At 64.3% G+C, this 55,111-nt stretch carries 55 protein-coding genes, 1 tRNA gene and 4 pseudogenes (1 of these 60 only partly in view); 28 read left to right on the forward strand and 32 right to left on the reverse strand.

Going from position 1 to position 55,111, the window contains the following annotated elements:
• Nucleotides 1–859 precede the first annotated feature (859 nt).
• A tRNA-Gly gene (locus tag AC56QQ_RS03250) sits at nt 860–934 on the reverse strand.
• Between the two features lie 220 nt (nt 935–1,154).
• Here AC56QQ_RS03250 and AC56QQ_RS03255 point away from each other — a divergent pair.
• The 4 genes from AC56QQ_RS03255 (at nt 1,155) to AC56QQ_RS03270 (ending at nt 3,828) form a co-directional block, all read left to right on the forward strand.
• A complete protein-coding gene (locus AC56QQ_RS03255; protein WP_497125540.1) occupies nt 1,155–1,652 on the forward strand; it encodes a prolyl-tRNA synthetase associated domain-containing protein in 498 nt (165 codons plus the stop codon).
• Between the two features lie 84 nt (nt 1,653–1,736).
• Nucleotides 1,737–2,741 (forward strand): thioredoxin, encoded by a 1,005-nt coding sequence (gene trxA / locus AC56QQ_RS03260; RefSeq protein ID WP_497125541.1) that lies wholly within the window; start codon nt 1,737–1,739, stop codon nt 2,739–2,741.
• Nucleotides 2,742–2,836: 95 nt separating this feature from the next.
• Nucleotides 2,837–3,508, forward strand: a complete 672-nt coding sequence (locus AC56QQ_RS03265) for an LON peptidase substrate-binding domain-containing protein (protein WP_091575938.1) — start codon at nt 2,837–2,839, stop codon at nt 3,506–3,508.
• A gap of 77 nt (nt 3,509–3,585) precedes the next feature.
• Nucleotides 3,586–3,828 (forward strand): Trm112 family protein, encoded by a 243-nt coding sequence (locus AC56QQ_RS03270; protein ID WP_489858555.1) that lies wholly within the window; start codon nt 3,586–3,588, stop codon nt 3,826–3,828.
• Between the two features lie 319 nt (nt 3,829–4,147).
• Here AC56QQ_RS03270 and AC56QQ_RS03275 read toward each other — a convergent pair whose 3' ends face one another.
• The 3 genes from AC56QQ_RS03275 to AC56QQ_RS03285 are packed head-to-tail and all read right to left on the reverse strand — an operon-like array spanning nt 4,148 to nt 9,973.
• The gene (locus tag AC56QQ_RS03275; RefSeq protein WP_497125542.1) at nt 4,148–7,498 is read right to left on the reverse strand and encodes an error-prone DNA polymerase; all 3,351 of its coding nucleotides are present in this window, start codon (nt 7,496–7,498) and stop codon (nt 4,148–4,150) included.
• Nucleotides 7,495–8,970, reverse strand: a complete 1,476-nt coding sequence (locus AC56QQ_RS03280) for a DUF6504 family protein (protein ID WP_497125543.1) — start codon at nt 8,968–8,970, stop codon at nt 7,495–7,497. The genes AC56QQ_RS03275 and AC56QQ_RS03280 overlap by 4 nt, the downstream gene beginning before the upstream one ends.
• Complete coding sequence (locus tag AC56QQ_RS03285; protein WP_497125544.1) at nt 8,912–9,973, reverse strand: ImuA family protein; 1,062 nt, start codon at nt 9,971–9,973, stop codon at nt 8,912–8,914. Before AC56QQ_RS03285 ends, AC56QQ_RS03280 begins: the two co-directional genes overlap by 59 nt.
• A gap of 182 nt (nt 9,974–10,155) precedes the next feature.
• Between AC56QQ_RS03285 and AC56QQ_RS03290 the strand changes: the two genes are divergently transcribed.
• Nucleotides 10,156–10,578 (forward strand): metallopeptidase family protein, encoded by a 423-nt coding sequence (locus AC56QQ_RS03290; protein WP_091575942.1) that lies wholly within the window; start codon nt 10,156–10,158, stop codon nt 10,576–10,578.
• 206 nt (nt 10,579–10,784) lie between these two features.
• Here AC56QQ_RS03290 and AC56QQ_RS03295 read toward each other — a convergent pair whose 3' ends face one another.
• Together AC56QQ_RS03295 and AC56QQ_RS03300 are read right to left on the reverse strand one after the other, a co-directional pair.
• A complete protein-coding gene (locus AC56QQ_RS03295) occupies nt 10,785–10,991 on the reverse strand; it encodes a DUF1737 domain-containing protein (protein WP_091575943.1) in 207 nt (68 codons plus the stop codon).
• 37 nt (nt 10,992–11,028) lie between these two features.
• Entirely contained in the window at nt 11,029–11,919 is an 891-nt protein-coding gene (locus AC56QQ_RS03300) for an HpcH/HpaI aldolase/citrate lyase family protein (protein ID WP_497125545.1), read from the reverse strand.
• 472 nt (nt 11,920–12,391) lie between these two features.
• On the opposite strand from AC56QQ_RS03300, the gene AC56QQ_RS03305 reads away from it, so the two are divergent.
• The 4 genes from AC56QQ_RS03305 to AC56QQ_RS03320 all read left to right on the forward strand — a co-directional run bounded on the left by AC56QQ_RS03305 (nt 12,392) and on the right by AC56QQ_RS03320 (nt 17,473).
• On the forward strand, nt 12,392–13,936 hold the full coding sequence (locus tag AC56QQ_RS03305) for a DUF4153 domain-containing protein (RefSeq protein WP_497125546.1): 1,545 nt from the start codon (nt 12,392–12,394) through the stop codon (nt 13,934–13,936).
• A gap of 3 nt (nt 13,937–13,939) precedes the next feature.
• On the forward strand, nt 13,940–14,632 hold the full coding sequence (locus AC56QQ_RS03310) for a response regulator transcription factor (RefSeq protein ID WP_497125547.1): 693 nt from the start codon (nt 13,940–13,942) through the stop codon (nt 14,630–14,632).
• The gene (locus AC56QQ_RS03315; protein ID WP_497125548.1) at nt 14,623–16,236 is read left to right on the forward strand and encodes an ATP-binding protein; all 1,614 of its coding nucleotides are present in this window, start codon (nt 14,623–14,625) and stop codon (nt 16,234–16,236) included. Before AC56QQ_RS03310 ends, AC56QQ_RS03315 begins: the two co-directional genes overlap by 10 nt.
• Before the next feature lie 70 nt (nt 16,237–16,306).
• Entirely contained in the window at nt 16,307–17,473 is a 1,167-nt protein-coding gene (locus AC56QQ_RS03320; protein WP_497125549.1) for an NAD(P)/FAD-dependent oxidoreductase, read from the forward strand.
• A 48-nt stretch (nt 17,474–17,521) separates the two neighbouring features.
• Here the strand turns inward: AC56QQ_RS03320 and AC56QQ_RS03325 are convergent, their stop codons facing one another.
• The 6 genes from AC56QQ_RS03325 to AC56QQ_RS03350 all read right to left on the reverse strand — a co-directional run bounded on the left by AC56QQ_RS03325 (nt 17,522) and on the right by AC56QQ_RS03350 (nt 20,634).
• On the reverse strand, nt 17,522–18,253 hold the full coding sequence (locus tag AC56QQ_RS03325) for a DUF72 domain-containing protein (RefSeq protein WP_497125550.1): 732 nt from the start codon (nt 18,251–18,253) through the stop codon (nt 17,522–17,524).
• Nucleotides 18,254–18,337: 84 nt separating this feature from the next.
• Nucleotides 18,338–18,772 carry an SRPBCC family protein gene (locus AC56QQ_RS03330; protein ID WP_497125551.1) on the reverse strand — a complete coding sequence of 145 codons (435 nt, stop codon included), beginning with the start codon at nt 18,770–18,772 and terminating at the stop codon, nt 18,338–18,340.
• 39 nt (nt 18,773–18,811) lie between these two features.
• Nucleotides 18,812–19,303: an SRPBCC family protein gene (locus AC56QQ_RS03335; RefSeq protein ID WP_497125552.1), complete on the reverse strand. Its 492-nt coding sequence runs from the start codon at nt 19,301–19,303 to the stop codon at nt 18,812–18,814.
• A 44-nt stretch (nt 19,304–19,347) separates the two neighbouring features.
• On the reverse strand, nt 19,348–19,794 hold the full coding sequence (locus AC56QQ_RS03340) for an SRPBCC family protein (protein ID WP_091575951.1): 447 nt from the start codon (nt 19,792–19,794) through the stop codon (nt 19,348–19,350).
• Nucleotides 19,794–20,105: an ArsR/SmtB family transcription factor gene (locus AC56QQ_RS03345; protein WP_497125553.1), complete on the reverse strand. Its 312-nt coding sequence runs from the start codon at nt 20,103–20,105 to the stop codon at nt 19,794–19,796. Before AC56QQ_RS03345 ends, AC56QQ_RS03340 begins: the two co-directional genes overlap by 1 nt.
• Nucleotides 20,106–20,208: 103 nt before the next feature.
• Nucleotides 20,209–20,634 (reverse strand): GNAT family N-acetyltransferase, encoded by a 426-nt coding sequence (locus AC56QQ_RS03350; protein WP_497125554.1) that lies wholly within the window; start codon nt 20,632–20,634, stop codon nt 20,209–20,211.
• A 179-nt stretch (nt 20,635–20,813) separates the two neighbouring features.
• Between AC56QQ_RS03350 and leuD the strand changes: the two genes are divergently transcribed.
• The 6 genes from leuD (at nt 20,814) to AC56QQ_RS03380 (ending at nt 25,183) form a co-directional block, all read left to right on the forward strand.
• On the forward strand, nt 20,814–21,419 hold the full coding sequence (gene leuD / locus AC56QQ_RS03355; protein ID WP_256753227.1) for a 3-isopropylmalate dehydratase small subunit: 606 nt from the start codon (nt 20,814–20,816) through the stop codon (nt 21,417–21,419).
• A gap of 71 nt (nt 21,420–21,490) precedes the next feature.
• Entirely contained in the window at nt 21,491–22,414 is a 924-nt protein-coding gene (locus AC56QQ_RS03360) for an Ivy family c-type lysozyme inhibitor (protein WP_497125555.1), read from the forward strand.
• Nucleotides 22,415–22,753: 339 nt separating this feature from the next.
• Complete coding sequence (locus AC56QQ_RS03365; protein ID WP_489858541.1) at nt 22,754–23,137, forward strand: RidA family protein; 384 nt, start codon at nt 22,754–22,756, stop codon at nt 23,135–23,137.
• A 4-nt stretch (nt 23,138–23,141) separates the two neighbouring features.
• A complete protein-coding gene (locus AC56QQ_RS03370; RefSeq protein WP_497125556.1) occupies nt 23,142–23,492 on the forward strand; it encodes a VOC family protein in 351 nt (116 codons plus the stop codon).
• Between the two features lie 97 nt (nt 23,493–23,589).
• The gene (gene leuB, locus AC56QQ_RS03375) at nt 23,590–24,693 is read left to right on the forward strand and encodes a 3-isopropylmalate dehydrogenase (protein ID WP_497125557.1); all 1,104 of its coding nucleotides are present in this window, start codon (nt 23,590–23,592) and stop codon (nt 24,691–24,693) included.
• A gap of 4 nt (nt 24,694–24,697) precedes the next feature.
• Nucleotides 24,698–25,183 carry a GNAT family N-acetyltransferase gene (locus AC56QQ_RS03380; protein ID WP_497125558.1) on the forward strand — a complete coding sequence of 162 codons (486 nt, stop codon included), beginning with the start codon at nt 24,698–24,700 and terminating at the stop codon, nt 25,181–25,183.
• A 99-nt stretch (nt 25,184–25,282) separates the two neighbouring features.
• Here AC56QQ_RS03380 and AC56QQ_RS03385 read toward each other — a convergent pair whose 3' ends face one another.
• Entirely contained in the window at nt 25,283–25,987 is a 705-nt protein-coding gene (locus AC56QQ_RS03385) for a DUF805 domain-containing protein (RefSeq protein ID WP_497125559.1), read from the reverse strand.
• 445 nt (nt 25,988–26,432) lie between these two features.
• On the opposite strand from AC56QQ_RS03385, the gene AC56QQ_RS03390 reads away from it, so the two are divergent.
• Nucleotides 26,433–27,575, forward strand: a complete 1,143-nt coding sequence (locus AC56QQ_RS03390) for a glycosyltransferase (protein ID WP_497125560.1) — start codon at nt 26,433–26,435, stop codon at nt 27,573–27,575.
• On the opposite strand, the gene AC56QQ_RS03395 is transcribed toward AC56QQ_RS03390, so the two are convergent.
• Entirely contained in the window at nt 27,572–29,443 is a 1,872-nt protein-coding gene (locus AC56QQ_RS03395) for a DEAD/DEAH box helicase (RefSeq protein WP_497125561.1), read from the reverse strand. The two genes, AC56QQ_RS03390 and AC56QQ_RS03395, sit on opposite strands and share 4 nt — an antisense overlap.
• A gap of 189 nt (nt 29,444–29,632) precedes the next feature.
• Between AC56QQ_RS03395 and AC56QQ_RS03400 the strand changes: the two genes are divergently transcribed.
• Both AC56QQ_RS03400 and AC56QQ_RS03405 read left to right on the forward strand, forming a co-directional pair.
• Entirely contained in the window at nt 29,633–29,761 is a 129-nt protein-coding gene (locus tag AC56QQ_RS03400) for a hypothetical protein (protein WP_497125562.1), read from the forward strand.
• 106 nt (nt 29,762–29,867) lie between these two features.
• Nucleotides 29,868–30,902, forward strand: coding sequence for an aspartate-semialdehyde dehydrogenase (locus AC56QQ_RS03405; protein ID WP_497125563.1), 1,035 nt, complete (start codon nt 29,868–29,870; stop codon nt 30,900–30,902).
• 207 nt (nt 30,903–31,109) lie between these two features.
• Here AC56QQ_RS03405 and AC56QQ_RS03410 read toward each other — a convergent pair.
• Nucleotides 31,110–31,508: pseudogene (locus tag AC56QQ_RS03410) on the reverse strand (ACT domain-containing protein); the annotation flags it as partial.
• Between the two features lie 193 nt (nt 31,509–31,701).
• Here AC56QQ_RS03410 and AC56QQ_RS03415 point away from each other — a divergent pair.
• The 4 genes and pseudogenes from AC56QQ_RS03415 (at nt 31,702) to AC56QQ_RS03430 (ending at nt 34,202) form a co-directional block, all read left to right on the forward strand.
• Nucleotides 31,702–32,607 (forward strand): bestrophin family protein, encoded by a 906-nt coding sequence (locus AC56QQ_RS03415; protein WP_497125564.1) that lies wholly within the window; start codon nt 31,702–31,704, stop codon nt 32,605–32,607.
• 163 nt (nt 32,608–32,770) lie between these two features.
• Nucleotides 32,771–33,186, forward strand: a pseudogene (locus AC56QQ_RS03420) (DoxX family protein).
• A gap of 98 nt (nt 33,187–33,284) precedes the next feature.
• Entirely contained in the window at nt 33,285–33,812 is a 528-nt protein-coding gene (locus AC56QQ_RS03425; protein WP_497125565.1) for an SRPBCC family protein, read from the forward strand.
• A 126-nt stretch (nt 33,813–33,938) separates the two neighbouring features.
• Nucleotides 33,939–34,202, forward strand: coding sequence for a YMGG-like glycine zipper-containing protein (locus AC56QQ_RS03430; RefSeq protein ID WP_497125566.1), 264 nt, complete (start codon nt 33,939–33,941; stop codon nt 34,200–34,202).
• Nucleotides 34,203–34,285: 83 nt separating this feature from the next.
• Here the strand turns inward: AC56QQ_RS03430 and rpsP are convergent, their stop codons facing one another.
• The 7 genes and pseudogenes from rpsP to AC56QQ_RS03465 form a co-directional block, all read right to left on the reverse strand.
• Nucleotides 34,286–34,687 carry a 30S ribosomal protein S16 gene (gene rpsP, locus AC56QQ_RS03435; protein ID WP_172222069.1) on the reverse strand — a complete coding sequence of 134 codons (402 nt, stop codon included), beginning with the start codon at nt 34,685–34,687 and terminating at the stop codon, nt 34,286–34,288.
• Between the two features lie 113 nt (nt 34,688–34,800).
• Nucleotides 34,801–35,127: a chorismate mutase gene (locus AC56QQ_RS03440; protein ID WP_269904622.1), complete on the reverse strand. Its 327-nt coding sequence runs from the start codon at nt 35,125–35,127 to the stop codon at nt 34,801–34,803.
• Between the two features lie 7 nt (nt 35,128–35,134).
• Nucleotides 35,135–36,741: pseudogene (gene ffh, locus AC56QQ_RS03445) on the reverse strand (signal recognition particle protein).
• 390 nt (nt 36,742–37,131) lie between these two features.
• Nucleotides 37,132–37,326 carry a hypothetical protein gene (locus tag AC56QQ_RS03450; protein WP_497125567.1) on the reverse strand — a complete coding sequence of 65 codons (195 nt, stop codon included), beginning with the start codon at nt 37,324–37,326 and terminating at the stop codon, nt 37,132–37,134.
• Nucleotides 37,327–37,449: 123 nt separating this feature from the next.
• Complete coding sequence (locus AC56QQ_RS03455; protein WP_497125568.1) at nt 37,450–38,406, reverse strand: CPBP family intramembrane glutamic endopeptidase; 957 nt, start codon at nt 38,404–38,406, stop codon at nt 37,450–37,452.
• 175 nt (nt 38,407–38,581) lie between these two features.
• Nucleotides 38,582–39,187 carry a DUF1236 domain-containing protein gene (locus AC56QQ_RS03460; protein WP_489858526.1) on the reverse strand — a complete coding sequence of 202 codons (606 nt, stop codon included), beginning with the start codon at nt 39,185–39,187 and terminating at the stop codon, nt 38,582–38,584.
• 63 nt (nt 39,188–39,250) lie between these two features.
• Nucleotides 39,251–40,348, reverse strand: coding sequence for a zinc-binding metallopeptidase family protein (locus tag AC56QQ_RS03465; RefSeq protein WP_497125569.1), 1,098 nt, complete (start codon nt 40,346–40,348; stop codon nt 39,251–39,253).
• A gap of 269 nt (nt 40,349–40,617) precedes the next feature.
• On the opposite strand from AC56QQ_RS03465, the gene AC56QQ_RS03470 reads away from it, so the two are divergent.
• Nucleotides 40,618–41,415, forward strand: coding sequence for a lytic murein transglycosylase (locus tag AC56QQ_RS03470; RefSeq protein WP_497100405.1), 798 nt, complete (start codon nt 40,618–40,620; stop codon nt 41,413–41,415).
• A gap of 111 nt (nt 41,416–41,526) precedes the next feature.
• On the opposite strand, the gene AC56QQ_RS03475 is transcribed toward AC56QQ_RS03470, so the two are convergent.
• Nucleotides 41,527–41,961 (reverse strand): hypothetical protein, encoded by a 435-nt coding sequence (locus tag AC56QQ_RS03475; protein ID WP_497125570.1) that lies wholly within the window; start codon nt 41,959–41,961, stop codon nt 41,527–41,529.
• A gap of 198 nt (nt 41,962–42,159) precedes the next feature.
• Nucleotides 42,160–43,382 (reverse strand): annotated as a pseudogene (locus AC56QQ_RS03480) (argininosuccinate synthase).
• Between the two features lie 296 nt (nt 43,383–43,678).
• Between AC56QQ_RS03480 and AC56QQ_RS03485 the strand changes: the two are divergent.
• A complete protein-coding gene (locus AC56QQ_RS03485) occupies nt 43,679–45,733 on the forward strand; it encodes a putative bifunctional diguanylate cyclase/phosphodiesterase (protein WP_497125571.1) in 2,055 nt (684 codons plus the stop codon).
• 67 nt (nt 45,734–45,800) lie between these two features.
• The gene (locus AC56QQ_RS03490; RefSeq protein WP_497125572.1) at nt 45,801–46,442 is read left to right on the forward strand and encodes a LysE family translocator; all 642 of its coding nucleotides are present in this window, start codon (nt 45,801–45,803) and stop codon (nt 46,440–46,442) included.
• 3 nt (nt 46,443–46,445) lie between these two features.
• On the opposite strand, the gene AC56QQ_RS03495 is transcribed toward AC56QQ_RS03490, so the two are convergent.
• The 6 genes from AC56QQ_RS03495 to AC56QQ_RS03520 form a co-directional block, all read right to left on the reverse strand.
• Nucleotides 46,446–46,958 (reverse strand): hypothetical protein, encoded by a 513-nt coding sequence (locus AC56QQ_RS03495; protein ID WP_497125573.1) that lies wholly within the window; start codon nt 46,956–46,958, stop codon nt 46,446–46,448.
• The gene (locus AC56QQ_RS03500) at nt 46,955–47,341 is read right to left on the reverse strand and encodes a hypothetical protein (protein ID WP_497100404.1); all 387 of its coding nucleotides are present in this window, start codon (nt 47,339–47,341) and stop codon (nt 46,955–46,957) included. Before AC56QQ_RS03500 ends, AC56QQ_RS03495 begins: the two co-directional genes overlap by 4 nt.
• Nucleotides 47,342–47,400: 59 nt before the next feature.
• Nucleotides 47,401–48,636, reverse strand: coding sequence for a dual-specificity RNA methyltransferase RlmN (gene rlmN, locus AC56QQ_RS03505; RefSeq protein WP_497125574.1), 1,236 nt, complete (start codon nt 48,634–48,636; stop codon nt 47,401–47,403).
• A 196-nt stretch (nt 48,637–48,832) separates the two neighbouring features.
• Nucleotides 48,833–49,336 carry an invasion associated locus B family protein gene (locus AC56QQ_RS03510; protein ID WP_091575980.1) on the reverse strand — a complete coding sequence of 168 codons (504 nt, stop codon included), beginning with the start codon at nt 49,334–49,336 and terminating at the stop codon, nt 48,833–48,835.
• A gap of 277 nt (nt 49,337–49,613) precedes the next feature.
• On the reverse strand, nt 49,614–49,976 hold the full coding sequence (locus AC56QQ_RS03515) for a YkvA family protein (RefSeq protein ID WP_489858518.1): 363 nt from the start codon (nt 49,974–49,976) through the stop codon (nt 49,614–49,616).
• A 133-nt stretch (nt 49,977–50,109) separates the two neighbouring features.
• Nucleotides 50,110–50,406 (reverse strand): 4a-hydroxytetrahydrobiopterin dehydratase, encoded by a 297-nt coding sequence (locus AC56QQ_RS03520; protein WP_091575981.1) that lies wholly within the window; start codon nt 50,404–50,406, stop codon nt 50,110–50,112.
• 57 nt (nt 50,407–50,463) lie between these two features.
• Between AC56QQ_RS03520 and AC56QQ_RS03525 the strand changes: the two genes are divergently transcribed.
• Nucleotides 50,464–50,982: a low molecular weight protein-tyrosine-phosphatase gene (locus AC56QQ_RS03525; RefSeq protein WP_497125575.1), complete on the forward strand. Its 519-nt coding sequence runs from the start codon at nt 50,464–50,466 to the stop codon at nt 50,980–50,982.
• On the opposite strand, the gene thpR is transcribed toward AC56QQ_RS03525, so the two are convergent.
• A complete protein-coding gene (gene thpR, locus AC56QQ_RS03530) occupies nt 50,886–51,482 on the reverse strand; it encodes an RNA 2',3'-cyclic phosphodiesterase (protein ID WP_497125576.1) in 597 nt (198 codons plus the stop codon). The genes AC56QQ_RS03525 and thpR overlap by 97 nt on opposite strands.
• A 128-nt stretch (nt 51,483–51,610) precedes the next feature.
• Nucleotides 51,611–52,255 (reverse strand): arylesterase, encoded by a 645-nt coding sequence (locus AC56QQ_RS03535; RefSeq protein WP_489858516.1) that lies wholly within the window; start codon nt 52,253–52,255, stop codon nt 51,611–51,613.
• A gap of 88 nt (nt 52,256–52,343) precedes the next feature.
• Here AC56QQ_RS03535 and AC56QQ_RS03540 point away from each other — a divergent pair, with 88 nt between their 5' ends.
• Nucleotides 52,344–53,039: an ABC transporter ATP-binding protein gene (locus AC56QQ_RS03540; protein ID WP_497125577.1), complete on the forward strand. Its 696-nt coding sequence runs from the start codon at nt 52,344–52,346 to the stop codon at nt 53,037–53,039.
• A protein-coding gene (locus AC56QQ_RS03545; RefSeq protein WP_497125578.1) for an ABC transporter permease crosses the window boundary here: on the forward strand, nt 53,039–55,111 show its 5' portion. It continues 477 nt past the right edge of the window; 2,073 of the gene's 2,550 nt are visible here — the first part of the coding sequence; the start codon lies at nt 53,039–53,041; its stop codon lies off the right edge, out of view. Before AC56QQ_RS03540 ends, AC56QQ_RS03545 begins: the two co-directional genes overlap by 1 nt.

Below are 55,111 nucleotides of genomic sequence, written 5' to 3' on the forward strand. Positions count from 1 at the left end.
CGGCGCCACCCAGGCCCCATGGGCTTGCCCATCCCTCCCTGTGAGGATCTGGAGGGTGAGCAGTCGAAAATGCGCCCGGCCCGCACGGAGCGGACGCCTTTGCGGCAATCAGCTTTGCGGCCAAGCCCGGAAGCTATGACCGCCGAAGTTCGACCCAATGGCCGAACGATCACTATCCAAATGGAGAGGGCGGCACAAACTGGATCCCATCTAAATTGGACCTCGCCAGCAATGGAGGCCCATATGAGGTTCATTGCGTTGCAAGATCCGGCCGACAATTGGCTGGTCTATGATCTGCTTTCCGAGATGCCGGCAAGTTTGTCCGGCAGAGTGCTCATTGGCCTTCCGCGAGAAGACGCAGAGCATCTAACCAACCAGGCGAATATGAAGTCCGCATCCGGGGGGTGGGACCTCGGCCACTTGGCCCTCCGCTCGAATGTTCACCCACTTCGCAGCGCGCGCCAGATGTCGGCCCAATAGGCGGCAATGACCGATGCGTCCGCCGCAGCCAAGCAGTCAGAAGCCGATGTGGGGTTGGTCAGCCCGTCTCGGGTAGTTTTGCCCCCACACCGAGACGGGCTGTGGAAGCTGTAGAGGCAACTTCCGAGCCTTGGCCACGGGGAGTTAAACCAAGGCAAATTCAGAACTTCGCGACGAAAAGAATGTTCCCCTCGGCATTCGCATCGGGCACGCCCTGGCCAGCTAAGCCCGCTTCTGGACTTCAAACCGAAACAATCGCGTGCGTCTGTCGGGTCCGCCTGCGGCGGCGGGATAAAGGCGCAGGTGCTGCCTGAAAAGCGAAAAGGCCGGATCGATGTCCGGCCTTTCTTCGTAAATGCTTGATTCCCTGGAAGGAAACTGGAGCGGGTGAAGCGATTCGAACGCTCGACCCCAACCTTGGCAAGGTTGTGCTCTACCCCTGAGCTACACCCGCTCGCACGGCGTCTTGGCCGCAAGCCGGGCCTATATGGCTGAAGAGCGCGGCGATTGCAACAGGGAAATATCAGGCATTTTTCCAACGCGGCGGGCGACGCCGGCAGGCCGCCGGCACTATGTGGCGGGCGCGTCGGCCATCATGTCGCATGACGGTCTTGTGTCGGCCGCAGCATTGGCCGTAAACGGCATGGCAGGAAACGGGACGAAGAAGAAAATCGATGCCGAAGACCGAAGCCGAATTGATGCGCTTTCTCGCCGATCTCGGGATTGCCGCCTCGACGCGCCGCCATCCACCGCTGTTCACGGTTGCCGATTCGCAGGCGCTGCGCGGTGAAATCGCCGGTGGGCACACCAAAAACCTGTTCCTGAAGGACAAGAAGGACAATTTTTTCCTGGTCACCGTTGGCGAGGACGCGGCCGTCGACCTCAAGCAGATCCATCACGAGATCGGCGCCGCCGGCCGTGTCTCCTTCGGCAGGCCGGAGATGCTGATGGAGCTGCTCGGCGTCGTGCCGGGCGCCGTCACGGTCTTTGGCCTGATCAACGACACGGCGGGCAGGGTCAAGGTCGTTCTCGACAGGGCGCTGATGGAGCATGCGGTGATCAACGCGCATCCGCTGACCAATGAGGCGACGACATCGATCGCGGCGGCGGACCTGATCAAATTCGTCGAGGCAACCGGGCACGATGCTGCTATCTTGAAAGTCTCCGCGTGATCGCCACATGGATGGCTTGAAATCGATGCTTCAAGGGATGTGGCGCAGGGCCGTCGGCTGGCCGTGCCATGGAAGGGTAAAGAGATGAGCGACAACAAACCGTTTGGCGGCCCCTTTGGCGGCAATGGCGGCCAGTACGCCACCACCGTGCAGTATGGTGGAACCGCGCCCGCGCCGGCGAAAGTCGCGCTTGGCGGCGCCCCCGCCGCCCCCGCCGGCGATGTCATCAAGGACACGACGACCGCCGCCTTTGCCGCCGATGTCATCCAGGAATCGCGCCGCCAGCCGGTGCTGGTCGATTTCTGGGCGCCGTGGTGCGGGCCTTGCAAGCAGCTGACCCCGCAGTTGGAGAAGGCCGTCAGGGGCGCCGGCGGCAAGGTCAAGCTGGTCAAGATGAACATAGACGACCACCCCTCGATCGCCGGCCAGCTCGGCATCCAGTCGATCCCGGCGGTCATCGCCTTCAAGGACGGCCAGCCGGTCGACGGCTTCATGGGCGCCATTCCCGAGAGCCAGATCGCCGAATTCATCACCAAGGTGGGCGGCAAGGGCAATGGCGCGCCGCCGGTGGCCGAAGCCCCGGCAGCCGCAACCGAGGCGCGCGACGCCGGCGACATGCAGACGGCCGCCGATATCTACGACGCCATCCTGGCTCAGGCGCCGGAGACGATCGAGGCGATCGCCGGGTTGGGCGACCTGTTGTTCGAGGCCGGCGACACCGAAGGCGCCGAGACGCTTTTGGCAACAGCGCCGGAGGCCAAGAAGGACGCGCCGCCGCTGGCAGCCCTGCGCGCCAGGATCGCGCTGGCGGTGCAGGCGGCAGCGCTTGGCAATCCGGCCGAGTTCGAGCGCCGCCTGGCCGAAGACCCTGGGGATCACCAGGCGCGCTTCGATCTCGCCATGATCCAGAACGCCAGGGGTGAACGCACGGCGGCGGCCGACAATCTGCTGGCCATCATCAAGGCCGACCGGACGTGGAACGACGATGGCGCCAAGACGCAGTTGCTGCAGCTGTTCGAGGCATGGGGCATGACCGACGAGGCGACGCTGGCGGCGCGGCGCAAACTGTCGTCGCTGCTGTTCTCCTGAGCGGCGGTTGTTTGCCGCATGGGCTTGCGGTCGGCGATGACCGCGCCAGATAAGACGGGAATTGGCGCTTCTCGATGAAGCGATCGGAGGAATAGGTGCAAGCGGGAAACGCGCACTACCGGCTGGATACGGATTTGCCGTCGACGATTCCGATCTTTCCGCTTGCCGGAGCGCTGCTCTTGCCGGGCGGCCGCATGCCGCTCAACATCTTCGAGCCGCGCTATCTGCAGATGGTGGACGAGGCAATTGCCGGGTCGCGCCTCATCGGCATCATCCAGCCCAGCCTCGATGGCGCGTTGCGCGCCGATGGCGAGCCGGAACTCTGCAATGTCGGCTGCGCCGGCCGCATCATCGCCTTTTCCGAGACCGGTGACGGCCGCTACCTGATTTCGCTGCAGGGCGTGTGCCGGTTCCGCATCGCCCATGAATTGACGGTCAAGACACCGTTTCGCCAGTGCAAGCCGGCTCCCTTTCTCGCCGATCTCCATGAAGACCAGGCGGCCAGCGAGATCGACCGGCCTTCGTTGCTCCGGGCATTTCGCGCCTATCTGCAGGCCAATGACCTGGAAGCCGACTGGGAAAGTGTCAGCCGGGCCGAAAACGCCATGTTGGTCAACGCGCTGTCAATGATGGCGCCCTATGGGCCGGCCGAGAAACAGGCGTTGCTCGAAGCGGCGGATCTGAAGACGCGGGCCGAGACGCTGATCGCCATCACCGAAATGGCGCTGGCGCGCGAGAATGAGGATTTCGGCTCGAGCCTGCAGTAAGATGCGCCGATATTCAGCCGGCCTGCAAACGGGAATTTTCTACATCCTAGGCCTGAATTGACTGAGAAGAAGACACGATGGCGGCGGACGGACGGGACGGGAAGAGGGTCAATGTCGACCCCAAGCTGCTGGAGCTGCTGGCGTGCCCCCTGACCAAGGGTCCGTTGACCTGGGATCCGGAGCGCGGCGAGCTGATATCGAGGATCGCCAAGCTCGCCTATCCGGTGCGCGACGGCATCCCGATCATGCTGCCCTCGGAGGCGCGGACGTTGTCAGTGGAGGACGTGCTGTCCCCGCCGCGTTTGAGTGGGCCTTCGTAATTGGCAGAGCCATCCTTCACTTCGTCATCCCAGGGCGGAGCAGCCGCGCAGCGGCGTCGCGGAGACCCTGGGATCCATGCCGTGACGCATGTGACACACGAAGGCGGGCCAAAATGGAGGGCTTCTTCCCTTCGGTGTGTAGCGCGACACGTGGCACGGTGAGAGGTGGCTGCCACAGGCGTGGGATGAAGTTACCATTCAGGACCGTGGTATTCTTTGATCGATGTCGCGGCATGGATCCTCGGGTCTTCGCGACGTCGCTTCGCTCCTGCTCCGCCCGTGGATGACGAAGGTTGGGTGCCGAAAGCGTGGACCACGCCTACTGAAAATTGCGCCCCTTGGGCATGACCCTCTCCGCTTCTTCCGACAGCGTTGCGAGATCCTTTCCGATCGGTGCGTTCCGCGGCGCGGGTCGGCCATCGCGATCCGGTCCCTCCTTGGGGGCCGGAGGACCAGCGGCCAACGGTCTGGCCTCGCTGACCTTCTCCAGAAGCACGGTCAGCCAGGGCGTCAGGTCCTCGATCTTCTCGGCGACGATATGGATCACACCTGATTCCGACTGTAATTTCCCGGTGACCCGGACGAACCGCGCGCCCATGACGATGGGCCGATAGCGGGTGAAGGTTCTCTCCCAGAAGATGACATTGGCGACGGCCTTGTCGTCCTCCAGCGTCAGGAAGATCGCGTTGCCCTTGCCGGGCCGCTGCCGCACCAGGACAAGCCCGGCGACGGAGACCCGCCTGCCGTCGCGCACTGAAGGCAGGTTGGCATTGGGTGTGACGCCGGCCCGGTCGAGCCGCTCGCGCAGGAAGGCAACCGGATGCGCCTTCAGCGACAGGCCGAGCGAACGGTAGTCGTGGATGACATGCTCGCCGAGCGGCATTTTCGGCAGCTTCGTCTCCGGCTCCAGCTCGCGCAGGCGGACCGCCGGCTGGTCGAAGAGCGGCAGCCTTTCGGCGGCGCTCTTGCCGTCAAGCGCGCGCACCGCCCATAGCGCCTCACGACGGTCAAGGCCAAGCGAGCGGAAGGCGTCGGCCTGCGCCAGCCTTTCGATCTCGTCGACATCGAGGCCGGAACGCAGCCAGATATCCCTGACGGATTCGTAGCCGTCGCCACGCCTGGCGACGTAAATCTTCATGCGCTCCTCCGACAGGCCCTTGATCTGACGGAAGCCGAGCCGCAGCGCGTAATCTGTTTTGATGACGCCACGCATTTCGGCATGGCGCGCGAGGATGCGGGCCGGGTCGAAAGGCGCTTTTTCCAAAGTGCAGTCCCAGACGGAGAAATTGACGTCGACGTCGCGGATATCGACGCCATGGTCGCGCGCGTCGCGGACGAGCTGGGCCGGCTGATAGAATCCCATCGGCTGCGAGTTCAGGATCGCGGCGCAGAACACGTCGGGATAGAAGGTCTTGAACCAGCAGGAGGCATAGACGAGCAGGGCGAAGGAGGCGGCGTGGCTTTCGGGAAAGCCATATTCGCCAAAGCCCTCGATCTGTTTGAAACAGCGCTCGGCGAAGTCCTTCGTGTAGCCCTTGCCGACCATGCCGTCGATCATGCGCTGGCGGTAATTGCCGATCGTGCCGGTGCGCTTGAAGGTGGCCATGGCGCGGCGCAGCTCGTCGGCTTCGCCCGGCTTGAAGCCGCCGGCGACGATGGCGATCTTCATCGCCTGTTCCTGGAACAGCGGCACGCCGAGCGTTTTGCCGAGGATCTCTTTCAATTCCGCCTTCTGATATTCGGCTTTCTCCTTGCCTTGCCGCCGGCGCAGATAGGGATGGACCATATCGCCCTGGATCGGACCCGGCCGAACGATCGCCACCTCGATGACAAGGTCATAAAAATCTCGCGGCCGGAGTCGCGGCAACATCGACATCTGCGCGCGCGATTCAATCTGGAAGACGCCGAGCGTATCGGCGCGGCAGATCATGTCATAGACACGTTGGTCCTCTGCCGGCAGGGTGGCGAGCACATAGGGTTGCCCATAGGGGTCCCGCGCCTTCGGATAGTGGTCGGTAAGCAAGATGAAGGCGCGCTGGAGGCAGGTCAACATGCCGAGCGCCAGCACATCCACCTTGAGGATCTTCACCGCGTCGAGATCGTCCTTGTCCCACTCGACCATCTTGCGCTCGTCCATCGCCGTCTTGACGATGGGGACGATCTCGTCGAGCCGGTCCCCGGTGATGACGAAGCCGCCGACATGCTGGGAGAGGTGGCGGGGGAAGCCCATGATCTCGTTGGCCCGCTCCATCACATGCCGCGATGTGGGGTCGGTCCGGTCGAGGCCGCCGGCGCGGGCTTCCTTCTCGCCGAGTTCCGAGGTCGACCAGCCCCAGATCGAGCCGGACAGCGACGCCCGGACATCCTCCGAAAGGCCCATCGCCTTCGACACTTCGCGTAGCGCCGAGCGGCCACGATAGCTGATGACGGCGGCGGCAAGCGCGGTGCGTTTGGAACTGTATTTCGTATAGATGTACTGCATGACCTCTTCGCGTCGCTCGTGCTCGAAGTCGACGTCGATGTCGGGCGGCTCGTTCCTCTCCTCGGAAATGAAGCGCTCGAACAGCGTATCGATCTTGTCCGGCCCCACCTCGGTGATGCCGATGCAGAAGCAGATAATCGAATTGGCAGCCGAGCCTCGGCCCCGGCAGAGGATGTTCTGGCTGCGGGCGAATTTGATGATGTCGTAGACGGTCAGGAAGTAACGCGCGTAGTTGAGACGCTCGATCAGAGCGAGCTCTTCCTCGATGCGTTTTATGACGCTGGCCGGGACACCACCCGGGAAGCGCCTGGTCGCTCCCTCCCGCGCCAACCTTTCGAGCTCGGCTTGCGGGCCGAGGCCCGATTCCGTTGGCTCATCCGGATAATTGTACTGGAGGTCGCTGAGCGAGAAGGTCAGCTCCTGTGCGAAGCGCAAGGTTTCGGCCAGCGCCTGCGGATGCCGGCGAAACAGGCGGGCCATTTCCAGGGGTGGTTTCAAATGGCGCTCGGCATTGGCGGCCAGCTGCAGCCCGACCTCGGCGACGGGCGTGTTGAGGCGGATCGCGGTCAGCACGTCCTGCAACGGGCGTCGTTCCGCCGTGTGGTAGAGGACGTCGTTGGTTGCCATCAGCGGGATGCCGGCGATCTCCGCCAGTGCCGCCGCCTGCTCGATGCGGAAGCGGTCATTGCCGGCATAGCAAGGCGAGACGCCAAGCCGCAGGTTCCTGCCGAAGCGGTCCTTGAGCTGGCGAAGCAGAGCGAGACTGTCCTGCGCGCCCACCAACAGATCGGGCAGGACCGCCAGCGACATGAGGTCACCCCATTCGAGCAGATCGCCGCGCTGGAGAAGGGTGGCGCCCTTTTCGGTTTCGTCGCGCAGATTGGCCTGGGTGAGCATGCGGCAGAGATGCCCCCAGCCCTTGCGGTCCCGCGGATAGGCGAGAATGTCGGGCGTGCCGTCGCCAAAAACCAGCCGGCAGCCGGGGTGATAGGAAAGCGCCTCGACCTTGGCCTGCTGCCAAGCGCGCACCACGCCTGCCACCGTGTTGCGGTCGGCAAGCCCGATCGCCGAGAAGCCCATGAGCTTGGCCGCGACCACCAGCTCCTCCGGCTTGGAGGCGCCGCGCAGGAAGGAGAAATTCGACTGGATGCCGAACTCGGCATAGGGAATGACGGTCAGCGCATTCATGCGAAGACGCCATGCATGAACCAGCGCGGCGGCACCTGGGAGCCGCCATAGAGGCCTTGCCGGTAGAGCCAGTAGCGGCGGCCGTCGGCATCCTCGATGCGGAAATAATCGCGTGTCGATGCTGCCTCGTCGCTCGCGGCTTCATGCCACCATTCGGCGGCGATGCGTTCCGGCCCCTCGGCGCGCGTGACCCGGTAGAGCGCGCGCCGCCAGCGGAAATTCAGCGGCGGGCCCTCCGGCATTTCGGTGGCCGGCACATCGATCGGTTCGGGCGAGCGGAAAAGCCGGATCGGCCGCTCCGGCGGGAAGACCGTCACCGGAGCCTGCATCTTGTCGGGCTTCTTCGGCGGCGTGGTCCGGCGCGGGGCTTCGGTGAAGGGGATCGTGGCGACGGCGCGTTCCGGCAGATGGCTTTCGACGGTGACCGGCCGCAAAACCGCGCCATCGCCGAGCCGGGCGCGGATGCGGTCTGCGAACAGCGCGATATCGGCGCCGTCGTCGGTCGTCTCGCCGGCAAGGTCGGCCTGCTGCATGTCGAAGGTGGCCGCCGCCAGCACCGAGAGCCGGACGAGATCGAAGCCATAGCCGGCATCGATGTCCTGCTCGAGCGCGGCCAGCCGTTCATGGAACAATTTCTGGATCAGTATCGGTTCGCGCAGCGGCCGCGACGTGCCGAGCGCGATGCGGCTGACGGCGCCGTCGACGCGAAAGAGCAGCAGCGCCAGCGTCCTGGCGCCCTCGCCGCGACGCTCGAGGTCGGTCTTCAAGGTCGTCGCCAGCATGCCCACCAGCCGCTCGATATCCTCGGTCAGGGTGACGGGTTCGGCCAGATGACGTTCGACCGAAAGCGGCGCGACGGGAAGGCGCGGCGATACAGCCTCGTCGAGACGGCCAAGCGCCTGGTCGAGGCGCAGCAGCAAGGAGGCGCCGAAACGGCGGGCGAGCGGCGCGCGTGGTGCGGCCATGACCGCGCCCGCCGTGCGCAGGCCGACGCTTTCCAGGCTGGCGCGGGTCGCCGGCTCGATGCGCAGCGCCGCCAACGGCAAGGGCGCCAGCAGCGCTTCCTCCTCACCGGAAGGCACGATGCGGTCGCCGGAAAACCGTGCCGCCGCCCAGGCCGCGCCCGGCGTGGCGGCAAGCCCGGCGCGGACATCAAAACCCTGATGGAAGAAGCGCGACAGGATGTCGTCCAGCATGGCGCGTTCGCCGCCGAACAGATGGGTGCAGCCGGTGATGTCGAGAAACAGGCCGTCGGCACTGTCCAGCGCCACCAGCGGGGTGTAGCGGTCGCACCAGTCGGCAAGACCTTCAAGCAGGCGGCGGTCGGCGTCTGGATCGGCCTCGACGATATCGATCGACGGATGCATGGCGCGCGCATCGGCGATGCCCATGTCGCGCTTCAGGTGCAGCGCCTCAGCCCGCTCGTCGAGGGCCGAGATGCGCTGCGCGTTGCCTTGGCGGTGGCTGATCACGAGCGGTGGGTGCGGCAGGTGATCCGACGGCCGGGAACGCCAGGACCGCCCCAGACGCTGCCGCAGGATCCTTTCCGCTGCCAGATAGGGAAACCACAGGGACAGGATTCTTTGCCCGTTCTTTCTGTCTTTCCTCGCCCCTTCTTTCGTCGCCCGCTCTTTCGTCGAATGCGCGTTCATCGGGGTTCCACTCCAGTGTGAATTGTCCAGGCAGGGCCGTGCGGCTCTTGCCGATGGTGACGGTGAAGGCCGGGCGGCCGATCGAGCCGGCGAGCGGCCCGGCGATGGTGTCGCGTGGTGTTGCCGGCGCCGAAGCGACGATGAGGCGGACGGGTGCCGCCGTCGGCTCGGGCTCCGCCGCCTGCCGCAGCAGGAACACCGGCCGGCCGGCACCTAGCGCCCTTGCATGCAGCCGGCGCGTCGCGGTCAGGTCCAGCCGCTGCGGATTGCCGCGGATTTCAAGGATGACGGCGGCGAGCGCCGTCATCCGGGCGGCCTCCTCGGCGACCCACAGCGCATCGACAAGTTTTGGCGCCTCGGAAAACAGCAATTGTTCGGGCTCGATGCCGAACGAGGCCCGAAGCCCCCTGGCATAGGGAAAGCCGGCCTCGCGGAAAATCTCCGACGTGCCGATCCACAGCACCGGCAGCCCCTGCGCCTGCTTGAGGATCAGGCTCGTGAGCGACAGCGCGAAGCCGGCGACGGCTCCGGCATCGCGGGTCTGCGTGCCATGGATTTCGCTCAGGGCGGCTTTCGGCAGGCCGCCGCTCAGGGCGGCATCGAGCCGCTCGACGCCGGTGGGCAGGAAGGCATCCGGCAACGCCGCGGCAATGCCGCGCCGGACGATTGTAAGATCGGTGTTGGGGGTGAGATCGGCGCTGACATCGGCATCAAGGGGCGCGCCGGCGAGCGCCTGCAGGCGCTCGGGCAGCGTTCCCTCGATCTTCGCGATCTGGCGGCGCAGGGCAAAAACAGTCTCCCGCGCCACGGCGGTCATCGCCATGACGGTCAGCTTCCACTCACAATTGTTCCTGTTATGTTCCTATAGATTCCAGAGGGTGCCCCAAGAGTCAAGCAGAGTCACAAGGAATTTATTCCTTCTTGCCTCGAGGATGCCGGAGCCGCCGCCGCGTCATTTGCCGATTCCGGTGCGAAAGCCTATATGCCGGGTTCAAAGGACAAAGCATGGCCCGCATCTACAAGACCCGCACCTGGCACGACCAGTTCTCGCCATCCATGGAGGAATTGGAGTTCCTGGCGCTGGAGTCCTACGCCCACCTGCCGGAGGAGTTCCGCAAGCTGACCGGCGAGATCATCATCCAGATAGCCGAATTCCCGACCGACGAGATCATGGACGATTTGTCGCTGGAAACGCCGTTCGACCTGCTCGGCCTGTTCGAAGGACGCGGCATCGCCGAACGCTGGAATCCGCAGACCGGCGAAGGGCCGAACCGCATCACGCTCTACCGCCGCGCCATGCTCGACTACTGGGCCGAAAACGAGGAAACGCTGGGCGACATCGTCACCCATGTGCTGATCCACGAGATCGGTCATCATTTCGGCCTGTCGGACGATGATATGGAGCGGATCGAGGAAGCGGCGGAGTAGGCTGTGCCGATATTCAGGTGACGCCGGCCTGCAAATGGCGGTCCCCTGCGCTTCCCCGTTCTACTGCGCCGCAGTAGAACTGTGCTCACGTACCCAAGTACGCTCCGCTCCGGTTCTCAGGCACCACCCGTTTGGTCGCTTCGCGCCCGACTCCGACTCGGCCTGACCTGAATCCCGACACAGCCTGCGTCGGCGCTTTGCAAACCCTACCAGTCGCTGAGCTTGGTATCGGGCCCGTATTCCTGACCGTCGACATCCTTGACCACGGCCTGGCCGCAGCGCATGGCCTTGGCCTTCTTGTCATAGCCATAGGTCGGCGAGCCGAACAGGTGCCAGCCCTTGTTCAGCGCCGCCGTCACCTTGTGGCAGAAGCTGGCGTCGTCCGGGCCAGTCAGAAAGCGATAGAGTTTCATCCGTCAATTCCTGTCGTAGGGATATTCCCGCCGGTGATCATGCGCCGATGGCGGCTGCCTTCGCCAGCAGTTTTTCAGCCTGCGCCAGATGCAGCCGCTCGACCATCTTGCCATTCAGCGCGATCACGCCCTTGCCGGCGTTCTCCGGAAGCGCGAAGGCCTGGCTGACCAGGCGCGCCTCGGCCACGGCTTGAGTGGACGGCGCAAAGGCGCGGTTGGCCGCCTCGATCTGGGCCGGATGGATGAGGGTCTTGCCGTCGAATCCCATGGCGGCCGCTTCCACACATTCCTGGGCGAAGGCGTCGAGGTCGCGAAAATCGTTGGAGACGCCATCGAGCATGTCGAGGCCACCGGCTCGCGCCGCCAGCACCATCTGCATCAGCCACGGCACGAGATAGCGCCGGTCGGGTGTCGCCAGCACGCCGGTATCCTTGACCAAATCGTTCGTTCCGGCAACGAAACAAGCCAGTCGTGAGGCCGGATCCCGACCAAGTTCGGCTATAGTGCCGATGTTGAGCAGTGCCTTGGGCGTCTCGATCATCGCCCAGATTTTCACGCTGTCGGGGGCAAAATTGTCGTCGAGCACATCGCCGGCCTCGAGCAGGTCGCGCGGCGTGTCGACCTTGGGCAAGAGGATGCCATCCGGCTCGCAGCTTGCAGCGGCCAGCAGGTCGGCGGCGCCCCATTCGCTGGCCAGCGCGTTGACGCGCACCACCATCTCGCAGCGATGGCCAAAGTGGTTGGCAACCGGGCGGTTGGCGAAAATCCCCGCCAGCTTTTCGCGCGCGGCAACCTTGTCGGCCGGGGCGACGGCATCCTCGAGGTCGACGATGACGGCGTCGCAGGAAAGCTGCGCGATCTTGGCCAAGGCCTTGTCGCTGGAGGCCGGGACGTAGAGCACCGAACGGCGCGGGCGATAGGTATCCATGCCTGATCTATGCCGCGTGCGGCTGGTGGAGGCAAGCGTCCGACCGGTACCTGATACGAGCCAACCGCGAAAGCTTGCGCTGCCCCTCATTGCCCGTCCTTTGCAGCAGTTGCGGAAGGGAACCCTTCCTCTCCCCCGTCGATCGAGGGAGAGGAAAGGAGCCTGGCTGGGCAGCGCCAACGTTCGGAAAGATGGCGGGCAGCGCACCAGCCGCGAAGCGCAGCCTCTGCACGGAAACTGCACATGCTTGCGGAAAACCTCCTCCAATCCGCCCAATCGTTTCCTGGCCGGCCTGCGAGACAGGCGGCATGGAAAAGCGAGCAAAACCCCGTTGGTCCCTGCCCTATCGGCTGCGTTGCGAAGGTTGGTGGCTGGTCGATCCGCCGCGCGCGAATCCGGCGGCGATCCTCATTCCCTTTGTCCGCAGGAGCCCGCCGACAACCAGGCTCAACGCCATTGGGAAGGCCAGGTCATGACATCATTGTTCACCGCCGCGCCGGGCTATTGCAGCCGCTTCGGCATTGCCGTGCTGCTGGCAGCACTTGCGGATTTTCTCTTCTACGGCCAGCCCGTCGGCATCACGGTTTTCCTGTTCGCCATCCTGATTGCCGCTGCCGTCGTCGCCGTGCATCCCGCCGCCTTCAGCGACGGCAGGCTGTGGATCAAGCCTGCCGCTCTGCTTGTCGCTCTGCTGCCGCTCACGGAGAATGTCAGCGCCTTGTCCGTGTCGGTCGCGCTTGCGGCCATGGTTATCTTCGCGCTTTCGCTCAGCGGCCGTCTGCGACACGGCATCGCCCGCATTGCCGGCCAGATCGGGCTGTTCCTGCTGGCGGCGCCGTTCCGGTTCATTCGGGATTTCATCCGCTGGCGCAAGACGGCGCGCCGGTTTGGCCGGCGCCGCATCCGCCTGGCGGCGCTCGCCGTCTGGGTCATGCCGCTGACCTTGGGCGCGGTCTTCCTGGCGCTGTTCGGCGCCGCCAACCCGGTCATCGACTACTGGCTGTCGCTGATCGACCTTCTGAAGCTGCTCGATCTCATCCATCTGGCGCGGATTGCCTTCTGGCTGGTCGTGCTCGCCGGCGTCTGGGCCTTCCTGCGGCCACGCCTGCCGCGCCTGTTCCGTCGTCTCCCGCGCGCGGCGCCGGTGGCTGACGTCAGCGCTCGATCCGAGGGAACCGTCACCAACATCGAGGACATCCTGTTCGGCAAGGCGGCCATTCTTCGTGCGCTTGTCATCTTCAACATGCTGTTTGCGCTGCAGACCGGACTCGACGCCGCCTATCTGTGGGGCGGAGCCGCCCTTCCCGACGGACTGAGCTACGCCGCCTACGCGCATCGCGGCGCCTATCCCCTGGTCGTCACCGCGCTGCTTGCCGCCGGCTTCGTGCTGGCGGCGCTGCGACCCGGAAGTGCTGCATCGGCCGACCCGGTCATCCGCCGGCTGGTCTATGCCTGGGTGGCGCAGAACATCATGCTGGTCATCTCGTCGATCTTGCGCCTCGACCTCTATATCGGCATCTATGCACTGACCTACTGGCGCGTTGCCGCTTTTGTCTGGATGGGGCTGGTGGCGGCCGGCCTTGCCCTGATCATCGCCCGCATCGCGCTTGGAAAATCCAGTGAATGGCTGCTGTCCGCCAATCTTCTGACGTTATCGGCGACGCTTTATGCCTGCTGTTTCATCAACTTCGCAGCCATGATCGCCAATTACAATGTCGACCATTCCCTCGAAATGACTGGCCAGGGCATTACCCTCGACGCCTGGTATCTGCGTTCGCTCGGCCCAAGCGCGTTTCCGGCGCTTGATCGTTTCTTCGATCATCAGGACAACACGCCCGCCGCCGGCGCTGTCCGCGAACTTGCCAGACTGCGTGGGATCGACGAAGGCTGGTATCGCATCGCCCAGCAGAACTGGCGGGCCTGGAGCTTTCGCGACTGGCGGCTCAATCGTTATCTCGACAGGAGAGGCCCGCTCGTGATTCCTTCCGCTACCGAACCTTACGTGCCGGGCCGCTGATCCATGCCGCATCACATCCTCGTCGCCGACGATGATCCGCACATTCGCGAAGTGATCTGCTTCGCGCTGGAAAAGGCCGGCATGCGGACGCAAGCGGTGGCCGATGGCGCCGCCGCCCTGCAAGCGATCGGACGCCGGGCACCCGATCTCGTCGTGCTCGACATCGGCATGCCGGAGATGGATGGGCTGGAGGTCTGCCGCCGGCTGCGGCACACATCCGACGTGCCGGTGCTGTTCCTGTCGGCGCGTGACGAGGAGATCGACCGCATCCTCGGGCTCGAAATGGGTGGCGACGACTATGTGACAAAACCGTTCAGTCCGCGCGAGCTGGTCGCTCGCGTCAACGTCATTCTGCGGCGCGCCCGCCCGGCGCCGGCCGAACCGGCCGACGACAGGCAGTTCGCGCACGGCAAGCTTGCCCTGGCGCCGGCCAGCCACGCCGCCAGCTTCGATGGCAAGCCGCTTGCCCTGACGGGAATAGAGTTCTCGATCCTGAAGGGGTTTATGGCGCGGCCCACGCATGTGCTCGACCGCGACGCGGTGATGGCCAGTGCCTATGCCGGCAAGGTCCATGTCGCCGACCGCACCGTCGACAGCCATATCCGCAACATCCGCGCCAAGCTGGCGGCGCTGGGTTGCCCGGATGTCATCGAGACCGTGCATGGCGTCGGCTTCCGGCTCGGCCGATGCGGCTGACGACCTCGCGCAAATGGATCGGCCGCAAGTGGCGGCCGCGTCTCGCCACGGTTGTCGTCGCCATCCTGGTCATGGTGATGGCATTGCCGCTGGTCGGCCTGTTCTTCTTCCGGCTCTACGAGAACCAGCTGATCCGCCAGACCGAAGCGGAACTGATCGCGCAAGGTGCCGCCATCGCCGCCATCTATGCGCAGGACGTGCGCGACGCCGGCATTGCGCCGGAAAAACTCGGCGCAGAGATGCCGCAGGGCGGCGGAGACGCCAGCCGGAGCGCCAATCCGCGCCGAAGTATCGACCCGGACTACCGCCCGATCGAGCCGCGCCTCGATCTCGCCTCGGACACCGTGCTTCCGACCCGACCGGCGGCGGTGGCCGCGACTGCCGATCCTGCCTTCGCCGCGATCGGCGCGCGCCTGTCCGGCATTCTCGACGCCACGCAGAAAACCACGCTGGCCGGCTTCCGGCTGCTTGACCCCCGAGGCGTCGTCATTGCGGGGCGCGGCGAGGTGGGCCTGTCGCTGGCCAATGTCGAAGAAGTGCGTGAGGCGCTTACCGGCGGCTATGCCAGTGCGCTCAGGCTGCGCATCCCGGACCAGCCGGCGCCGCCGCTCTATTCGGTCAGCCGCGGCACCAGGGTGCGGGTCTTCGTCGCCTTGCCGGTGGCCGTCGAGGGCCGGGTCGCCGGCGTGGTCTATGTCTCGCGGACGCCCAACAACATTGTAAAACATCTCTATGGCGAGCGCGGCAAGGTGACGTTGGCGGCGATCGCCATCCTTGGCGGCACGTTGCTCATCGGCCTGGTCTTCCTGCGCACCGTCAGCCGCCCGATCTATGCGCTGATCGACCGCACCCAGCGCATAGCCGCCGGCGATCGCGACGCCATCAGGCCGCTCGATCATCACGGCACATACGAGATGGCGGAGCTTTCCGCCGCTTTCCTCGACATGGCGGAAAAACTGCAGGCGCGGTCGGACAGCATCCAGACGTTCGCCACTCATGTCTCGCACGAGCTCAAATCGCCGCTGACGGCGATCCAGGGCGCGGCCGAGCTGCTGCGCGATTCCGGTTCGGCGATGGACGAGGGTGAGCGGCGGCGATTCTCCAACAATATCGTCACCGATGCGGGGCGGCTCAATCTGCTGGTGCGGCGCCTGCTTGAGCTGGCGCGCGCCGAAAATCGTGCACCGAGCGGCGAAAGCACCTCGATTGGTGCGGTGCTGGCGCTGCTCCCGATCGACACCAGGCTGGCGGTCCGCGTCGAGGCCGGCGGCGATCTGACCTTGCGCATATCGGCCGAGAACGGGGCCATCGTGCTTGCCAACCTCTTCGACAATTCGGCCAGGCATGGCGCGACGCAGGTTTCGGTCACGGCGGCGAACGCCGAGGGCAGGGCGACCATCCAGGTCGATGACGACGGCGCCGGCATTTCAGCCAGCAACCGGGCGCGCATCTTCGAGCCGTTCTTCACCACGCGGCGCGATTCGGGCGGCACCGGCATGGGCCTCGGCATCGTGCTGGCCCTCCTGAAAGCGCATGATGGTACGATCAGGCTGGTTGACTCCGAACGCGGCACGCGCTTCGAGATCAATCTGCCGGTTGTATGAAATTGGAGCCTGATTCCGAAACCGGTGCCCACTTTTCGGGGTCATGCTCCAGGCTAGGAAAGGCAAAAGCGTGCGCTACGACATCGTCATCATCGGCGGGGCCATCGTCGGATCCTCGATCGCCTACTATTTGCGCGAGGAAGGGTTTTCCGGCTCGATCGCGCTGATCGAGCGCGATCCGCAATTCGCCCACGCGGCGACGACGCTGTCCATGGCCTCGATCCGTCAGCAATTCTCCATTCCCGAAAACATCCGGCTGTCGCAATTCACGCTGAAACTGTTCCGGCGGCTCAAGGAAGAGTTCGGTGCCGACGCCGATATCGGTTTCCGCGAGGGCGGCTATCTCATTCTCGCCGGTGAGAATGGCTTACCGATCCTCAAGGCCAATCACGAGGCGCAGATCGCCGAGGGCGCCGATATCGTGTTCGAGGACGCCGAGCAGCTGACGCGGCGCTTCGCGTGGCTGTCGACTGAGGGCATTTCCGCCGGCGCCTATGGCCGGACCGGCGAGGGCTGGTTCGACGCGCATGCGATGCTGATGCTGTTCCGCAAGGCGCTGCGGGAGAAGAAGATCGATTTCATCACCGCTGATGTCACCGGCATCGAGCGGCAGGGCGGCCGCATCACCAGCGTCAGCCTCGACAATGGCCAGACGCTGGAGGCTGGCATCGTCGTCAATGCCGCCGGGCCGAATGCCGGCAAGGTTGCCGCGATGGCCGGGCTGGCGCTGCCGGTCGAGCCGCGCAAGCGCAACGTCTTTGTCTTCGAGGCGCGCGAGAAATACGCCGACATGCCGCTGCTGGTCGATCCCTCCGGAATTTATGTCAGGCCGGAAGGCTCGGTCTACCTCACCGGTGGTGCCGAGCCGGAAGAGGGCGACGGCCCCGCTGATCCCAAGGATTTCGACGTCGACTGGCCGCTGTTCGAAGAGGTGATCTGGCCGGTGCTGGCGACCCGCATTCCGGCCTTCGAGGCGATCAAGCCGACGCGCGCCTGGGCCGGCCATTACGACTACAACACGCTCGACCAGAACGCGGTGATCGGGCCGCATCCGCAGGTCGGCAATTTCCTGTTCGCCAACGGATTCTCAGGCCACGGCCTGCAGCAGGCACCGGCGGTCGGCAAGGCGCTGGCCGAGCTGATCGTGCATGGTGGCTACCGCACTGTGGATTGCTCGGCGTTCGGCTACGAACGCGTGGCCGAGGGACGGGCGTTCCGGGAATTGAATGTGATTTGAGTGAGGCCGCCCTGCCTTCTCCCACAGGGGGAGAAGGGAAGACCGCGGCTAGATAACCATCGCGTCGACAGCGAGGGCGTTGCCGAGTGCATGGCCTCCGGCCGTGTTGTCGAAAATGCCCCAGACCTCCGCGCCCGTAGCGGCCGCCACCTTCACCTGCCGACCGATCCGGTCGAGACTTTCGGCATCGTAGTCGGAATAGTAGACGCGCGGCGCGCCGTGCCAGCGGAAATAGGCAAGGCCGGACCAGCCGCCCGGCACAGCGGCGGCGGGGACCGGGGCCGGATCGGCCGCAACACGTGCGACGTGGCAACCGGCCAGAAGCGCCTCCGCCTCGGCTTCGAACCAGCTCGGATGGCGCGGTTCGCATACGAGCCTGGCCTTGGTTCGCTTGCTCAACATGTCGAAGAAACCGCCCGCGATATCCGGTTCGAAGCGCAAGCTCGGCGGCAGCTGGACCAAAAGTATGCTCAGCTTTGCGCCGAGACCTTCGATCTGTTGGAGAAACACGTCGGCAAGCGCATCGCAATCGACGAGACGATGCTCATGGGTCATCGCCTTCGGTGTCTTGACGGCAAAGCGGAAGTGCTCCGGCACGGCGCGTGCCCAGCGCTCATAGGTCTCGCGGCGATGCGGCTTGTAGAAAGACGTGTCGATTTCGACGACCGGAAGGCGATGGGCATATCGTTCAAGATGCGAACCGGGTTGTGGGAAGTCTTCCTTGTATCGCGTCGGAATGCCCCAGCCAGCCGTGCCTATGAAACATCCGCGCTTTCCCATGCCGAGGATGTGGGCCAGATGCAGTGCGGGTCAAGGCGGAGGTGCAGCCAAGTGCACGGGTCAAGATTCCGGATCGACTTTGCCTTACTGGTGGATCCAGCGGTTCGGAAACGGGAATCCCTCGCCGTCCTCGACAAGCTGCTTGAGGCTCAGCAGGAATACCGCCCAGCTCATCGAGTAGTAGGGATAGCGCTCGGCATTGCCGCGAAATCCTGAATGCCGGAACTGGACAGTAGACTGACCGTCGACGGGCACAACGGTGAACTGGACCTGCGTTCCGGCCCAGTCCGAATCGTCCTCTTCCGTCGGCTGCCAGCACACCAGCCGGTCCGGTTCGAGGGCGGACACCCGCATGAGCTGACAGCCCTCTCCAAAGCGAAACTCCAGTATGTTGCCGGGTTTGGACTCGCCCCGCGTGTCGGGAATCCACCATTGCGCAAGCTTGTCCGCTTGCGTCAACGCCTGGTAGATCGTGCTCGGAGCGCTCTTGATGCTGATCTCGTGCATGATTTCCTTCATGGCATCCTCCTTCTCACGGTTGGACAACAAGAAGCTTCGTCAGGCTGCAGCCCGGCATCCCGAACTCGCATAAGTCTGCAGCCAGCTCAGCACCCGTCCCCAGCCTTCGGCATGTTCGGCCGCTGCTTCACCCTGGCCGGCAAAGCCGCCATGGCAGATGGTGACGCGGGTGCCGGTGGCGACCGGCTCCAGCAGCCAGGCGACCGTGGTCTGCCGCCGGCCAAGCGTGGGATGATCCCACTGATAGGCGCGCGTCTGCACGATCCGGCGCGGCGCTTCGATCTCGAGGAATTCACCGCTGGCCGGCAGGTTCTTGCCGTCAGCCCAGCGCACAGTGACGTTCCAATGGCCGCCGACGCGCAGGTCGGCCGACCAATCTGTCATCCGGTAGGTGTCGGCTGAACCCCACCATTGCTCGACCTCATCCGTAACCAGCGCGCTGAAGATGCGCTCCGGGGGCGCTTCGATCCTGGCTGATGCCATGATCGTCTCGCCGTTGGTCATGCTCCGTATCACAGGATCATGCATCATCGATGCCTCCGCCTGATATTTGTTTCGGTATCGAAACGAGGCTTTCAGCCTTTTGATGGCGGGCGCTCAAAACCCTTGCCGGTCTCGAGCAGGCTCTTCAGGCTGGCCAGCACCAGCGGCCAGCCCTTGGCGACGTTGCCGATCAGGCTGTGCGGCCCGTCCGCCTCATGGGTGACGGCAAGCTTCATCAACTCGCCGTCCTGCTCGATGGTGAAGGTGCAGCGCGTGTAGCCGTCGGCCTTCACCTCCGGCATCCATTCATTGCGCCATTTGATCACCAGGCGTCGCGGCGGGTCGATCTCGAGGATTTCGCCGCTGTCGGCAAGGCGCCCGTCGGGGAACATCAGCTTCCAGCTGGAGCCCACCTTCCAATCGCTCTCCTGATAGGAGCAGAGGAAGAACTGCCGGTTGAACTCCGGGTCGGTCAGCGCCTCCCAGAGCTTTTCGGGCGTGGTGCGGATGTAGGTCACGTAAACGAAGCTGTTGCTCATCAGTCTTCCCTTTCGAGGCGTTTCTTCAAGTCGCTGAGGGCGGTCAGCCGTCCCCGTTCGAACTTGCCGATCCAGCGGTCGGCGATCTCGTTGATGGGAACGGGGTTGAGGTAGTGCTCCTTCTCGCGCCCCTTGCGGATGGTGGTGACGAGGTTCGCCTCCTCCAGGATCGCTAGGTGCTTGGTCACCGCCTGGCGCGTCATGTCCATCTCCGCGCACAGCGCGTTCAGCGTCTGCCCGTTCCTGGCATGGAGGCTGTCCAGCAATTGCCGGCGTGTCGGGTCGGCCAGTGCGCGAAAGACGGCAGCCATGCTCATGGCTCTAATATGCAACCATTTGGTTGCATGTCAAGGCGGCTTGCGGATCACGAAAAGTTGCCTGTCCTGTCAGGCAGGCGATCATGAGTGGAAAGCGTCAGCGCTTGCGGGAGAACCAGAAGGCGTCGGCCATGTGCTTCATGCCGATGCGCTCGTAGAAGCCGACGGCGTCGGGCATGGAGATCAGGCTGACGGCAACGGACGGCCCGAGCTGGCGCCGCGCCTCGTCCATCAGGCCCTTGCCGATGCCCAGTCCCTGCGCCGATTGGGAAACGGCGAGCTCGGAAATGTAGCAGACCCAGGAAAAGTCGGTGACGGCCCTGACAACGCCGATCAGCGGCTTGCCCTCCACATCGAGACGCGCCGTCAGCACCAGATTGGCGCCTGACAGCATCGCCCGCAGTCGCGCTTCATCATCGACGGGGCGGGTTTCGCCGAGGCCGGATTCCACCAGCACGCGGCGGAACTCGGCGACGTCGAGCTCTGGTTCGCGTGCGTAGAGGATCTGGGAGTTTTCCGCCATAACCGCAGACTGCACCATAGGCCGGCGAATTCGAAGCCACTTTCGCGCCGAGGCCACTTTCGGGCGACATGCGGTCCGGCTTGGGTCACCAGCACAAACAGTTGCCTTTTATTTGCCCGCGGCTTTGTGTAAACCGGGCCCCAGCAAATCCTCCCGCAACGAAAACACGGGCCAAAGCCATGGAAAAATTCACCAAGCTCACCGGCGTCGCCGCTCCGATGCCGATCGTCAATGTCGATACCGACATGATCATCCCGAAGGATTATCTGAAGACGATAAAGCGCACCGGGCTTGGCACCGGGCTGTTCGCCGAAATGCGCTACAATGACGACGGTTCGGAGAATCCCGATTTCGTGCTCAACAAGCCGGCCTACCGCAAGGCGCAGATCCTGGTCGCCGGCGACAATTTCGGCTGCGGCTCGAGCCGTGAGCACGCGCCGTGGGCGCTGCTCGACTTCGGCATACGCTGCGTCATCTCGACCTCGTTCGCCGACATCTTCTACAACAACTGCTTCAAGAACGGCGTGCTGCCGATCACCGTCAGCCCCGAGGACCTCGAGAAGCTGATGGACGATGCCTCGCGCGGCTCGAACGCCACTTTGTCGATCGACCTCGAAGCCAAGGAAATCCGCGGGCCGGATGGCGGCGTGGTCAAGTTCGACCTCGACGATTTCAAGCGGCACTGCATGCTCAACGGGCTCGACGACATCGGCCTGACCATGGAGAAGGCCGGCGCCATCGCCTCGTTCGAAAAGCGCAACGCGGAACTGCGCCCCTGGGCCTGAGCGGCACCTGTCCGACGGATAGGCCCGGCCCTTTCAGGCCGGGCTCGTGGCGACTGAAGGGAGGGACAGTCATGACACGTTCGCTTCTAGCCGGCGTTTGCGGGCTGGCCTTGTTTCTGGCCCCTACCGCCTATGCCCAGGCTCAAACACAGACGCCCGCCGCGCAGCTGGCGCCAGCGGCTGAAAAGCCGGCCACCGATCAGGGCACCGCCGACGCTTCCGATGACGACAGCCAAGCGCCTGTGCCTTTCGAAGGCGGCCATCTGACCATCACCCAGCCGGAGCAGGACGGTGAGAAGGTGCTTGCCTATGACGGCCAGCAGCTGGCGAGCAACTATGACGTCTTCTTCGACAGGATCGTCGAGGTCGGCGGCGTCAAGGTGGCGCTGTTCGATGTCGGCGATGGCGGCAATCAATGCGGCCCGGCCACGGTGATCGTCTGGAAGCCGGAAGGCGGCACCATCCAGAGCACGACAGTCGAACAGGACGAGTGCGGCGCGCCGCCATCGGCGGTGTCCGACAACGCCATCTATTTCGTGCCCTATCTGTTGCCGGGCGATGCAAAGCCGGCTTTGCAATGGTCGCCCACCGGCGGGCTGACCACTTCCGGCAATCTGACCTACATGCCGGAGCCCGGCACCGACTGGAAGGATGTCGATCCGTCGAAATACGACAACATCATCGACGCCTTCCACAACGAGGCCGTCTACAAGGAGGCCGAAAAGCTGCTCGGCAAGGACATGCCCGACATGGCGACCAGCCTGCTGGTCGGCGGCGGCACGGAAAAGACCGCGTCGGGCGCCTTCTATGCCAGTGGCTGCGTGCCGCATGATTGCGGCGGCAATGACGGCTTCATGGCGGTCGACCCGGCCCGGCACAAATTGTACTTCGCCCGCCGCGGCGACAATGGCGAGCCGAACGCCTGGCCGGCGGTAACGACATGGCCGGCCGATGTGAAGGAGGCGTTGGACAAGGCGCTGGGGTCGGCGAATTAGGGGTGCGGGCGGCGCTGGCATCGCGCTTTCGTCATCCACGGGCGGAGCGACGCGCAGCGGAGCGCAGACCCGAGGATCCATGCCGCGACGTCGGCCGAAGAGCGCGGCGGGGCATAATTCTGTAGCGCTGCAACGCCTTGAAGTCGTGGCATGGATCCTATGGTCTGCGCCGCGTCGCTACCCTCCTTGCTTCGCCATAGGATGACGATGCCAGAGATGCCCTGGCTGGAATCTCCGAGGCTGGACTTCGCCGCATCGTGACAATTGTCCGCTCGACTTGGCCCACGACCGGGTCACCCTCCTCTGCTAGACGACGCGGATCAATGTAAGGAGGCCTCCATGCGAAAACTGATCTCCACTGGCTCGCCATTCGAAAAGACCGCCGGCTATTCGCGTGCCGTGGTGCAGGGCGACTGGTGTTTCGTGTCCGGCACGACTGGCTACGACTATGCGACGATGACGATGCCGGAGACGATCGAGGCGCAGACGCGCAACTGCCTGGCGACGATCGGCAAGGCGTTGCAGGATGGCGGCTTCGCGATGGCCGATGTGGTGCGCGCGCATTACTACATCACCGACCAGGCCTTCGTGGATATCGTCTTCCCGATCCTGGGCGAGACGTTCGGCGACATCAGGCCGGCGGCAACGATGATCGTCTGCCAGCTCAACAAGCCGGAAATGAAGATCGAGATCGAGGTGACGGCGCTGCGGCGGACAGCTTGATCGGATGAAGGTCAAGCGCATCATTGCCAACATCGCCACGCAGGACATCGCGGCGGCAAAGCGTTTCTATCACGACGTGCTCGGACTTGATGTCCTGATGGATCAGGGCTGGATCGTCACATACGGCTCTGCCGAGACGAAGGCCGTGCAGGTGAGCTTTATGACCGAACGTGGGTCCGGCACGCCGGTGCCGGATCTGTCGATCGAGGTCGACGATGTCGATGCCGCGCTTGAAGCCATGAAGACCGCCGGCTTCGCCATCGAATACGGGCCGGCCGACGAGCCCTGGGGCGTGCGGCGCTTCTATGTGCGCGATCCCTATGGCAGGCTGGTCAACATTCTCTCGCATCGGTGACGACATCGTGCTCCAGCTGTTGACCTGCAGGCTTGCGTCGCAAGCGCTTGGCGTTTAGCAAGGCCGCGGTTCAAAATCTTTCTGGGACGGTTTCTCCATGGCAACGAAGCATCTTTTCCTGCTCGCCGGCGACGGCATCGGCCCCGAGGCCATGGCCGAGGTGAAGAAGCTGATATCGGCCATGAACGAAAAGCTCGGCAGCGGCTTCGTCACCGAGGACGGTCTGGTCGGCGGCTGCGCCTACGACGCGCATGGCGCGGCGATTTCCGATGCCGACATGGCAAAGGCAATGGCGGCCGACGCGGTGCTGTTCGGCGCCGTCGGCGGGCCGAAATGGGATGCGGTGCCTTACGAAGTGCGCCCCGAAGCCGGCCTGCTGCGGCTGCGCAAGGACATGGAGCTGTTCGCCAATCTGCGACCCGCCATCTGCTATCCGGCGCTGGCGGCGTCCTCCTCGCTCAAGCAGGAAGTGGTCGAAGGCCTCGATATCCTCATCGTGCGCGAGCTGACCGGCGGCGTCTATTTCGGCGAGCCCAAGCAGATCATCGATCTCGGCAACGGCCAGAAGCGCGGCATCGACACCCAGGTCTACGACACGTTCGAGATCGAGCGCATTTCGAGCGTCGCCTTCGAGTTGGCGCGTACCCGCAAGAACCACGTCACCTCGATGGAAAAGCGCAATGTCATGAAGTCGGGCGTGCTGTGGAACGAGGTCGTCACCCAGACCCACAAGGCGCGCTATTCAGACGTCAAACTCGACCACATGCTGGCTGATGCCGGCGGCATGCAGCTGGTGCGCTGGCCCAAGCAGTTCGACGTGATCGTCACCGACAATCTGTTCGGCGACATGCTCTCCGACATCGCCGCCATGCTGACCGGTTCGATCGGCATGCTGCCGTCGGCCTCGCTCGGCGCCCCGGATGCCAAGACCAAGAAGCGCAAGGCGCTCTACGAGCCGGTGCACGGCTCGGCGCCGGACATTGCCGGCAAGGGCATCGCCAACCCGATCGCCATGATCGCCTCCTTCGCCATGTGCCTGCGTTATTCCTTCGGCATGGTTGATGAAGCCGACCGTCTCGAGGGCGCCATCGCCGCCGTGCTCGACGATGGCCTGCGCACCAAGGACATCATGTCCGAAGGCATGACCGAGGTCGGCACGGTGCAGATGGGCGATGCGATCATCGCCAAATTCCTGGGCTGAGCCGATGGCGGTCGACGTCCGCTGGGCGACGACCGGGGATGCGGCCGCGCTCGCGGCCATGCTGTGCGAGATGGCGGTGCATTACCGACAGCCGCCTCTTGCCGCCGACCGGGCCCTTGCCGCGGCGCAGAAATGGCTAGCCGAGGAAAGTCCGGCCTATCCGCATTTCGCGCTCGCCCTCGTGGAGGGAGAGGTCAGCGGCCTGGCATCGGTGGCGATCGCGCATCCCGGCATCGATCTCGAGCGGCTCTTGTTCCTCAAGGACCTGTTCGTGCGCGGCAAGGCTCGCAACGCCGGCATCGGCCGCGCGCTGATCGGCTTTCTCGCCGACCATTGCGGTCGCCACGGCATCGGCCGCATTGACCTGACCGCCGAGGACTGGAACGAGGGCGCGCTGCGTTTCTACGCGCGGCTCGGCGCCGAACGCCATGGCCAGAAGATTTTCCTCAGATTGTCGGGCGAGTCACTGGTGGTTGCGGCTAGACCCTGACGCCAGCCGGCACCGGTCCCCAGGGGTTTCCTGCCCCCCTGTTTCGCCTGGCAGCTATACTACTCAGGGTTGTTTCGGATTTCAATATGCACGTAATAACTAAACCCTGATCCCTGCCGGCACCGGTCCCCACTGGTTTTCCCTGGCCTGCGTCGGGATCAGGGCGAAGACCAGGATGATCAGGCCGCCGATGGAGGGGATGAGCATCACCAGGCAGAGCCAGCCCGGCAGGCCGATATCGTGCAGGCGGCGCACGATCATGCCGAGGCCGGGCAGGAACGTGCCCAGCAGGAAAACGCCGAAAAGCCCGACCGTCACCGCAGGCATCTCGGCGCTGTCGAGATTGCCCATCTCGACATCGGCAAAAATGCCGATGCCAACGATCGCCAGCAAAGCGATCGTCCAGAACAGGCAATAGCCCCAATATTCCTTGCGGCGGGCGCGGCCGGCGAAATTGAAGTAGTTGCCCGTCAGGCCGCGCCAGAAATAGCCCCACAGGTCGGTGGGTTCGGCTGGCTCGGAGGACCGGCCGAAATGCTGCGCCTGGGAGGCGCGCGCTGCCGGCGCATCGCCAGCTTGAGCCACCGCCCCGTTCGCACTGGCATCGCTGGCCAGGGCCTGGGCGGTGATCGAAAAAACGTCACGCGCCTGGCCGCCGCCCGGCTGGAATTCGACCCTCGTGCCTCGTGCCATGGCGGTTTCGCGGCGCAGGTCCTCGCGCCTGAACGTGTAACGGTTGCCATCCGCCCCGGTGATGAAGCCGAAGCCCTGATCCTCGTCATAGTGAAGCACTTCGCCGCGCATCACCCACCCCCTTGTCGCCACGTCCCGGGCCAAGGTGTGGCACAGGGGCCAACCTGTCGGCAAGGCCGCGCGACATGGCTACCGTCGCCGCGGCAAATGAAGCATAAGACAGGAAGTGCAATCGCTTTCGCCAAAAGCAGACAATGACAGCCGAGCGTTCTGATGCCAGCGTCGTGACCGAGGACGGGGAGGTCATAACGCCCCGACACTGGCCATCGACGCCACCGGGCTGATGTTGTGGCCGCCCGGCAAGGGTCTGGCGGGCATCCCGCGGGTGGAGAGCTTTCTGATCGACGCGGCGTTGGCGGATCCCGACCCTTGCGTGGACGTGGTGGCGTTCCGGTCCGGGGAAGGCCGGTTTCGACCGCTTGCTCCCTACGAACAGGAACATGTCGCGACCGGCGAGATCTCACCTCAGCGTGTCAAACGATGGCCGGGAAGAAGCATGGCGTTATCGCAGGCTTTCGAGGCGGTAAGGCAACAGCCATGGGACAAGCGCGAGGCAGACCGTCACCTCGCCAAGACGGTGACCAACGGCCGGAAGGGGGTTGCCTATCGCGCGACGAGGCTGCTGATCCGCGCCTATCGCCTGTATCGGCGGGCGCGGATCCGTCTGGGGCCGAGCCAGGATGCTCCGCACCGGACCGCCGAGGCCGAATGCAGCCTTGTGCTGATCAGCCATCACATCCTGACCCAGGAAGACCGGTCCGCTGTCTCGGGCGCCGCCGGCAAGCTTGGCTTCCTCTGCCACGATATCATCCCGGCACTACGCCCCGATTTGCTTGGCGCGGGCAACGGCGAGCGTCGTTTCGGGTCCTATCTCGAGCAGCTCGTTCGCTCCGGCGCACCAGCGTTCTGCGCTTCCGACGAGGTCGGCGCCACCCTCACCGATCATATGCGCAAGGCCGGCCTCGAACCGCCCGTGGTGTATCGGTTTCCGATGCCTTCCATCCTGCACGAGACGGCATCGCGCATCGGCGCGACCTCTCGCATCGAGTCAGGCGAGCCGTTCGTGCTCTATTGCTCAACCATCGAAGTGCGCAAGAACCACATCCTGCTGGCCCGCATCTGGCAACAGGCGCTCGAGGAAGGGGTCAAGCTGCCGAGGCTTGTCTGCGCCGGGCGCTGGGGCTGGATGATCGAGCCGCTGCGCGCCTATCTCAAGGCTCACCCCGGCCTGCTGCAGTCGGTCACCCTCACCGGGCTGGTCAGCGACGAGGAACTGATCCGCTACTATCGCAGCGCGTCCTTCGGCGTCTTTCCCTCGCATATCGAAGGCTGGGGCTACGGCGCCTCGGAATGCCTCGATTTCGGCATTCCGGTCATCGTCTCGACGACGCCTTCGCTGATCGAGGCAACCGGCGGGCTGATGCCGGCGATCGATTCCAACGACCAGGCCGGCTGGTACGCTGCCATCCGCAGGATGGCGGAGGATCATGCCCGGCGTTCCTCGCTGGCGGAGCGCATCGCGCAACAGCATCGGCCGACGCCGGCATCGGCAAGCTGGGCTGCCATCAAGGCAGGACTGCAGGCAAGCGTGGCTGGCAATGTCGCGGCCGCCGCGCCGCAAACCGCGCGGCTCCGCTAAGCCGGCCGCTTCTTCGCTTTCTTGTGCTTCGGCGCGCCGGTGTTTTCGAATTTCGGCTTGCCCGGCTTCTTCGCCCACGGCTTGGCTTCGAATGCGCCGGCGGGGCGTTGATCGGCCGATGCCGGGTGCTTGTCGAATTTGCGCTTCGGCGCGTTCGGGTCGAACGGCGCCTTGCCGCGATGCGGTTTCTTGTCCGGGCTTGGCGGCTGGTAGCCGGCCCGCGACAGATCGGGCGTGCCCTCGAGCCGCTTGACCGCGATGTTGCCCTGCAATTTGCGGTCGGGACCGATGGCCGCCAGGAAGCGGTCGGCCCAATCGGCCGATATCTGCACGTAGGTCTCTTCGGGCTGCATCTTGATGGCGCCGATCTCGCGCTTGGTGATGCTGCCGGTGCGGCACAGCATCGGGATCAGCCAGCGCGGCTCGGCATTCTGCCGACGGCCGATCGACAGCGAGAACCAGACGCTGGCGCCGAAGTCGTCGCGGCGGCTGGGCGCCTCGTCGCGGCGCGCGAAGTTTTCGCCCGCCGGTCTTTCACGCGATGGCGTGAACGGCGCGATTTCCATGAGGTCCTCTGGCGCCGAGCGGCTGGCGCGGCACTGGCGCACGAAGGCGGCCGCCACCTGTTCGGCGCCATGCCCGGCGAGAAGCGCGTCGATGAAACCGCGCTCGTCATCCTTCACCGGCTCCTCGAAAGCCGGGTCGGCAAGAATGCGCTCGTCGTCGCGCCGGATGACATCGTCGGCCGAGGGCGGGTTTGCCCAGGTCGCCTTGAGCCCGGCATTCTGCAACAGCCGTTCGGTGCGCTTGCGGGCGCTGTTGGGCACGATCAGCGCGCTGACGCCCTTGCGCCCGGCGCGGCCGGTTCGCCCGCTGCGATGCAGCAGCGTTTCCGGGTTGGTCGGCAGGTCGGCGTGGATCACCAGTTCAAGGTTGGGCAGGTCGATGCCGCGCGCCGCCACATCGGTGGCAATGCAGACCTTGGCGCGGCCATCGCGCATCGCCTGCAGCGCATGACTGCGCTCGTTCTGGCTGAGCTCGCCCGACAGCGCGACGACGGAAAAGTTGCGGTTGTTGAAGCGCGCGGTCAGATGGTTGACGGCGGCACGGGTGTTGCAGAACACCAGCGCGTTCTTGGCCTCGTAGTAGCGCAACACGTTGATGATGGCGTTCTCGCGGTCGGGCTGGGCAACGCTCAACGCCCGGTATTCGATGTCGAGATGCTGCTTTTCCTCGCCGGCCGCCGAGATGCGCACGGCGTTGCGCTGGTATCCTTGCGCCAGCGTGGCGATGGAGCGCGGCACAGTGGCCGAGAACATCAGCGTGCGGCGCTCGGCCGGTGCGGCGTCGAGGATGAATTCGAGGTCCTCGCGAAAGCCGAGATCGAGCATCTCGTCGGCCTCGTCGAGCACCACGGCCTTGAGCGCCGACATGTCGAGCGAGCGCCGGGTGATGTGGTCGCGCAGGCGGCCGGGCGTGCCGACGACGATATGGGCCCCGCGCTCCAGCACACGCCGCTCCGAGCGCATGTCCATGCCGCCGACGCAGGACGCCACCGTGGCGCCGGTCAGCTCGTACAGCCATTCCAGTTCGCGCGTCACCTGCAGTGCCAGCTCGCGCGTCGGTGCCACGGCCAGAGCCAGCGGTGCCGCGGCGTGGCCAAAGCGCTCCGCGTCGCCCAGAAGGGTCGGCGCCAAAGCAAGGCCGAAGGCGACGGTCTTGCCGGAGCCGGTCTGGGCGGAAACCAGCGCGTCGGCCTCACCGAGTTCGGGGGCCAGAACCGCCTTCTGCACCGGGGTCAGCTCGGAATAGCCGCGTTTTTCCAACGCCTTTGCCAGCGCTGGAACAATAGCTTCGAAGTTGGACATCTCGCTCTTTCGGAATTCAGGGTCTGCGCTCGTCATGGAGCACATGCCGGGGCCGGCGTAACGCCAGCCAAACAATCTTGGCCGTTCGTACTTCCTGCTGCCTCTCTTGTACAGGGAAAGCCGCGCCGCTCGGCAATTGACTCTTTACGCAAACCGCGTAAAAGCCCGCTTCGAACGGGATAATTTTCGATGCGCGGCCTCTTGATGGCTTTTACTGCATTCGACCTCCCTGGCCACAATCATCTGGCCGGGCGTGTCGGCGCGTCCCCTCGTTCCAGCAAAACCACGGCCAAAAAAACCACCACCAAAAAGGTGTGATTCCCTTGGCCTAACCACCCTCTCCCGGGTCCGGCCCGGGGGACGGAACCCGCATCGGCCGGCGGGTTCTCTCCAAAAACCGAGCGGAGAGGGACAGGAGATTTCGATGAGTTTCAAGGTTGCAATCGTCGGCGCCACGGGCAATGTGGGCCGGGAAATGCTCAACATACTGGAAGAGCGCGGCTTTCCGGTGAGCGAAGTCGTGGCGCTCGCCTCGCGGCGCAGCCAGGGCACGGAAGTGTCGTTCGGCGACCGCACGCTGAAGGTCAAGGCACTGGACACTTACGACTTTTCCGACACCGATCTCTGCATCATGTCGGCCGGCGGCAACGTCTCCAAGGAATGGTCGCCGAAGATCGGCAAGCAGGGCTGCGTCGTCATCGATAATTCGTCGGCCTTCCGCTACGACCAGGACGTGCCGCTGATCGTGCCGGAAGTGAACCCGGACGCGATCTCGCTGTTCACGCGCAAGAACATCATCGCCAACCCGAACTGCTCGACGGCGCAGCTCGTCGTGGCGCTGAAGCCGCTGCATGACTTCGCCACCATCAAGCGCGTCGTCGTCGCCACCTACCAGTCGGTGTCGGGCGCCGGCAAGGAAGGCATGGACGAACTCTTTACCCAGACCCGCGCGGTCTTCGTCGCTGACGGCGTCGAGGTCAAGAAGTTCACCAAGCGCATCGCCTTCAACGTCATCCCGCATATCGACGTCTTCCTCGACGACGGCTCGACCAAGGAAGAGTGGAAGATGGTGGCCGAGACCAAGAAGATGCTCGACCCCAAGATCAAGCTGACGGCGACCTGCGTGCGCGTGCCGGTGTTCATCGGCCATTCGGAAGCGGTCAACATCGAGTTCGAAAAGCCGATCACCGCCGACGAGGCGCGCGATATCCTGCGCGAGGCGCCGGGCTGCCGGGTCTTGGACAAGCGCGAGGACGGCGGCTACATCACGCCGCTGGAATCGGCCGGCGAGGACGCCACCTTCATCTCGCGCATCCGAGAGGATTCGACCATCGACAACGGCCTGTCGATGTGGATCGTCTCCGACAACCTGCGCAAGGGCGCGGCCCTCAACGCCGTGCAGATCGCCGAGCTTCTGGTCGAGCGCGGCCTGATCCAGCCGAAGAAGAAGGCGGCTTAATCTCGCTCACGGGGCTCGGCCTTCGGCCGATTTAGTTTTCGCTCACGGGCTGTATCGCCGCTGCCGCGGCGGGCCCTCCGCGGGGGCGCCGGACCACCGGCGGCCCGCGGTCGCGGGCTCGGCCTTCGGCCGTTAGCTCTTTTCTCCCCGTTCACGGGAAGAAGGTTCCGGCAGGGGGATGAGGGGCAGCGCCTTCGCTTCAGGCCGGCTGTCCTCCGCCAAACCTTCCAGTATCACGATAGCCTCTTGCGCCCGCTCGGCGGGGACGAAAAGATGGTCGTGATAAAAGGCCGAGACCGGATTGACGCCCATGCCGGCGGCGGCCAGCCGCGTGGTGATGGCGGCGAGGAAGCCGACGGCTTCCAGCGACGAATGGATGTTCAGCGTGATCATGCGGTAGCGGAATGACGCGGTCAGCCCCGCCGTACTGGCCGCATCTTCCGTCACGATCAGTGTCACACCTTCGCGTTCGCGAAAGATCATCACCGGCTCAACGCCTTCCGGCTGAGGGATGCCGGGCGGCAGCGTGACGAAGACATAGGTGCCGGCGAGCAATTCCGGCGTCATCGATGCCAACAGCGTCTTCAGATCCGTTTCGCCGGTCATTCGTTGTCTCTCGCCTGATACGGGCTTGCTGTCCGCGTGTTCCTCAATATCCGCGACCGACGAATGCCGATAGTCCGCGCCAGCGCGCACCGCACCGACGACATGGCGATGTCGCTGGCGGCTGAGCTTGCTGAGCGGTCGCATCGCACAATAAGGAAGCTGAGGACCAGCGCCGGTCCGCGAAAGGCCTTTGATGATCGTCCGCCCGCGCCCACGCCTTCTGCACCTGTTCTTCATCATGCGCGGCTCGGTGGTGCCACGCATCCTGCCGCAGATTTTTGGTTTCGCTGCCTATGGCGCCCTGGTGGTGGTGGTTGTGCGGGCACTGAAGCTCGACTTCGGCAATGCCGGCACCGCGCCCTTCGCGCTGCTCGGCGTGGCGCTGTCGATCTATCTCGGCTTCCGCAACAACGCCGCGTACGACCGCTGGTGGGAGGCGCGCAAATTGTGGGGCCAGCTTGTCTTCGACATCCGCAACCTGGCGCGCGCCTCCGCCGGGCTGGTCGATGACCGGACCGAACTGCGCGGCCTGCTGATGGAAGCCATCGCCTTCTGCCACTTCCTGCGTGGTCTGCTGAGGCGGGTCGACGCGACGCCGCAAGCCCGGGCCTTCATCGGCGACGAAACCGAGATCGTCGCCAGGGCGGCCAACGCGCCCGACGCCATGGTGCGCGGCATGGGCCGCCGCATCGCGGCGCTGCGCAAGGCCGGCGCGATCGATACGATCGGCTACCGCATCCTCGACGAGCGCCTGTCGGAAATCGCCGCGGCGCAGGCCGGATGCGAGCGCATCATGGGAACACCCCTGCCGTTCGCCTACACCTTGCTTCTGCAGCGCACCGCCTATGTCTTCTGCCTGCTCTTGCCCTTCGGACTGGTGTCCGGCGCCGGGTGGGCAACGCCGCTGTTCACGGCGCTGATCGCCTACACCTTCTTCGGCCTCGACGCGCTTTCGGAAGAGCTCGAGGATCCGTTCGGCACCGAGGCCAACGACCTCGCCCTCGACGGCCTGTGCCGCGTCTGCGAAATCTCGGTGTTCGAGGCGCTGGGCGAGACGCCGCCGAAAATGCTGCCGGCGGAGAAGTTTTACTTTTCGTAGGCGCTCAGCACCAAGGCATGGCGGCCCGCGACCAGGGTCGGCTTTCGCCTGGCCGCAGCGGGCCGGCGCCAAAAAGAATCCGGACCATGTCGGATCCTCGCGTCATGCCACGTCCTTGGTTCGACCCCAGCGAAAAGGGCTGGAAGCAACCGGAGGGAACACCATGAGCATTTCAGAAGCCGTGCCCGTCTCGTCGGGCGCCCTGTGGACCGGCCGCGGGCTGAGCGGCATCATCGTGCTGTGCTGTTCATGATCTTCGACGGTGCCATCAAGTTGCCGCCGCTCGACATCGTCACCCAGACGATGGTGCCGCTTGGCTGACCGGCCGATGCGAACGTCGCGCGCATGCTCGGCATCATCGGCCTGATCTCGACCGCGCTCTATGCGTTGCCGCGCACATCGGTGCTCGGCGCCATCCTGCTCACCGCCTATATGGGCGGCGCCATCGCCACCAATGCGCGGGTAGGCAACCCGCTGTTCTCGCACACGCTGTTCGGCGTCTATCTCGGCGTCATCCTGTGGGCCGGCCTGTTCCTGCGCGATCCCAGGCTGCGCGCGCTGATCCAGTTCAGCCGATAGTCTCACTGTTTTGACGCAATTCCCCAGGGAAAGCGCTAGGCGCTTTTCCCGGGAAAACCGCTTCACACTTTTCCTGGAACTGCCTTAGGGAGAGAAAAATGTTCAGCACCATCCTTGTCATCCTGATCGTCCTCATCGCCGTCGTCCTCATCTATGCCGCGACACGGCCTGATGATTTCATCGTCAGCCGTTCCGTCAGCATCAAGGTGTCCGCCGACGCGATCTTTCCGCTGATCAATGATTTCAGACGCTGGCCGACATGGTCGCCTTACGAAAAGCTCGACCCGAACATGAAGCGCACGCTCTTGGGCGCCGAAAGCGGCAAGGGCGCCGCCTATGCCTGGGAAGGCAACGGCAAGGCCGGCAAGGGACGCATGGAGATCGTCAATTCGGTGCCGGCCTCGCTGGTGTCGCTCAAGCTCGATTTCGAAAAGCCGTTCAGGGCCAACAACACCGTCGACTTTTCTTTGACGCCGTCTGCCGACAACACCACCGTCACCTGGGCGATGCGCGGCAGCCGGCCGTTCATCGCCAAGCTGATGGGCCTATTCATGAACTTCGACACGCTGATCGGCAAGGATTTCGAGGTCGGGCTCGCCAATCTGAAGCGCGCCACCGAGGCATGATCGGCGCGGGGACGCTGCTGCCTGAGCGAGCGCCGTCACGAACTTCATTCTCCTCGGGATCAAATTAGCCGTCTGGGAGTTAAGCACTTGGCGGAGCGATAGCGATCCCCTGTGAGAGGAACGAAAATGAAGAAAATTATTACCATTTTGCTGTTGGCGACGGCGCTGGGCGCGTGCTCGCAAACGGAAAAAGGCGCGGCTGTGGGCGGACTGGGTGGCGCGGCGATCGGCGCGGCCGTGGCCGGAGATCCTGTCCAAGGCGCGGTCGTTGGCGGCGCGGTTGGTGCCGTGGCCGGCGCCCTGATCGGTCGTGCCAGCGAAAGCGGCCAGTGCCGGTACCGCGACCGCCATGGGCGGGTCTATCTCGCGCGCTGCCCGGACGGCTATTGATCGGGCTGCATCGACAAACGAAGTCGAAATAGCAAAACGGCGGGCCTGGGCCCGCCGTTTTCCTGAATGCGATGACGCAATGCTTATTCGGCGGTGGCGGCTTCCGCCTCGGCCGGTGCGGCGGCTGCGGCCGCGACGGCGGCAGCGGCGTCTTCCTGCGCCTTCTTCAACAGGGCGGCGCGTTCCTGCGCCTTCTTGCCCGGCTCTGCCTTCTTCGGGTTGGAGCGGGCGTCGCGCTTGGCGATGCCGGCCTCGTCGAGGAAGCGCAGCACGCGGTCGGTCGGCTGGGCGCCGTGCGACAGCCAATGCTTGACGCGGTCGGCGTCGACCTTGACGCGCTCGCCGTCCTTGGGCAGCAGCGGGTTCCACGAGCCGAGCGACTCGATGAAACGGCCGTCGCGGGGCGAACGGGCGTCGGCGACGACGACGTGGTAGTAGGGACGCTTCTTCGAGCCCGCGCGGGCCAGTCGGATCTTCAGTGCCATTTCTTTTCTCCTAAAAGCTCTAATTCGTTAGTCGGTTGGTGGCTGAATTTTTTGTTTGTGCATGTCGTTGTCCCAAAAGTGCTCAGCGGTTTTGGGACAACGACATGCACCGGTCAGCCGGCTTTCGTCACGCCGTTGGAAGCGGCGATCTGTTCGTGGTGGCGGATCACTTCGCGGACGACGAAGTTGAGGAATTTTTCCGCGAAATCCGGGTCGAGATGGGCATCCTTCGCCAGCTGGCGAAGACGGGCGATCTGCTGCTGCTCGCGCGCCGGATCGGCCGGCGGCAAGCCATGCGTCGCCTTCAGCACGCCAACTGCCTTGGTGCAGCGGAAGCGCTCGGCCAGCATGTGGATGAGTGCCGCGTCGATGTTGTCGATCGAGGCGCGATAGTCGGCCAGGACGGTGCGTGCGTCGGCCATGTCCTTTTCTTCGTTCATGGCGTCCTCACTTCTTCTTGCCAAGGCCGGGCAGGCCGCCGCCGAGACCAGGCAGGCCGGGAAGCTTCATGCCGCCGGGCAGGCCGGGCAGGCCGCCGCCGCCGGGAAGACCACCGGGGAGGCCCTTCATGCCGCCGAGGCCGGCCGCCTGCGCCTGCTTCTGCAAGGCTTCGAGCTGCTTGGGGTCCATCTTCGACAGATCGGGCATGCCGCCGCCCATCATGCCCCCGGGGCCGCCGCCGGCATCATGCCGCCGAGGCCCATTTTCGAGGCGAGGCCGCCCATCATGCCGCGCATGAGGCCGCCGCCTTTGCCCTTGCCGCCCATCGCCTTCATCATGTCGGCCATGCCGCGATGCATCTTGAGCAGCTTGTTGATCTCGGCCGCGTCGGTGCCGGAGCCGGCGGCGATGCGCTTCTTGCGCGAATGCTTGAGGATATCGGGATTGGCGCGCTCGGCCTTGGTCATCGACGAGATGATGGCGAGCTGGCGGCCGAACATCTTGTCGTCGAGGCCGGCGGCGGCCATCTGGTCCTTCATCTTGCCCATGCCGGGCATCATGCCCATGATGCCGCCCATGCCGCCCATCTTCGACATCTGCTGAAGCTGCTGGGCGAGGTCATTGAGGTCGAACTTGCCCGACTGCATCTTCCTGGCCATCGCCGCCGCCTGCTCGGCGTCGATGTTCTCGGCGGCCTTTTCGACCAGGCTGACGATGTCGCCCATGCCGAGGATGCGGTCGGCGATGCGTTTGGGATGGAATTCCTCCAGCCCGTCCATCTTCTCGCCGGTGCCGATCAGCTTGATCGGCTTGCCGGTGACGGCGCGCATGGAAAGCGCGGCACCACCGCGGCCGTCGCCGTCCATGCGGGTTAGCACGAGGCCGGTGATGCCGACGCGTTCGTCGAAGCTCTTCGCCAGGTTGACGGCGTCCTGGCCGGTCAGCGAGTCGGCGACCAGCAGGATTTCGTGCGGGCTCGACACCTTCTTGATGTCGGCCATCTCGACCATCAGCGGCTCGTCGATATGGGTGCGGCCGGCGGTGTCGAGGATGACCACATCGTGGCCACCGAGCTTGGCCGCCTGCACGGCGCGCCGCGCGATGTCGACCGGCGACTGTCCGTCGATGATCGGCAGCGTGGCGACCTTGACCTGCTCGCCGAGCTGGCGCAGCTGCTCCTGTGCCGCCGGCCGCCGCGTGTCGAGCGAGGCCATCAGGACCTTCTTGTTCTGACGCTCGGAAAGGCGCTTGGCGATCTTGGCCGAAGTGGTCGTCTTGCCGGAGCCCTGCAGGCCGACCATCATGATGACGACGGGGGCCGGCGCATTGAGGTCGATGGCGACGCCCTCGGCGCCCAGCATCTCGACCAGCTCGTCATGGACGATCTTGACGACCATCTGGCCGGGCTTGATCGACTTGACCACGGCGGCGCCGACGGCCTTCTCGCGCACCTTGTCGGTGAACGAGCGCACCACTTCCAGCGCCACGTCGGCTTCGAGCAGGGCACGGCGCACCTCGCGCAGCGCCGCCGAGACATCAGCCTCCGACAGCGCTCCGCGGCCGGTCAGGCCGTTCAGAATGGAGCCAAGGCGCTCCTGAAGCGATTCAAACATCGATCGTCCTTCAATCTCGGTTCGGGTTCGATCCGAGAGGTAATGCGTTCGCGCCGATCATCCAAGCAAAGCCCAAAACCAAAAAGCACCCGGGGGCGCTCAGCGCTGCCGGGTGTTGGCCTCCAGGATCGATTTACAGCACTTCACCTCGAAGAGGTTTCGGCATCCTGGTCGGCTTGCTCGGAGGGATACTCGTCGCGGAATTCGGGGCGTGTAGACAGGAAATCGGCCGCGGAGTCAAGACAAGGGCCGATCCGGTAGTGTCTCAACTTGAAATTCGGAAGCACGGCACACCGAACGTGCAGACTTTGGTCCTTCCGGCGAAGCGATCTGCGGCAAGCACCTTATCTCTCGCCGCGGGACGCTTCTGGCCTTTAGGTCCGGCGGGTATCAGGCCGCCTTCCGCCGCAGGAGACTCGCCAGCACGGTGCGCATCGCCGAATATGACGGGCTGTCAATCTTCACTTCCCAATCGGTATTGCGTTTCCGAGGGTGCTTCACACTGCGCAACGCTTCGCGGAACGTGTCCGGATCGACACCGACAGTTCGGGCCATACCTTCGGCGGTTGTGTACTTGGCAATCATGACGTTTCCTATGTTTTCCACTAGACATATAGGCGTTTGCGCAGCTCGGGCAAGAAATTAGGCGGTTACGCCAGTTTCAAAGCGAGACAATACCGCCGAGCCGCGTCGCTTTGTGAGCCGCATTCAGGCCGCACGCGTCCGGTCCGGAAGCTCGGCGGCAACCCTGAGTGGCGAGCGTGGATGCAGAAGCAACGCAATCGTCAGCAGGCTGCAGGCAATGCCGATAAAGGCGATCAGAACCGCGTCCGACGTCGTCCAGCCCGGCCCCTCGAGCGGCCTGGCGTTGAACAAAGCGAAGGAATTGTAGCTTTCCTGATGCGAGATCAGCAGAAAGCCGGTCAGATTGTTGCCGAGATGGGCGCCGAAGGCCGCGCCGAGATTGCCGGTGGCATGGACCACGAGCGTCAACAGCAGTGCGAAAGCGGCGATCGAGGCCAGCACGCAGGCATTGATGGCGACCGTCGAGCTCGGGCTCCAATGCAGCGAGGTGAACAGCAGGCCAGGCAGCAGCGCCCAGATGACCGGGCTCTTGAACCGATTGGCCAGGCCACGCAACAGGTAGCCGCGGAACAGCATCTCCTCCGACGACGTCTGTAGCAAGGTCAGCGCGACGGTCGGGACCAGGAACAGCAGCCAGGACGACAGGCTGATCGGGCCGCGCGCGATCTCTGGCTGCAGCAGGTAGAGCAGGATTTCGGACACTAGCGAGGTGATCAGCACCGCCACCAGCCCCTTGAGGAAGCCTGATCGCGAAACGCGATGGCCGACGCCGAAAAGGGCCGACAGCGGCTCGCCGTGGACCCAGCGCATGGCAATCCACAGGCCGATCCAGATGCCCGCAAAAGAGGCGAGCGCGGTGAGGATGCCCATGGGCGAGGCAAGGAACCCCTGCATGCCGGAGGGTGGCGCCGCCGATGCCCGCCAGGTGAAGAAGGCATAGGCGGCGGCGAACAGCACGGCCACCGTCGCTGCGGCCCAGAACAGGATGACGATCGCTGTTCCCAGCAAAAGGCGCGGCAAGGTCGTCTTGTGGTTCGGCGAACGCCGGTAGCGTTCGAAGGCGGCAGGGTCTGGTGTCACGCGGGCTCCTTTGCCGAATCCATCACCTGTTGATCTAGCTGATGGCCCCGAAAATCGGAATCGTTTTCGCAAAGGAATCATGCGCCGCGGCCGCGCCGTCAGGCGAAGCGCGGCACCATTGAATCGACACCCGTGTCGCGAGCGGCCGCTGTGGTGGCGGCGGCCGCTCGAGCTGTCAGCGCACCACGTACATGATGCGCCGTGTCTGCGGATCGATCAGCGCCGGCTGACCGTTCACATAGACATAGCGGTACTTGTAGTCTGGAATTTCGCGCAGCTCGACCGTGTCGGGCAAGGTTGCACCCGTGACGACCTCACCGTCGAGATAGACGGGGTCGGGGCGGTGCGTGTCGACATAGGTTCTGATTTCGGCCGGCGGTGGCGGGAAAACGCCCTCGACCGGCTCGCCGGCAACGATGGCTCCGGTATAGTCGTTCGAGTTTTCGCCTATGTCTTCCGGCGGTGAAACGACTGTAACGCTGGAACCGTGCGGCCGTTGCGTCAGCACGACCCGGCTGCCGCCAAAATCAGCCGTCACATAGTCGGAATAGACCCAGCCCTGGCCGCCGGCTTCGGCGATGGTGCACCATTTGCTGTTTTCAATGCAGCCATTGAGCGTCGCTGACTGGCCGGCGGCGAGCACGCCGATGACAGGATATTGCGGGCCGGGGCCGGCGCGCACGTTGAGATCGGTGACGGCGGATACGGCGGTGTCGGCAAGCGCGGCACCCGACATCACGGTGAGCATGCCGGCGACTGCGGGAAACAGTATGGATTTCATGGTTTCTCTCCGATTTTCGTGGTCCCTCGCCAGCGAAACGGGGCTGTGGCGTATGCGTTCCGGCTAAAATTCCTGAACCAACTCACGATTTGTTCCGGTTTCTTTCGGCAGACGGGTCAGAAGTTCGTGAACGAAGGCCAGTTTCCGCGCCGTGACGTCGGAGATAATGAAGGGATAGAGGTCGGGCAGGCCCATGCAACGGTTTATGGAGTTGGAGGCTTCCGACAGCACCAGCCAGCGGGCGAGGATCCTTTCGAACGGCTCGGCCACAGCCGAAGGCTCCGACGGCGCCGCCCGCGGTTCGCCACCAGTGTCGCCCTGTGGCAAGTCGTTTGGCTCCATCGTCGCCAGCCGGCCAAGCGGGAAGTTCAGCGCGCGGACCATTTCCAGCGTGTCGGTGATGTGCAGATAATGGGCCCAGGTCTCCGCCCAGTCTTCCCACGGATGGGAGGTGGCATAGGGCGAGATGTGGCTCTGTTGCCAGTCGGGCGGCGCGCCATTGGCGTAATAAGTCTGCAGCGCCTGTTCGTAGTCGGCGCGATCGTCGCCGAACAAAGCCCGGAAAGCGACAAGCCTTTCCGGGACGTCGCGGATCAGGCGATCCCAGTAATAATGGCCGAGCTCGTGGCGAAAGTGGCCGAGCAAGGTGCGATAATTCTCGCCCATCTCGACGCGCCGCTTCTCACGCTCGGCCGAATCGGCCTCGGCGACGTTGAGCGTGATCAGGCCGTTGTCGTGGCCGGTCAGGATGCGCTCGCCGCCCGGACCGCCGCCAATCGGATCGGCCAGGAAGTCGAAGGCAAGGCCTGCCTCGTCGGCAGGGTTCTGCTTGGGCGCAACCGGCAGCCCGAAGGCCAGCAGCGAATAGATGGCGCGCTTCTTCGCCGCCTCGACGCGGATCCAGCGGCGGCGATTGCCGTCGACGGAGAGATCCGGGATCAGCTTGTTCAGCACGCACGCCCGGCAAAAAGCCTGTCCCGGCTCGGCCCTCCAGTTGCAGGCGCATTCATCGGCATTGGTGCACTGGAAGATGCCGTCGGCGCCCGACAGCGCGAAGCGTGCGTGCTCCGGATAGTAGAGCACGAGGCTGCCGCAGTTCAGGCACTGGGCGTTCTCGAAGTATAGACGATGGCCGCAATGTGGGCAGTCGAAGAGTTTCATGCAGGTCTCGATTTCATCAGGCACCCGGTCGACAAAGGTCTCAAACGTTCGCCACCTGCCGGTGTTCCTCGGCGCGCTCAGGTTATTTTGCCGCTGGTTGCTGGAACGACATATCTTGCCACATTAAACACCTGATCGTAGTCAAGTTCTCACCCTTCGCTGGCGGCGGCGCCCGACGAAACCACGTGACGACTTCTTGGCAGTGACAAGGGCGTGTTTCGCTGGCAAATTCGCAGCTGGGACGTGAATCAGACAACCAGGAGAACAACATGGCATTTCTTGCCAAGGGTAGGATTTTAGTGGCCGCGGTGGTGGCGGTGCTTGCGCTGGCGACGGGCGCACAGGCGGCGGGCAGTTGTGGCAAGACCGGCGCCGGCTTCGATGCCTGGAAGCAGGATTTTGCCGCGCAGGCCAAGGCCGAAGGTGTGGGCTCGAGGGGGCTGGCCGCACTGGCTGGCGCCACCTACGCAACAAGGACGATCTCCGCCGACCGCGCCATCCACAAGGCTTTCAGCGGCTCGGTCGAAGATTTCATGAAGCGTCGTGGCGGGGCCGTGATCATTTCCAAGGGCCGTTCGCTGAAGAAGTCGAACGCGGCGCTGTTCAGCCAGATCGAACGGAACTACGGCGTGTCGCCGGGTGTGTTGCTCGCCATCTGGGGGATGGAGACGGGCTTCGGCGCGTCCATGGGCAACCAGAACACGGTTTCCGCCATTTTGACGCTGGCCTATGATTGCCGTCGCCCGGACTACTTCTATCCGCATGCCATCGCGGCCCTGAAGCTGGTCGATCGCGGAGCATTGACCGCCTCGTCTGTCGGCGCCATGCATGGCGAGATCGGCCACACGCAGTTCCTGCCCGGAAATGTCTTGAAGTATGCGGTCGGCAACGGAAACCTGCGCGACAGGAACACGGCGTTGGCCTCCACCGCCAACTTCCTCAAGGGTCATGGTTGGCGGGCTGGCGCGAGCGCGCAGGCGAATATGGGCGCAATTGCCGGCTGGAACTCCGCGAGCGTCTATCAGCAGGCCATCGCCCGCATCGCCACGGCGATCGATGCCGACTGATAGAACTTTCTATTCGACCAAGAGCCCGGCCATGCGCCGGGCTTTTTGTTTTTGGAGCAGGTAAAAACCCAATCACTTGGAGCGACCAGGTTTGATCTCCTCACATCACTCTCAATAATGTGCGTAGCCGCTCAACGGGCATTTCTGTGAAGCGGGAACCTGGAAGCTGCCGTCAATACCGCTGCAGGAACGGAACTTGGACGTCCGCGGCGCCGGTGCGGCCCTAGCAGCCGCCTTTGACTTGCCCTTGATAACCATCCAGATTTCGGTCGGCTGGTCGAGCTGCAGGTTGTTTATGTCGGAGTAGGTGATCCGCCCGCTGCGCAGCCCCTCGCCAAGGCGCTGGCAGAACAGGGCCGGCATGCGCTCCTGCGAGACGCCCATGAAGGAGGCGATGTCGTGTTTGAGCGTGAGCCCCCATGCGTGGACAGCGGCGACGCAGCCGTCCGGATTCACCTTCGGTTCGCGCTTCGCGCTTGCCTGCGAGGGCGGGCACACCGTCAAAACGACGACCACGCCAAGCAGAAGAGAAATACTATTTTTCACTGTCAAAACCCCTCGATCCCGTAGGACAACTAAAATAATGCTGTCAAAAGGTCAAACGGGAACCTCTTTGAGGGGTTTTGATTTTCATTACATTAGAAGTGCCAAATAAAAACCCGGCGTCTCCGCCGGGTTTCTTGGCTGCATCAGCTCTCATGCGATCGGCGGAGCACACCCCAGGCCCGCTCCAGCCCTCGGGTGTCAACCCTTGCGGTTGCGTGCTGCAAGTGTCCTCAGCCGCAGCGCGTTGAGGCGGATGAAGCCGGCGGCGTCCTTCTGGTCGTAGGCGCCCCGGTCGTCCTCGAAGGTGACCAGCGCATCGGAATAGAGCGTCTTCCTCGACTTGCGGCCGGTGACCATGACGTTGCCCTTGTAGAGCTTCAGCCGCACCGTGCCTTCGACGTCTTCCTGGCTCTTATCGATCATCGCCTGCAGCATCAGGCGCTCGGGCGCGAACCAGAAGCCGTTGTAGATCAGCTCGGCATAGCGCGGCATGAACTCGTCCTTGAGGTGGGCGGCTCCGCGGTCGAGCGTGATCGATTCGATGGCGCGGTGGGCGGCGATCAGGATGGTGCCGCCGGGCGTCTCATACACGCCCCGCGATTTCATGCCGACGAAGCGGTTCTCGACCAGATCGAGCCGGCCGATGCCATTGTCGCGGCCGAGATCGTTGAGCGCCGCCAGCATGGTTGCCGGCGACAGCTTCTTGCCGTTGAGCGCGATCGGATCGCCCTTGAGGAACTCGATCTCGATCTCGGTGACCTTGTCGGGTGCGTCCATCGGCGAAACGGTGCGCTGGTGGACGAATTCCGGCGGCTCGCTCCACGGATCTTCCAGCACTTTGCCCTCGGAGGACGAATGCAGCAGATTGGCGTCGACCGAGAATGGCGCGTCGCCCTTCTTGTCCTTCGGCACCGGGATCTGGTGCTGCTCGGCGAAGTTGATCAGGTCGGTGCGCGACTTGAACGACCAGTCGCGCCACGGCGCGATGACCTTGATGTCGGGATTCAGCGCATAGGCGGAAAGCTCGAAACGAACCTGGTCGTTGCCCTTGCCGGTGGCGCCATGGGCGATCGCGTCGGCGCCGGTTTCCCGGCGATCTCGACTAGGTGCTTGGAGATGAGAGGCCGCGCGATCGAGGTGCCCAGGAGGTAGGTGCCTTCATAGACGGCATTGGCGCGGAACATCGGGAAGACGAAGTCGGACACGAATTCCTCGCGCACGTCGACGACGCGGATGTCCTTGATGCCCATCATCTCGGCCTTGCGGCGCGCCGGCTCGAGTTCGCCGCCCTGGCCGAGATCGGCGGTGAAGGTCACCACTTCGGCACCGAGTTCGGTCTGCAGCCATTTCAGGATGATGGATGTGTCGAGGCCGCCGGAATAGGCGAGCACAACTTTCTTGACGTCTTTGGCCTTGGACATTTTTACCCCGTCGATGGCGGACGCCCCAGCCGAGGCATCACGGATTGTCGGAGGGCCTTTTAGCAGGAACGGCAAAGCGAGCAAGCACGCGCGCATGCATGGCTTTTGATCCAGCGCATGGCAAGGAAGCGATGCGAGGCAGGGAACAACCTGCTACAATCAGGGGCTGCATTCTCCAGCAACATTTAATCAAGTTTTCACGCCTCGCCGCCAATATGGCGACAAAGCCGCGTCAGCGACGTGCCAACCCGGCTTACTCGCTTGTCGCGAGCACCCTCGGGCTTGGGCCGTTCTTGATGCGCGTTATCTCCTGTATCGTTACGGAACATAACCTGTGGCTCGTCCTGCTGGCGGCGCTGATGTGCGTCACCGGCTGCTGGGTGACGATCGATCTCTTCGATCGTGCCAGAAAGACCGCCGGCGTGCAGATGCGAGGCTGGCTGTTCCTGACCGCGGTCGCCGCCGGCTCCTCGATCTGGTGCACGCACTTCATCGCCATGCTGGCCTACCAGCCCGGCGCGCCGATCACCTTCGATCCGGTGCTGACCATGGTATCCCTCGTCATCGCCATCGCCGGAACCGGGGTGGGCTTCACCCTTGCATCCGACAAAAGCCGGCGTCTCGCCCCGGAATGGGGCGGATGCGTCGTCGGGCTGGCGATCTCGACCATGCACTACACCGGCATGATGGCTTATCACGTCGCCGGCATCGTCGAGTGGGATGGTCTCTATGTCGCCGCCTCGCTTGCCATTTCGGCGGGGTTCTCCGCCGTGGCTGTCGGCCATGCCGTGCGCCGGCCCTACAGCTGGTCGCAATATCTCAGCATCGGGCTGCTTGTGCTGGCGATCGTCGGCCTCCACTTCACGGCAATGGCGGCGGTGGCGGTGACGCCGCTCTCCTTCATCACCACCGGCACCAATCCCGAGATACTGGAGGCAATGGCCGTCGCCGTCGCCGTTGTCGGCCTGATCGTCGCGGCCACCGGCTTCGCCAGCTACCTGATCGATGAACGCGGCCGCCTGGAGAGTTTCGAGCGGCTTCAGCATCTCGCCCTCAACGATGCCCTTACCGGCCTTGCCAACCGGGTCTCCTTCAACGACCGCCTCGACCATGAGATCGAGCGGGCACGGGAGGACAAGGAAACGATGACGGCCGTCATCGTCATCGATCTCGACCGCTTCAAGGAGATCAATGATCTCAGGGGACATGCCGCTGGCGACCAGGCGCTCAGGATCGTCGCCCGCAGGCTGGCGAAACTCACCGGCGACGGCGAATTCGTGGCACGGCTCGGCGGTGACGAGTTCGCCGCGATCAAGCGCTTCAGGGATCAGAACGACCTTCTGGGCCTGGTCTCGAGGCTGGAGAAATCATTGTTCCAGCCCTTGCTGCTCGACGACTTCGAAATCGCCGCCGGCGCCAGCATCGGCGTCGCCGTCTATCCGCGCGACGGGGCCGACCGCGAGAGACTGGTCAGCAATGCCGACCTCGCAATGTATCGGGCAAAGAACGACGTGACGCGGGCGGTCTGCTTCTACGAATCCGCCATGGACGAGGCGGCGCGTGCTCGCCGCGCGCTGGCCACCGATCTTCGCCAGGCGATCGAGCGGGGCGAGCTATCACTCCATTATCAGGTGCAGACTTCGGTTTCGACCGGCGCCACCTGCGGCTACGAGGCATTGCTGCGCTGGACCCATCCCGTGCATGGCATGATCCCGCCGGCCGAATTCATCCCGATTGCCGAGGAGAACGGCTCCATCATGGCGATCGGCGAATGGGTGCTGCGGACCGCGTGCAAGCAGGCGGCCTCCTGGGACAATAGCCACAAGATCGCGGTCAACCTGTCGCCGGTGCAGTTCGCCCATGCCGATCTTGCCAAGCTGGTTCACCAGATCCTGATCGAGACCGGGCTGTCTCCGAAGCGGCTCGAGCTCGAGCTGACCGAATCGACGATCGTCGCCGACAAGGTCCGGACGCTGCATGTCCTGCGCCAGATCAAGGCGCTGGGGGTAACGATCGCGATCGACGATTTCGGCACGGGCTATTCGTCGCTCGACACGCTGCGCTCGTTTCCCTTCGACAAGATCAAGCTCGACCGCTCGTTCATGGCCGATGTCGAGCGAAGCCCGCAGGCCAAGGCGATCATCCGGGCGGTGCTCACACTGGGGCGCAGCCTCGACATTCCGGTGCTCGCCGAAGGCGTCGAGACGCATGTTCAGCTCACCATCCTGCAAGTCGAAGGCTGCAACGAGGCACAAGGCTATTTCCTCGGCCGGCCCAAGCCGATCGATCAGATCCTGCTCACCGGAGCCGCGGGCCTCGCGCTGGCAGAGATCGATCAGTCCGCGGCCTAGGCATCGCGCCGCGTCTGGCGCCCGCACGGAGCATCCTGTATAGGCACTCGCGTTCCTCGGGGCCGCCATGTCCTTCATTCCTGATACCACCACGCTGATCCAGTTTGCCATCGCCACTGTGATCCTGGCGATCACGCCGGGGCCGGACATGACCTTGTTTGTCTCGCGCACGCTGAGCCAGGGCCGCGCCACCGGCTTCGCCTCGATGGCCGGCGCCCTGTGCGGCACGCTGATCCACACCACGCTGGTGGTGGTCGGCGTCTCGGCGCTGATCGTTGCCTCGCCGACGGCCTTCTTCGTGCTGAAGATCTTTGGCGCCGGCTATCTGGTCTTCCTGGCCTGGCAGGCTATCACCAAAGGCTCGGCCTTTTCGCCGGAGAAGAAGACAGGCCCTCGCATCTCGCTGTTGCGCAGCTGGGCGGCGGGGCTCGGCGTCAATCTGCTCAATCCGAAGATCATCCTGTTCTTCATGACCTTCCTGCCGCAGTTCGTCTCCGCGCATGACCCGAACGCGCCGGGAAAGCTGTTTTTCCTCGGCTCGATGTTCATCGTGCTGTCGATCCCGGTAACCGTGCCGATGGTGCTGGCGGCGGAAAGATTCTCAGCGGCGATGAAGGCCAGCCCGCGCGTCACCCGGGTGGTCGACTATCTCTTCGCCGGCGTGTTCTCCGCCTTCGCGCTCAAGATCCTGACGGCTCAGGCGAAGTAGGCTTTATCTTCCCGTTTGACCGGGATCCTTCCCGAAAGCCGTTTTCCGCCTTTCGGGATCATGGTCGGTTCCGCCCTGCCACCAGCTTCCAGCCCAGCGCCCGGCGCTGAGCCAGTAGAAGATGCCACCGACCATGCCGCCGCCAATCACCGCCATGATGGCGCTGGTGTCCCTGACCGCGAAAGTGGCGTCATCGGCATGGTCGACCAGGCCAAGGAAAACCGCCGCAACAACCGCGCCCGCCAGCGCATAGAACAGCCAGTCGCGCCGGCCGAGGATCTCGGCAAGCAGGATGACGATCGCCGCCGGCATGAAGGCGAAATAGGCGACGAACAGGGCGATGAAGGGAATTGAAAAATAAAGGGAAGCCGTTGCCGCCGGTTGCGCGTGCTCCGGCGTGTAGCCGAGCGAGGCCAGGAACAGGATGTTGAGGAAGGCGCTCGCCGCCAGCGAGGCGACGGCATAGCCGAACAGGATGACGGCGAAACGGACGAGGTAAGCGGCGAAACGGCTCATCCTAAATCCCAGCGTGTGAGATGACCGGACTTACGCCCGGCCAGAAGCCAGTAGACCGAACCGGCAGCAATGCCGGCCGTGGCCAGAAAACCGAGATAGCCCGGATTGAAGACAAAGCTTCCGGCCGAGCGCGGGATGGAAACACCAAAGGCGATCGAGGTGATCGCACCCGTGACCGCAAAGTAGAACCATCCTCGAAGCGACAGCCGTTCGGCGACCAGGATTGCCGGGCCGACGATCAACAGCGCGCCTACCATCACGGTCAACACGGCAAGCGGGAACGAGCCCAGCCAGTCGAATGCGAAAATGATGGACCAGTTCCCGTCTTCGATTCCTTCCAGAAGAGCGATCAGCAGCACAGGCACCAGGATCGAGGTCAGCACGGCGGCAACATAACCGACTGCTATGATGGCGAAGCGCTTCGACCGGGCGACGAGGCGGCTCACGCCTCGCCGTGCCCCGCGATCATCATGGCTTCCAGCGCCAGCCGGTCGACCTTGCGCATACGCTCCGAGTCCGACTTGAGCTGGCCGCAGGCTGCCAGGATGTCGCGGCCGCGCGGGGTGCGGATCGGCGAGGCATAGCCGGCATTGTTGATGTAGTCGGCAAACTTCTCGATCGTCTCCCAGTCCGAGCACTGGTAGTTGGTGCCTGGCCACGGGTTGAACGGAATCAGGTTGATCTTGGCCGGAATGCCCTTGAGCAGCTTGATCAGCCCCTTGGCATCCTCGATGGAATCGTTGACGTCCTTCAGCATCACATATTCGAAGGTGATGCGCCTGGCGTTCGACAGGCCGGGATAGGCGCGGCAGGCGGCGATCAGTTCCTTGAGCGGATACTTCTTGTTGATCGGCACAAGCAAGTCGCGCAGATCGTCGTTGGTGGCATGCAGCGAGATCGCCAGCATGACGCCGATCTCCTCGCCGGTACGGAAAATCTCGGGCACGACGCCGGAGGTCGACAAGGTGATGCGGCGCTTCGACAGCGACAGGCCGTCGCCGTCGGAGGCGATCAGCAGCGCCTTCTTCACCGCCTCGAAATTGTAGAGCGGCTCGCCCATGCCCATCATGACGATGTTGGAGACTTTTCTGCCCTCGGCCGGCACGATGGCGCCGTCCGGCGTGTCGCGGTCGGGGAAGTCGCCGAGCCGGTCGCGGGCGGTGAGCAACTGGGCGAGGATTTCCTCGGCGGTCAGATTGCGCACCAGCTTCTGCGTGCCGGTGTGGCAGAACGAGCAGGTCAGCGTGCAGCCGACCTGCGAGGAGATGCAGAGCGTGCCGCGGCCTTCCTCGGGAATATAGACGGTCTCGATCTCGACCGGCCGGCCGGCGCCGCGCGGCGGAAAGCGGAACAGCCATTTTCGGGTGCCGTCGGAGGAAATCTGTTCCTCGACGATTTCGGGCCTGGCGACGGTGAAATGCTTGTCGAGTTCGGCGCGCAGATCCTTGGAGATGTTGAACATGCCGGAGAAGTCGGAAACGCCGCGCACATACATCCAGTGCCAGAGCTGCTGGGCGCGCATCTTGGCCTGGCGCTCCGGCACGATCCCCGAAGCGACGAGAGCCTCGCCAAGTTCGGCGCGCGTCAGGCCGATCAGCGACGGCTTCTCGGGCTGCGTTGCGCGGGCGCGCAATGCGTCACGGGCGCCTTCGGCGGTAAGATCGAATGAAAGGGTCATGGTTGCACTGATATAAGCGGTTTGCGGCCGATTTCATCCATCGTGCCTGATATGAAGCGCGGCGCATAGCACAGGTTGAGGGCGGAGTCATGCCGGTGCGGCAAAGCAGACCTCGCTGCCTTCTGCCGACAGCCCCCAAACAAAAGCAAAAGGCCGGGCTATGCCGCCCGGCCTCTCACTCAAAACGATGATTTGCCTATTTGCACTTGGCGATCGATGACAGCGCCGCCGAAATGCCTTTCAGCGAAAAGACATAGGAGGTGGGGTTGCCGCGGCCCGACTTCGCCGTCACCTTCATGTCGGTGCCGGTCTTCATCGCGGCGATCAGCACCGGCTCCTCGGCGGCGTTCTCGACCCAGGCCGACTTGCCGCGCGTGAACATCGAGAAGGACTTCTTGTCGATGGTGACGGTGGCCTTGGAACCTTCCTGGAAGTTGTAGCCGGCAATGAATTGCGGCTCGTAGGACACCTGCTGGCCGGGCCGCTGGCTGACGAAGAAGAACATGTCGCCATGGTCGAGCGTCGGCGGCTGCTTGTCGGTCGGCACGGTCAGGACATAGCAGACCTTGCCGCCCGATGCCTGGTAGCTGTAGGTGCCCCAGGCATTGTGCTGGCCGATCTTGGTCGCCGACTGCGCCAGTGCCGGCGCTGCCGCGGCCACCAGGACCAGGCTCGAAACTATAGCAATCAATCCGCGCATCGTTTTTCCCGTATTCCAAATGGTGCGGCGGCAGGCCGGCTTGGCGTCCTGCCCGTCGCTTCATTTTGATTTAATCTGGGTTACCAAACGGTGAATTTCCTTTGAGAAAAGGACCCTCACCCGAGGAAACCGCCGCCATTCCCGCGCCGCCGCCCTGTCAGCGGGTGGCGCGACGTCCCTTCGGCGACTTGGAGGCCACGAAAGCGGCAAGAGTTTGACTTTTTTCCCCGGCCGCTGAACGCTGATGTCCAGCCGGCGCGGGCCGGCGTGGAGGCGCTTAGCCCTTGTCGGCGATGGCCTCCTTGGCGGCCTGCCGGTGCGCCGGCGTGATGTGGGCGCTGACGGCGGTGATGGCGGCGGTCAGCACGGCGATGTCGTCGGTGAAGCCGAGCCCGAGGACGAAATCGGGGATGACGTCGACCGGCAGGACGAAATAGCCGAGCGCGGCCAGCAATATGCCCTTGGCGCGCAGCGGCGTGTTCTTGTCCATGGCGCAGTAATAGGCGGCGACGACCTCTTCCATGAACGGAATCTGCCGCGCGGCCTTCTTCGCCGTGCGCCAGAATTTCTCGCGCACCTCGCTCTCGTTGCCAAGCTTGTCGGCAAAGCCGAAGAAATCAAAACCGGAGTCTCGCGCCATCAACCTCTCCTCGCGGGGCCATGCGCATCTGGCGCATGCCCGCGGGGGAAGATGTGGTGAAACCCGGACCCTGCTGCAAGTGCCGGCGTCGATTTGGGTCCGCCATTCAATCGCAGGTATGCACGGAAGGCACTCAGCCGCCGAAATAGCGGTTCATCTTCTTCGCCATCTCGATGTCGAGCACGCTCAGGCCGCCGACATCATGGGTGTTGAGCGTGACGTCGACCGTCTTGTAGACGTTCGACCACTCCGGATGATGGTCCATCTTTTCCGCGGCAAGCGCGACACGCGTCATGAAGGCAAAGGCCTCGGAGAAGTTCTTGAAGGTGAAGGTGCGGCTGATGGAGCCGGCGTCCTTTGCCAGTGCCCAGCCGTCGAGCCCGGTCAGCGCTGCTTCAGCGGCTTCCCTACCCAGTTTCTCTCTCGCCATGTCAGGTTCCCGTGCTATTTCGACAGTCTCTGAAGTCGACACCATAACGCCGGATCGATGCGCGCGAAGCCCATAAAATCCATTCTGTTTGTCTGCCTCGGCAACATCTGCCGGTCGCCGCTGGCCGAAGGCGTGTTTCGCGCCGTCTGGGCGGAGCGCGGATGGAGCCGGGACATGCTGCTCGATTCAGCCGCCACCAGCGGCTGGGAGGTCGGCTCTGCCCCCGATCCACGCTCGATCGCGGTCGCGGCGCGGCACGGCATCGACATTTCCGGGCAGCGGGCGCGCAGGGTCACATCAGAGGATTTTCATCGCTTCGACCTGATTTTCGGCATGGACAGGTCGAATGTCCGCGACCTGAAGGCGCTGGCGCCGGCAGCCATGCACGACCGCATCCATCTGTTCCTGGAATTCGCCGAGGGAACGGCGCGCGACGTGCCGGATCCCTACTATGACGACGCGGAAGCGTTCGCGTCCGTCTACCGCATGATCCGCGACGCGTCGGAGGCGCTGGCTATACGGCTGGAGGCGCGGGCGTCACTGCCCGACAGCGGCCAGGCTTCCTCGACGATATAGGGCCCGCCGCCGACCGAATCGCGCGACGACATCAAGACGAAGCGACCGACGCGGAACGGCAGCGTCGAGAAATTGCCGCGCGCCGACAGGTACTGGGCGACGTCCAGCGGGGTCGAATTGCGCAGCCGGGCGAGGGTCACATGCGGCATGAACTTACGCGGGTCGGCGGGGATGCCGAGCCGCTGGCAGATGCGCTCGATTTCGCCCTGAAGTGACGCAAGATCGGGCGAAGCCGAAATTCCGGCCCACACCGCGTGCGGTTTCTTCTGGCCGAAAGCGCCGACACCGGACAGCGTCAGCGGGAAGGAGGGGCGATGAACGCGGTCGAGCGCGTTGGCGATCTCGTCGGCGACATGGCCTGGGACATCGCCGATGAAGCGCAGCGTCAGATGGTAGTTTTCGACGTCGATCCAGCGGGCGCCTGGCAGGCCGCCCCGCAGCAGGGACAGCGAAAGAGCGGCGTCACGCGGTATTTCGAGGGCGGTGAAAAGACGCGGCATGAAGAGCCTCCCTTCCTCGAATCGAACTGTCACCCGTAGCGAATCATCGATAGTCAAACGGAGCAAGAGGTTTGTTGGTCACAGTCCTTGTCAAAAAGTTTCCCCAACGGAAACAGGCTCGGTCGGCCTCACCAACCTCCCGGCACTGCCGCGATGGCCTTCTCGACGGTCGGCAGGATGCGTTCGACCATTCGGTCGACACCCCGGGCGTTGGGATGCATGCCGTCCTCGAGCTGCAGGCCAGGCTGGTCGGCGACGCCGTCGAGAAAGAACGGGTAGAGCGAAACATCGTATTTCCCGGCAAGGTGCGGAAAGATGGCGTCGAAGGCGTTCTGATAGTCGGCACCGAGATTGGGCGCGGCGCGCATGCCGGCCAGAAGCACGGCAATCTTGCGCTCCTTCAGCTTGCCCAGCATCTCGTCCAGGTTCTTCTTGGTGATGTCGGGCGGAACACCGCGCAGCATGTCGTTGGCGCCGAGTTCGAGGATGACCAGCTGGGTGCCGTCCGGCACCGACCAGTCGAGCCGCGCCAGGCCACCGCTCGACGTGTCGCCGGAGACGCCGGCATTGGCGACGGTCACGTCATGGCCCTTGGCGCGAAGTGCTGCCTGCAGTTTGTCGGTAAAGCCCTCGTCCGGTCCGAGGCCAAAGCCCGCCATCAGGCTGTCACCGAAACCGACGATCTTGAACGGCTCGGCACGCGCCGACGAAATGGCGCCGCAAATGGCGAGGAAAACGATCAAGCCTGCGGCAATACTGCGTTTGAAAGACATGCGGCAGGCCCCATATGACCAAGGAATTCTTGCGGCGACGGTCTGCGACAAGCAGAGCCTTCATTCTCCCATATAGGACGCTTTCATTTTGACAGAAGCCGTCATCGAGCTGAAAGACGTATCCCTGACGCTTGGCGAAGGGGCATCGTCTGTCCACGTGCTGAAAGGCGTCAGCCTTGAGGTGGCGCGCGGCGAGGCGACCGGCATTGTCGGCCCATCCGGCTCCGGCAAGTCGACCTTGCTGATGGTCCTTGCGGGGCTGGAACGGGTCGATTCGGGTACAGTACGAATCGCCGGCGAGCTGCTCAACGGCAAAAGCGAGGACCGGATTGCTTCGTTTCGTGGCCGAAACATTGGCATCGTGTTCCAGTCGTTCCACCTCATTCCCAACATGACGGCGCTCGAAAATGTCGCGGTGCCGCTGGAACTGGCCGGCCATGCCGATCCGTTCTCGGTGGCGGCGCGCGAACTGGCAGCCGTCGGCCTGAGCGACCGCGTCACGCATTATCCCGGCGAATTGTCGGGCGGCGAACAGCAGCGCGTGGCGATCGCCCGGGCGCTGGCGCCGTCGCCACGTATCCTGATCGCCGATGAGCCGACCGGCAATCTCGACCAGGCAACGGGGCGGCAGGTCGCCGACCTCCTGTTCGCCAAAGCGGCCGAGCGTGGCATGACGCTGGTGCTGGTGACGCATCACCCCGCGCTCGCGGCGCGCTGCTCGCGCCAGGTTTCGATGCGCTCCGGCCGGATCGAGGCGCCGGCGCCCGTCAAGGTCACCGCCTGATGCCGCTGGCGCAGACGTTGAAGCTTGCGATCCGCTTCTCGTTGCGCGAGATGCGCGGCGGCCTGTCCGGCTTCCTGATCTTCCTCGCCTGCATCGCGCTTGGCGTCGCGGCGATCGGCGGCGTCAATTCGGTGGCGCGCGCCATCACCGCCGGCGTCGCCAATCAGGGCCAGACGCTGCTTGGCGGCGACCTTCGCTTCCAGATCAACCAGCGTGACGCCAGTGATGCCGAACGCGGCTTCCTCAACGGCCTGGGCGCGATCTCGCGTACCACCAGCATGCGCTCTATGGCGCGCCTCGCCGACGGATCCGACCAGGCGCTGGTCGAGGCCAAGGCGGTTGACGACGCCTATCCGCTCTATGGCGCGCTGGAAACCGATCCGGCGCTGTCGAAGCAGGAACTGTTCGGCGAAGAGTTCGGCGTTTTCGGCGCCGCGGCACCGGATCTGCTGTTCGAACGGCTGCATCTCAAGCTCGGTGACCGGCTGAAGCTCGGCACCGCCACCTTCGAGCTGCGCGCCGGGCTGGTCACCGAACCGGACGCCGTGTCCGACGGGTTCGGCTTCGCGCCGCGGCTGTTGATCTCGAGCCAGGGGCTGGCGGCCACCGGGCTGATCCAGCCGGGCAGCCTGGTCGAAAATGCCTACAAGATCCGGCTGCCGGCCGACGCCGACGAGGCGCGGCTCAAGACCATCCAGGATCAGGCGGCCAAGGACTTTCCCGAGGCCGGCTGGTCGATCCGCACGCGCAGCAATGCCGCCCCGGCATTGTCGTCCAACATCGAACGCTTTTCGCAATTCCTGACGCTGGTCGGGCTGACGGCGCTGGTGGTCGGCGGCGTCGGCGTCGCCAACGCGGTGCGCGCCTATCTCGACGGCAAGCGCGGCGTCATTGCCACCTTCAAGAGCCTGGGCGCTTCGGGCGGCTTCGTCTTTGCCGTCTATCTGGTGCAGATCCTGATCATCGCCGCACTCGGCATTCTGCTCGGCCTGGTGCTGGGCGCGCTGATGCCATTCGCCGCCAGTGCCGCGCTCAAATCCGTCATTCCGGTGCCGGCGGAAGGCGGCTTCTATCCCGGCGCGCTGGGCATGGCGGCGCTGTTCGGCCTGCTGGTGACGCTGGCCTTCGCGCTTCTGCCGCTCGGCCGCGCCCGCGACGTGCCGGCCACCGCGCTGTTTCGCGAGATGGGGCTGGAAGGACGGGGCTTTCCGCGCCCTGTCTATATTGCCTCAGCCGTCGGCATAGCGCTGTTGCTGGCGGCGCTGGCCATCCTGTTTTCCGGCGACCGCCGCATCGCCTCGATCTTCGTCGGCGCCACCATCTTCGCCTTCCTGGTGCTTCGCCTCGTCGGCGCGCTGGTGCAATGGGCGGCACGGAAGAGCCCGCGTGTACGCTTCGTGGCGCTGCGGCTCGCCGTAGGCAACATCCACCGGCCCGGCGCGCTGACCCCATCGGTCGTGCTGTCGCTGGGGCTCGGGCTGACGCTGCTGGTGACGCTGGCGCTCATCGACGGCAATCTGCGGCGGCAGATTTCCGGCAGCCTGCCGGAGCGGGCGCCGAATTTCTTCTTCGTCGACATCCAGAGCAGCGATGTCGCGTCCTTCTCCACGCTGATCGGCAAGGAGGCGCCACGGGGAACACTGGCCACGGTGCCGATGCTGCGCGGCCGGGTGATGGCGCTGAACGGCGTCGGCGTCGACAAGGTCAAGGTTCCGGCCGAAGGCGCTTGGGTGCTGAAAGGCGATCGCGGCCTGACCTATGACGCGAAACCGCCGGAAAACGCGACGCTGACCGAGGGCAGCTGGTGGCCGGACAATTATGCCGGCGAGCCGCTGGTCTCGTTTTCGGCCGTGGAAGGCAAGGAGATCGGGCTGAAGCTCGGCGACACCATCACCGTCAATGTGCTCGGCCGCAACGTGACGGCCAGGATCGCCAATTTTCGCCAGGTCGAATGGGAGACGATGGGCATCAATTTCGTCATGGTGTTCTCGCCCAACACATTCGCCGGCGCCCCGCATGGCTGGATGGCGACGCTGACCGAAAAGAGTGCCTCGACGGCCGACGACGCCCGC

Source organism: Mesorhizobium sp. RCAM 05099, from assembly GCF_059683685.1.

Coding starts and splice junctions, on each gene's coding strand:
- AC56QQ_RS03255 (WP_497125540.1), top strand. CDS start 1,155: ATGCCGAAGACCGAAGCCGAATTGATGCGCTTTCTCGCCGATCTCGGG.
- trxA (WP_497125541.1), top strand. CDS start 1,737: ATGAGCGACAACAAACCGTTTGGCGGCCCCTTTGGCGGCAATGGCGGC.
- AC56QQ_RS03270 (WP_489858555.1), top strand. CDS start 3,586: ATGGCGGCGGACGGACGGGACGGGAAGAGGGTCAATGTCGACCCCAAG.
- AC56QQ_RS03275 (WP_497125542.1), bottom strand. CDS start 7,498: ATGAATGCGCTGACCGTCATTCCCTATGCCGAGTTCGGCATCCAGTCG.
- AC56QQ_RS03285 (WP_497125544.1), bottom strand. CDS start 9,973: ATGGCGATGACCGCCGTGGCGCGGGAGACTGTTTTTGCCCTGCGCCGC.
- AC56QQ_RS03290 (WP_091575942.1), top strand. CDS start 10,156: ATGGCCCGCATCTACAAGACCCGCACCTGGCACGACCAGTTCTCGCCA.
- AC56QQ_RS03295 (WP_091575943.1), bottom strand. CDS start 10,991: ATGAAACTCTATCGCTTTCTGACTGGCCCGGACGACGCCAGCTTCTGC.
- AC56QQ_RS03300 (WP_497125545.1), bottom strand. CDS start 11,919: ATGGATACCTATCGCCCGCGCCGTTCGGTGCTCTACGTCCCGGCCTCC.
- AC56QQ_RS03305 (WP_497125546.1), top strand. CDS start 12,392: ATGACATCATTGTTCACCGCCGCGCCGGGCTATTGCAGCCGCTTCGGC.
- AC56QQ_RS03310 (WP_497125547.1), top strand. CDS start 13,940: ATGCCGCATCACATCCTCGTCGCCGACGATGATCCGCACATTCGCGAA.
- AC56QQ_RS03315 (WP_497125548.1), top strand. CDS start 14,623: ATGCGGCTGACGACCTCGCGCAAATGGATCGGCCGCAAGTGGCGGCCG.
- AC56QQ_RS03325 (WP_497125550.1), bottom strand. CDS start 18,253: ATGGGAAAGCGCGGATGTTTCATAGGCACGGCTGGCTGGGGCATTCCG.
- AC56QQ_RS03330 (WP_497125551.1), bottom strand. CDS start 18,772: ATGAAGGAAATCATGCACGAGATCAGCATCAAGAGCGCTCCGAGCACG.
- AC56QQ_RS03335 (WP_497125552.1), bottom strand. CDS start 19,303: ATGATGCATGATCCTGTGATACGGAGCATGACCAACGGCGAGACGATC.
- AC56QQ_RS03340 (WP_091575951.1), bottom strand. CDS start 19,794: ATGAGCAACAGCTTCGTTTACGTGACCTACATCCGCACCACGCCCGAA.
- AC56QQ_RS03345 (WP_497125553.1), bottom strand. CDS start 20,105: ATGGCTGCCGTCTTTCGCGCACTGGCCGACCCGACACGCCGGCAATTG.
- AC56QQ_RS03350 (WP_497125554.1), bottom strand. CDS start 20,634: ATGGCGGAAAACTCCCAGATCCTCTACGCACGCGAACCAGAGCTCGAC.
- leuD (WP_256753227.1), top strand. CDS start 20,814: ATGGAAAAATTCACCAAGCTCACCGGCGTCGCCGCTCCGATGCCGATC.
- AC56QQ_RS03360 (WP_497125555.1), top strand. CDS start 21,491: ATGACACGTTCGCTTCTAGCCGGCGTTTGCGGGCTGGCCTTGTTTCTG.
- AC56QQ_RS03365 (WP_489858541.1), top strand. CDS start 22,754: ATGCGAAAACTGATCTCCACTGGCTCGCCATTCGAAAAGACCGCCGGC.
- AC56QQ_RS03370 (WP_497125556.1), top strand. CDS start 23,142: ATGAAGGTCAAGCGCATCATTGCCAACATCGCCACGCAGGACATCGCG.
- leuB (WP_497125557.1), top strand. CDS start 23,590: ATGGCAACGAAGCATCTTTTCCTGCTCGCCGGCGACGGCATCGGCCCC.
- AC56QQ_RS03380 (WP_497125558.1), top strand. CDS start 24,698: ATGGCGGTCGACGTCCGCTGGGCGACGACCGGGGATGCGGCCGCGCTC.
- AC56QQ_RS03385 (WP_497125559.1), bottom strand. CDS start 25,987: ATGCGCGGCGAAGTGCTTCACTATGACGAGGATCAGGGCTTCGGCTTC.
- AC56QQ_RS03390 (WP_497125560.1), top strand. CDS start 26,433: ATGGCGTTATCGCAGGCTTTCGAGGCGGTAAGGCAACAGCCATGGGAC.
- AC56QQ_RS03395 (WP_497125561.1), bottom strand. CDS start 29,443: ATGTCCAACTTCGAAGCTATTGTTCCAGCGCTGGCAAAGGCGTTGGAA.
- AC56QQ_RS03400 (WP_497125562.1), top strand. CDS start 29,633: ATGCGCGGCCTCTTGATGGCTTTTACTGCATTCGACCTCCCTGGCCAC.
- AC56QQ_RS03405 (WP_497125563.1), top strand. CDS start 29,868: ATGAGTTTCAAGGTTGCAATCGTCGGCGCCACGGGCAATGTGGGCCGG.
- AC56QQ_RS03415 (WP_497125564.1), top strand. CDS start 31,702: ATGATCGTCCGCCCGCGCCCACGCCTTCTGCACCTGTTCTTCATCATG.
- AC56QQ_RS03425 (WP_497125565.1), top strand. CDS start 33,285: ATGTTCAGCACCATCCTTGTCATCCTGATCGTCCTCATCGCCGTCGTC.
- AC56QQ_RS03430 (WP_497125566.1), top strand. CDS start 33,939: ATGAAGAAAATTATTACCATTTTGCTGTTGGCGACGGCGCTGGGCGCG.
- rpsP (WP_172222069.1), bottom strand. CDS start 34,687: ATGGCACTGAAGATCCGACTGGCCCGCGCGGGCTCGAAGAAGCGTCCC.
- AC56QQ_RS03440 (WP_269904622.1), bottom strand. CDS start 35,127: ATGAACGAAGAAAAGGACATGGCCGACGCACGCACCGTCCTGGCCGAC.
- AC56QQ_RS03450 (WP_497125567.1), bottom strand. CDS start 37,326: ATGATTGCCAAGTACACAACCGCCGAAGGTATGGCCCGAACTGTCGGT.
- AC56QQ_RS03460 (WP_489858526.1), bottom strand. CDS start 39,187: ATGAAATCCATACTGTTTCCCGCAGTCGCCGGCATGCTCACCGTGATG.
- AC56QQ_RS03465 (WP_497125569.1), bottom strand. CDS start 40,348: ATGAAACTCTTCGACTGCCCACATTGCGGCCATCGTCTATACTTCGAG.
- AC56QQ_RS03470 (WP_497100405.1), top strand. CDS start 40,618: ATGGCATTTCTTGCCAAGGGTAGGATTTTAGTGGCCGCGGTGGTGGCG.
- AC56QQ_RS03485 (WP_497125571.1), top strand. CDS start 43,679: ATGCGCGTTATCTCCTGTATCGTTACGGAACATAACCTGTGGCTCGTC.
- AC56QQ_RS03490 (WP_497125572.1), top strand. CDS start 45,801: ATGTCCTTCATTCCTGATACCACCACGCTGATCCAGTTTGCCATCGCC.
- AC56QQ_RS03495 (WP_497125573.1), bottom strand. CDS start 46,958: ATGAGCCGTTTCGCCGCTTACCTCGTCCGTTTCGCCGTCATCCTGTTC.
- rlmN (WP_497125574.1), bottom strand. CDS start 48,636: ATGACCCTTTCATTCGATCTTACCGCCGAAGGCGCCCGTGACGCATTG.
- AC56QQ_RS03510 (WP_091575980.1), bottom strand. CDS start 49,336: ATGCGCGGATTGATTGCTATAGTTTCGAGCCTGGTCCTGGTGGCCGCG.
- AC56QQ_RS03515 (WP_489858518.1), bottom strand. CDS start 49,976: ATGGCGCGAGACTCCGGTTTTGATTTCTTCGGCTTTGCCGACAAGCTT.
- AC56QQ_RS03520 (WP_091575981.1), bottom strand. CDS start 50,406: ATGGCGAGAGAGAAACTGGGTAGGGAAGCCGCTGAAGCAGCGCTGACC.
- AC56QQ_RS03525 (WP_497125575.1), top strand. CDS start 50,464: ATGCGCGCGAAGCCCATAAAATCCATTCTGTTTGTCTGCCTCGGCAAC.
- thpR (WP_497125576.1), bottom strand. CDS start 51,482: ATGCCGCGTCTTTTCACCGCCCTCGAAATACCGCGTGACGCCGCTCTT.
- AC56QQ_RS03535 (WP_489858516.1), bottom strand. CDS start 52,255: ATGTCTTTCAAACGCAGTATTGCCGCAGGCTTGATCGTTTTCCTCGCC.